Annotated in this window: 57 protein-coding genes (2 of these 57 cut by a window edge); 30 read left to right on the forward strand and 27 right to left on the reverse strand. The window is 71.0% G+C overall.

Annotated elements, in window-relative coordinates; genetic code table 11:
• Positions 1-216, reverse strand: partial view of a methionine synthase gene (gene metH / locus CRM89_RS09095; protein WP_098083741.1) — the start only. It extends 3,381 nt beyond the left edge of the window; 216 of the gene's 3,597 nt are visible here — the first part of the coding sequence; it begins with the start codon at positions 214-216; the stop codon falls past the left edge of the window.
• 131 nt (positions 217-347) lie between these two features.
• Between metH and CRM89_RS09100 the strand changes: the two genes are divergently transcribed.
• Positions 348-1,232 carry a PAC2 family protein gene (locus CRM89_RS09100; protein WP_011209726.1) on the forward strand — a complete coding sequence of 295 codons (885 nt, stop codon included), beginning with the start codon at positions 348-350 and terminating at the stop codon, positions 1,230-1,232.
• A 254-nt stretch (positions 1,233-1,486) separates the two neighbouring features.
• Here CRM89_RS09100 and CRM89_RS09105 read toward each other — a convergent pair whose 3' ends face one another.
• Positions 1,487-1,855 (reverse strand): hypothetical protein, encoded by a 369-nt coding sequence (locus CRM89_RS09105; protein WP_228788391.1) that lies wholly within the window; start codon positions 1,853-1,855, stop codon positions 1,487-1,489.
• Between the two features lie 326 nt (positions 1,856-2,181).
• Between CRM89_RS09105 and CRM89_RS09110 the strand changes: the two genes are divergently transcribed.
• The 5 genes from CRM89_RS09110 (at position 2,182) to CRM89_RS09130 (ending at position 11,873) form a co-directional block, all read left to right on the forward strand.
• The gene (locus CRM89_RS09110) at positions 2,182-3,324 is read left to right on the forward strand and encodes a hypothetical protein (protein ID WP_060590666.1); all 1,143 of its coding nucleotides are present in this window, start codon (positions 2,182-2,184) and stop codon (positions 3,322-3,324) included.
• A 187-nt stretch (positions 3,325-3,511) separates the two neighbouring features.
• A complete protein-coding gene (locus tag CRM89_RS09115) occupies positions 3,512-4,984 on the forward strand; it encodes a TIGR02677 family protein (protein ID WP_098086936.1) in 1,473 nt (490 codons plus the stop codon).
• A complete protein-coding gene (locus CRM89_RS09120) occupies positions 4,984-6,333 on the forward strand; it encodes a TIGR02678 family protein (protein ID WP_041561078.1) in 1,350 nt (449 codons plus the stop codon). The genes CRM89_RS09115 and CRM89_RS09120 overlap by 1 nt, the downstream gene beginning before the upstream one ends.
• A gap of 1 nt (position 6,334) precedes the next feature.
• Complete coding sequence (locus tag CRM89_RS09125; protein WP_098083742.1) at positions 6,335-10,543, forward strand: TIGR02680 family protein; 4,209 nt, start codon at positions 6,335-6,337, stop codon at positions 10,541-10,543.
• A 28-nt stretch (positions 10,544-10,571) separates the two neighbouring features.
• Positions 10,572-11,873 carry an MFS transporter gene (locus CRM89_RS09130; RefSeq protein ID WP_098083743.1) on the forward strand — a complete coding sequence of 434 codons (1,302 nt, stop codon included), beginning with the start codon at positions 10,572-10,574 and terminating at the stop codon, positions 11,871-11,873.
• Here the strand turns inward: CRM89_RS09130 and CRM89_RS09135 are convergent.
• A complete protein-coding gene (locus CRM89_RS09135; RefSeq protein ID WP_041561080.1) occupies positions 11,870-12,388 on the reverse strand; it encodes a M15 family metallopeptidase in 519 nt (172 codons plus the stop codon). The two genes, CRM89_RS09130 and CRM89_RS09135, sit on opposite strands and share 4 nt — an antisense overlap.
• A gap of 619 nt (positions 12,389-13,007) precedes the next feature.
• Here CRM89_RS09135 and CRM89_RS09140 point away from each other — a divergent pair.
• The gene (locus CRM89_RS09140; protein ID WP_041560193.1) at positions 13,008-13,682 is read left to right on the forward strand and encodes a nucleoside/nucleotide kinase family protein; all 675 of its coding nucleotides are present in this window, start codon (positions 13,008-13,010) and stop codon (positions 13,680-13,682) included.
• Here the strand turns inward: CRM89_RS09140 and CRM89_RS09145 are convergent.
• Positions 13,663-14,547: a PfkB family carbohydrate kinase gene (locus CRM89_RS09145; protein WP_060590661.1), complete on the reverse strand. Its 885-nt coding sequence runs from the start codon at positions 14,545-14,547 to the stop codon at positions 13,663-13,665. The two genes, CRM89_RS09140 and CRM89_RS09145, sit on opposite strands and share 20 nt — an antisense overlap.
• Before the next feature lie 16 nt (positions 14,548-14,563).
• Entirely contained in the window at positions 14,564-15,535 is a 972-nt protein-coding gene (locus CRM89_RS09150; RefSeq protein WP_041560194.1) for a hypothetical protein, read from the reverse strand.
• Positions 15,536-15,883: 348 nt separating this feature from the next.
• Here CRM89_RS09150 and CRM89_RS09155 point away from each other — a divergent pair, with 348 nt between their 5' ends.
• Entirely contained in the window at positions 15,884-16,222 is a 339-nt protein-coding gene (locus tag CRM89_RS09155) for a DNA-directed RNA polymerase subunit beta (protein ID WP_228792009.1), read from the forward strand.
• Entirely contained in the window at positions 16,215-16,490 is a 276-nt protein-coding gene (locus CRM89_RS09160) for a hypothetical protein (protein ID WP_127516106.1), read from the forward strand. The genes CRM89_RS09155 and CRM89_RS09160 overlap by 8 nt, the downstream gene beginning before the upstream one ends.
• Before the next feature lie 433 nt (positions 16,491-16,923).
• On the opposite strand, the gene CRM89_RS09165 is transcribed toward CRM89_RS09160, so the two are convergent.
• Positions 16,924-18,600: a fumarate hydratase gene (locus CRM89_RS09165; protein ID WP_011209738.1), complete on the reverse strand. Its 1,677-nt coding sequence runs from the start codon at positions 18,598-18,600 to the stop codon at positions 16,924-16,926.
• A gap of 249 nt (positions 18,601-18,849) precedes the next feature.
• Here CRM89_RS09165 and CRM89_RS09170 point away from each other — a divergent pair, with 249 nt between their 5' ends.
• Entirely contained in the window at positions 18,850-19,320 is a 471-nt protein-coding gene (locus tag CRM89_RS09170; RefSeq protein WP_011209739.1) for a MarR family winged helix-turn-helix transcriptional regulator, read from the forward strand.
• Between the two features lie 24 nt (positions 19,321-19,344).
• Here CRM89_RS09170 and mftD read toward each other — a convergent pair whose 3' ends face one another.
• The gene (gene mftD, locus CRM89_RS09175; protein WP_011209740.1) at positions 19,345-20,547 is read right to left on the reverse strand and encodes a pre-mycofactocin synthase MftD; all 1,203 of its coding nucleotides are present in this window, start codon (positions 20,545-20,547) and stop codon (positions 19,345-19,347) included.
• Positions 20,544-21,245: a mycofactocin biosynthesis peptidyl-dipeptidase MftE gene (gene mftE / locus CRM89_RS09180; protein ID WP_098083745.1), complete on the reverse strand. Its 702-nt coding sequence runs from the start codon at positions 21,243-21,245 to the stop codon at positions 20,544-20,546. Before mftE ends, mftD begins: the two co-directional genes overlap by 4 nt.
• A gap of 64 nt (positions 21,246-21,309) precedes the next feature.
• On the opposite strand from mftE, the gene mftR reads away from it, so the two are divergent.
• The 6 genes from mftR to CRM89_RS09210 all read left to right on the forward strand — a co-directional run bounded on the left by mftR (position 21,310) and on the right by CRM89_RS09210 (position 26,622).
• Positions 21,310-21,900, forward strand: coding sequence for a mycofactocin system transcriptional regulator (gene mftR, locus CRM89_RS09185; RefSeq protein WP_098083746.1), 591 nt, complete (start codon positions 21,310-21,312; stop codon positions 21,898-21,900).
• 124 nt (positions 21,901-22,024) lie between these two features.
• A complete protein-coding gene (locus tag CRM89_RS09190; protein ID WP_041560197.1) occupies positions 22,025-22,930 on the forward strand; it encodes an STAS domain-containing protein in 906 nt (301 codons plus the stop codon).
• 10 nt (positions 22,931-22,940) lie between these two features.
• Positions 22,941-23,330 (forward strand): STAS domain-containing protein, encoded by a 390-nt coding sequence (locus tag CRM89_RS09195; RefSeq protein ID WP_011209744.1) that lies wholly within the window; start codon positions 22,941-22,943, stop codon positions 23,328-23,330.
• A complete protein-coding gene (locus CRM89_RS09200) occupies positions 23,308-23,733 on the forward strand; it encodes an ATP-binding protein (RefSeq protein ID WP_041560198.1) in 426 nt (141 codons plus the stop codon). Before CRM89_RS09195 ends, CRM89_RS09200 begins: the two co-directional genes overlap by 23 nt.
• Positions 23,726-24,364, forward strand: coding sequence for a SpoIIE family protein phosphatase (locus CRM89_RS09205; RefSeq protein ID WP_011209746.1), 639 nt, complete (start codon positions 23,726-23,728; stop codon positions 24,362-24,364). The genes CRM89_RS09200 and CRM89_RS09205 overlap by 8 nt, the downstream gene beginning before the upstream one ends.
• Positions 24,361-26,622, forward strand: a complete 2,262-nt coding sequence (locus CRM89_RS09210; protein ID WP_011209747.1) for a SpoIIE family protein phosphatase — start codon at positions 24,361-24,363, stop codon at positions 26,620-26,622. The genes CRM89_RS09205 and CRM89_RS09210 overlap by 4 nt, the downstream gene beginning before the upstream one ends.
• A 6-nt stretch (positions 26,623-26,628) precedes the next feature.
• Here CRM89_RS09210 and CRM89_RS09215 read toward each other — a convergent pair whose 3' ends face one another.
• Positions 26,629-27,861, reverse strand: a complete 1,233-nt coding sequence (locus CRM89_RS09215; RefSeq protein ID WP_228800417.1) for a CdaR family transcriptional regulator — start codon at positions 27,859-27,861, stop codon at positions 26,629-26,631.
• A 177-nt stretch (positions 27,862-28,038) separates the two neighbouring features.
• Here CRM89_RS09215 and CRM89_RS09220 point away from each other — a divergent pair, with 177 nt between their 5' ends.
• The 3 genes from CRM89_RS09220 (at position 28,039) to CRM89_RS09230 (ending at position 32,829) form a co-directional block, all read left to right on the forward strand.
• Positions 28,039-29,496: a class I adenylate-forming enzyme family protein gene (locus tag CRM89_RS09220; protein WP_098083748.1), complete on the forward strand. Its 1,458-nt coding sequence runs from the start codon at positions 28,039-28,041 to the stop codon at positions 29,494-29,496.
• An 80-nt stretch (positions 29,497-29,576) separates the two neighbouring features.
• Complete coding sequence (locus tag CRM89_RS09225; RefSeq protein WP_098083749.1) at positions 29,577-31,391, forward strand: DUF3556 domain-containing protein; 1,815 nt, start codon at positions 29,577-29,579, stop codon at positions 31,389-31,391.
• A 25-nt stretch (positions 31,392-31,416) separates the two neighbouring features.
• Positions 31,417-32,829, forward strand: coding sequence for an NAD(P)/FAD-dependent oxidoreductase (locus CRM89_RS09230; RefSeq protein WP_098083750.1), 1,413 nt, complete (start codon positions 31,417-31,419; stop codon positions 32,827-32,829).
• Positions 32,830-32,946: 117 nt separating this feature from the next.
• Here the strand turns inward: CRM89_RS09230 and CRM89_RS09235 are convergent, their stop codons facing one another.
• The 6 genes from CRM89_RS09235 to CRM89_RS09260 form a co-directional block, all read right to left on the reverse strand.
• Positions 32,947-33,780: an alpha/beta hydrolase gene (locus CRM89_RS09235; RefSeq protein WP_228821710.1), complete on the reverse strand. Its 834-nt coding sequence runs from the start codon at positions 33,778-33,780 to the stop codon at positions 32,947-32,949.
• 23 nt (positions 33,781-33,803) lie between these two features.
• Positions 33,804-34,580, reverse strand: coding sequence for an alpha/beta fold hydrolase (locus CRM89_RS09240; protein ID WP_098083752.1), 777 nt, complete (start codon positions 34,578-34,580; stop codon positions 33,804-33,806).
• Between the two features lie 109 nt (positions 34,581-34,689).
• Positions 34,690-35,706: a GlxA family transcriptional regulator gene (locus CRM89_RS09245; protein WP_098083753.1), complete on the reverse strand. Its 1,017-nt coding sequence runs from the start codon at positions 35,704-35,706 to the stop codon at positions 34,690-34,692.
• A complete protein-coding gene (locus CRM89_RS09250; protein ID WP_098083754.1) occupies positions 35,703-36,668 on the reverse strand; it encodes a helix-turn-helix domain-containing protein in 966 nt (321 codons plus the stop codon). Before CRM89_RS09250 ends, CRM89_RS09245 begins: the two co-directional genes overlap by 4 nt.
• 461 nt (positions 36,669-37,129) lie before the next feature.
• Positions 37,130-37,642: a peptide-methionine (S)-S-oxide reductase MsrA gene (msrA, locus tag CRM89_RS09255; RefSeq protein WP_060590639.1), complete on the reverse strand. Its 513-nt coding sequence runs from the start codon at positions 37,640-37,642 to the stop codon at positions 37,130-37,132.
• Positions 37,643-37,708: 66 nt separating this feature from the next.
• Entirely contained in the window at positions 37,709-38,659 is a 951-nt protein-coding gene (locus CRM89_RS09260; protein ID WP_086843463.1) for a YafY family protein, read from the reverse strand.
• Positions 38,660-38,761: 102 nt separating this feature from the next.
• Between CRM89_RS09260 and CRM89_RS09265 the strand changes: the two genes are divergently transcribed.
• The gene (locus CRM89_RS09265; protein WP_011209758.1) at positions 38,762-39,301 is read left to right on the forward strand and encodes a DinB family protein; all 540 of its coding nucleotides are present in this window, start codon (positions 38,762-38,764) and stop codon (positions 39,299-39,301) included.
• Positions 39,302-39,327: 26 nt separating this feature from the next.
• Positions 39,328-39,531, forward strand: a complete 204-nt coding sequence (locus tag CRM89_RS09270) for a hypothetical protein (RefSeq protein WP_011209759.1) — start codon at positions 39,328-39,330, stop codon at positions 39,529-39,531.
• A 3-nt stretch (positions 39,532-39,534) separates the two neighbouring features.
• Here CRM89_RS09270 and CRM89_RS09275 read toward each other — a convergent pair whose 3' ends face one another.
• A complete protein-coding gene (locus CRM89_RS09275) occupies positions 39,535-40,563 on the reverse strand; it encodes a DUF3089 domain-containing protein (protein ID WP_098083755.1) in 1,029 nt (342 codons plus the stop codon).
• Between the two features lie 106 nt (positions 40,564-40,669).
• Positions 40,670-41,263, reverse strand: coding sequence for a TetR/AcrR family transcriptional regulator (locus CRM89_RS09280; RefSeq protein ID WP_098083756.1), 594 nt, complete (start codon positions 41,261-41,263; stop codon positions 40,670-40,672).
• Positions 41,264-41,404: 141 nt separating this feature from the next.
• Here CRM89_RS09280 and CRM89_RS09285 point away from each other — a divergent pair, with 141 nt between their 5' ends.
• Positions 41,405-42,424, forward strand: coding sequence for a crotonase/enoyl-CoA hydratase family protein (locus CRM89_RS09285; RefSeq protein ID WP_098083757.1), 1,020 nt, complete (start codon positions 41,405-41,407; stop codon positions 42,422-42,424).
• Between the two features lie 16 nt (positions 42,425-42,440).
• On the opposite strand, the gene CRM89_RS09290 is transcribed toward CRM89_RS09285, so the two are convergent.
• The 4 genes from CRM89_RS09290 to CRM89_RS09305 form a co-directional block, all read right to left on the reverse strand.
• A complete protein-coding gene (locus CRM89_RS09290) occupies positions 42,441-42,884 on the reverse strand; it encodes an iron chaperone (RefSeq protein WP_086843573.1) in 444 nt (147 codons plus the stop codon).
• A gap of 84 nt (positions 42,885-42,968) precedes the next feature.
• Positions 42,969-43,658: a CoA pyrophosphatase gene (locus CRM89_RS09295; RefSeq protein ID WP_098083758.1), complete on the reverse strand. Its 690-nt coding sequence runs from the start codon at positions 43,656-43,658 to the stop codon at positions 42,969-42,971.
• A 92-nt stretch (positions 43,659-43,750) separates the two neighbouring features.
• Positions 43,751-44,272, reverse strand: a complete 522-nt coding sequence (locus CRM89_RS09300) for a DUF1990 family protein (protein ID WP_011209771.1) — start codon at positions 44,270-44,272, stop codon at positions 43,751-43,753.
• A gap of 70 nt (positions 44,273-44,342) precedes the next feature.
• A complete protein-coding gene (locus tag CRM89_RS09305) occupies positions 44,343-44,945 on the reverse strand; it encodes a TetR/AcrR family transcriptional regulator (protein WP_098083759.1) in 603 nt (200 codons plus the stop codon).
• Between the two features lie 71 nt (positions 44,946-45,016).
• Here CRM89_RS09305 and CRM89_RS09310 point away from each other — a divergent pair, with 71 nt between their 5' ends.
• Together CRM89_RS09310 and CRM89_RS09315 are read left to right on the forward strand one after the other, a co-directional pair.
• Complete coding sequence (locus CRM89_RS09310; RefSeq protein WP_011209773.1) at positions 45,017-45,634, forward strand: hypothetical protein; 618 nt, start codon at positions 45,017-45,019, stop codon at positions 45,632-45,634.
• A 60-nt stretch (positions 45,635-45,694) separates the two neighbouring features.
• Positions 45,695-46,750, forward strand: coding sequence for an alpha/beta hydrolase family protein (locus tag CRM89_RS09315; protein ID WP_228787048.1), 1,056 nt, complete (start codon positions 45,695-45,697; stop codon positions 46,748-46,750).
• Between the two features lie 3 nt (positions 46,751-46,753).
• Here CRM89_RS09315 and CRM89_RS09320 read toward each other — a convergent pair whose 3' ends face one another.
• Complete coding sequence (locus CRM89_RS09320) at positions 46,754-47,431, reverse strand: IclR family transcriptional regulator (protein ID WP_011209775.1); 678 nt, start codon at positions 47,429-47,431, stop codon at positions 46,754-46,756.
• Positions 47,432-47,605: 174 nt separating this feature from the next.
• On the opposite strand from CRM89_RS09320, the gene CRM89_RS09325 reads away from it, so the two are divergent.
• The 6 genes from CRM89_RS09325 (at position 47,606) to CRM89_RS09350 (ending at position 52,939) form a co-directional block, all read left to right on the forward strand.
• Positions 47,606-48,826 carry a styrene monooxygenase/indole monooxygenase family protein gene (locus tag CRM89_RS09325; protein ID WP_098083760.1) on the forward strand — a complete coding sequence of 407 codons (1,221 nt, stop codon included), beginning with the start codon at positions 47,606-47,608 and terminating at the stop codon, positions 48,824-48,826.
• A gap of 17 nt (positions 48,827-48,843) precedes the next feature.
• Entirely contained in the window at positions 48,844-49,827 is a 984-nt protein-coding gene (locus CRM89_RS09330; RefSeq protein ID WP_011209777.1) for a helix-turn-helix domain-containing protein, read from the forward strand.
• 140 nt (positions 49,828-49,967) lie between these two features.
• On the forward strand, positions 49,968-51,209 hold the full coding sequence (gene styA / locus CRM89_RS09335) for a styrene monooxygenase subunit StyA (RefSeq protein ID WP_060590620.1): 1,242 nt from the start codon (positions 49,968-49,970) through the stop codon (positions 51,207-51,209).
• A gap of 16 nt (positions 51,210-51,225) precedes the next feature.
• Positions 51,226-51,537 carry an EthD family reductase gene (locus CRM89_RS09340; RefSeq protein ID WP_011209779.1) on the forward strand — a complete coding sequence of 104 codons (312 nt, stop codon included), beginning with the start codon at positions 51,226-51,228 and terminating at the stop codon, positions 51,535-51,537.
• A gap of 11 nt (positions 51,538-51,548) precedes the next feature.
• A complete protein-coding gene (locus CRM89_RS09345) occupies positions 51,549-52,070 on the forward strand; it encodes a flavin reductase family protein (RefSeq protein ID WP_011209780.1) in 522 nt (173 codons plus the stop codon).
• Positions 52,071-52,144: 74 nt separating this feature from the next.
• Entirely contained in the window at positions 52,145-52,939 is a 795-nt protein-coding gene (locus tag CRM89_RS09350) for an SDR family oxidoreductase (RefSeq protein ID WP_098083761.1), read from the forward strand.
• On the opposite strand, the gene CRM89_RS09355 is transcribed toward CRM89_RS09350, so the two are convergent.
• The 5 genes from CRM89_RS09355 to CRM89_RS09375 all read right to left on the reverse strand — a co-directional run.
• Positions 52,940-53,923, reverse strand: a complete 984-nt coding sequence (locus CRM89_RS09355; RefSeq protein ID WP_098083762.1) for a glycine betaine ABC transporter substrate-binding protein — start codon at positions 53,921-53,923, stop codon at positions 52,940-52,942.
• Positions 53,920-54,657: an ABC transporter permease gene (locus tag CRM89_RS09360; RefSeq protein WP_011209783.1), complete on the reverse strand. Its 738-nt coding sequence runs from the start codon at positions 54,655-54,657 to the stop codon at positions 53,920-53,922. Before CRM89_RS09360 ends, CRM89_RS09355 begins: the two co-directional genes overlap by 4 nt.
• Positions 54,654-55,931, reverse strand: coding sequence for an ABC transporter ATP-binding protein (locus CRM89_RS09365; RefSeq protein ID WP_098083763.1), 1,278 nt, complete (start codon positions 55,929-55,931; stop codon positions 54,654-54,656). The genes CRM89_RS09360 and CRM89_RS09365 overlap by 4 nt, the downstream gene beginning before the upstream one ends.
• Positions 55,928-56,584, reverse strand: a complete 657-nt coding sequence (locus tag CRM89_RS09370; RefSeq protein ID WP_228787050.1) for an ABC transporter permease — start codon at positions 56,582-56,584, stop codon at positions 55,928-55,930. The genes CRM89_RS09365 and CRM89_RS09370 overlap by 4 nt, the downstream gene beginning before the upstream one ends.
• Before the next feature lie 179 nt (positions 56,585-56,763).
• Positions 56,764-56,948, reverse strand: the 3' portion of a protein-coding gene (locus CRM89_RS09375; protein ID WP_098083764.1) for a TauD/TfdA family dioxygenase. 742 nt of this gene lie beyond the right edge of the window; the window shows 185 of its 927 coding nt (coding positions 743-927); the start codon falls outside the window, past its right edge; its stop codon occupies positions 56,764-56,766.

A 56,948-nucleotide genomic window follows, 5' to 3' on the forward strand; every position in this document is an offset into this window, starting at 1 on the left:
GGCGCCCGCTTCGAAGTAGGCGCGGTGGATGGCGCGCAGCACGTCGGGGCGGGTCTCGTTGAGGATCTCGTTGCAGCCCTCCAGCCCGCGGAAATCGTCCAGGGTGAGATCGACGGCCTGCAGCATCGTGCCCATCGCACCGTCGCCGATGACGACACGCCGACGCAGCGTGTCGAGAAGGGTGGTATCGAACCCGGCGGATTTGGACACAGACATGGCTACCAGCGTAGTGGCCGCCTCCGACAACCCGGCAGCTGCGTCCACCGGCGGTCGGCACCGGCACGCCACCTGCACCGCGGCGCGAAATCAATACCACAACCACACCCCGCACGCCGTAGGCTGACCGAGTGAACCCCAGTGAGACCTCCGATTCGGAATTGCCGACGTTGCGCGATCCCGTGCTGATCGCCGCCTTCGAGGGCTGGAACGACGCCGGCGACGCGGCCAGCGGCGCGGTGGAGCATCTGGAACTGATCTGGGACGCCGAGCCGCTGGCCGAACTGGACTCCGAGGACTACTACGACTACCAGGTGAACCGGCCCACCGTCCGCCAGGTCGACGGCGTCACCCGGGAGATCCAGTGGCCCTCGACGATGCTGTCGGTCTGCTCGCCGCCGGGCACCGACCGCGACGTGGTGCTGCTGCGCGGTATCGAACCCAACATGCGCTGGCGCAGCTTCTGCGCCGACCTGCTGGAGTTCGTCGAGCAGCTCGGCGTGCAGACGGTCGTGATCCTCGGCGCGCTGCTGGCCGACACCCCGCACACCCGCCCGGTCCCGGTCACCGGCTCGGCCTACAGCAAGGAGGCCGCCGAGCGCTTCAACCTGGAGCAGACCCGCTACGAAGGCCCGACCGGCATCACCGGCGTGCTGCAGGACCAGTGCGTGAAGGCCGGGGTGCCCGCGGTGTCGTTCTGGGCGGCGGTACCGCACTACGTCTCGCAGCCGCCGAACCCGAAGGCGACCATCGCGCTGCTGCACCGGGTCGAGGACGTGCTCGACATCGAGGTGCCGCTGGGCGAGCTGCCCAAGCAGGCCGAGGACTGGGAGTCCGCGGTGAGCGAGATGACCGAGGGTGACGAGGAGATCACCGAGTACGTGCGCTCGCTCGAGGAGCGTGGCGACGCCGCGGTCGACATGAAGGAGGCCATCGCCAAGATCGACGGCGACGCGATCGCGGCCGAGTTCGAGAAGTACCTGCGCAGGCGCGGCCCGGGCAGTTTCGGGCTCTAGCGCCGCGCGCGGTTCACCCGGAGTTCGCGGGCGGGTGCCCGCGGGTGCCGAATGTGGTTGCCCGCGGAGGGATCCCGCCCTCCGACACGCCGTTCGGCGGGGCGCACCGCGCCCGACACACCGGGCGGCGGACGAGCCGGACCGCGCGTGTTGCTGAAAGTTGGCCGTGACACCGGACTTCGGCGGGTGGCCGGGTCGCAGCGCCGGACGCGGCGGCGGCGCGGGGTGCCGCTGCCCAGTACCGGATGGTCGGTTCAATCACCGGGATGCGGCACATCGCGGGTGCCCGCATCCCCGGAAACGGCAGCGGCCCGCGGTGTGTCCTCGATGGTCCACACCCGGGCCGCTGCGTCCTGCGCCAGTTTCGCGAGCAATATCTCACGGGGGATGGTCTGTCCCGCAAGGTGATCCAGTGACGGTACGACGACGTGATGGGCGTCGGCCCGCCTGAGCTCCTGGGTCAGCTCGGCGAAGGCCGTGCCGTCGCCCCCGGTGGATTCGTGGAACGTGGCCGCGAAACAGAAGCCTTCCTCGCGCGCCAGCGTGGTCATCTTCGCCTCGAGTTCCGCGCTGTGACCGTCGGCGAGATCGTCACGCAAGTATCCATAGATCAACGCTTCCACCCGAACCTCCAATGGATTGGGTCGCTGTTGCCATGTGTGGATATCCCCGTGCGGGGTACCGCGATCGGTGCGAGGTTGCGGCGTTGCAGATGTCCTTGCATCTGTACGACCGGCAACCTGTCCGCTCCTCTTTCAGAATGTCTGACGCCAAACTGCGAATGCAGGTGTCAACCCGGGGACAACCGCGTGCCCTATTCGGTGCACCAGAGGTTAACTGGTGCGATACTACAGACGTGACCGCTGGTGACGAACGACCCGTGTGGGCTGTCCGGATGCGCTCTGAACGTGACGCGAGGGGGTGGTCACAGGCAGACGCGGTACGCGCGATGCGCGCGAAGACGTCGCACAACCTACCGACCGACTCCACGCTCCTACGCAATTGGCGCCGTTGGGAATCGGGCGAATCGCGCCCCGACGACTTCTACGCGCCGATCATCGCCGCCACCTTCGACACGGTGACCGCAGCGTTCTTCCCCAAGGCCAGACCCAACCGCGACGACGAACTGCTCTCGGCCACCGGCATGGACACCCTCGAATTCATCGGCAGGCTGCGGATGTCGGACGTCTCGGCCGCCACGCTGGACGCGATCCGGATCACCGCCGAGCGCCTGTGCTGTGAATACTCCTACGCCGACCCGCACGAGCTGCACGCCGAGGGCACCGCGTGGCTGCGCCGGATCACCTCGCTGCTCGACGGCAGGCTCACCCTCGCCCAGCACCGCGAAATCCTGGTCCTGGCAGGCTGGGTCGCGCTGCTGGTCGGCTGCGTGGACTACGACCTGGGCCGGCGCACCTCCGCGGAGGCCACCCGGCGGGCGGCCTGGTCGCTGGGCAGGGAGTCCGACAATCCCGAGATCAGCGGCTGGGCAGCGGAAATGGCCGCGTGGTTCGCGCTGACGCAGGGTAACTATCGGGGTGCTGTGGAGGCCGTCGACGCCGTCCTCGAGGACACTCGACATATCGGCGTCGGGGTGCAGCTCGCCGCGCAACGAGCCAAGGCATGGGCCCGGCTCGGCAACCCGGCCGAGGTGGAGAAGTCGCTCGGCATCGGGCGAGCGATCTTGGACAGCCTCGACCATCCGGCCAACCTGGACAACCACTTCGTCGTCGATCCGCAGAAGTTCGACTTCTACGCGATGGACTGCTGCCGGGTGGCCGGCCAGGACCGGATGGCCGAAGCCTATGCGCGCGAGGTGATCCGACACTCCACCCGGGCCGACGGCTCGATCTTCAACCCGATGCGGGTGTCGGAGGCACACCTGACACTGGCCGTGGTGGCGGTGCGCGACCGGGATCTGGAACGCTCGATCGACGAGGGCATGCGCGCCTTCGCGTGCAAGCGCCGTTCGCTGCCGTCGCTGATGCTCATCGCCGGCGAGGCGGCCCGGGAGATGACCCAGCACTATCCCGGCGATCCGCGCACGCAGTCCTACCTCGAGCAGCTGCGGGCGATCTCCGTCGAGAACTGACCACCTCCGCCGCGGCCAGGGACACCGGTCGTGTCCCCGGCCGCTACCGGGTGAGCGAACCGGCACGAACCGGACGCGGCCACGCCGAATGCGTGCCGTAGGCGCGGGCGGCGACCGGCCCGCTACTACCCTGTTGCCGGTGACCGACTCCGAGGACGGGCCGCGCGGCGACGAGCTGGACGAGCGGCTGCGGCTGTTCGCCTTCGCCACGGCGGAGAAGCGCGCGGACTACCTGCGCGTGTTACGGGCCTTCGACAGCGCGCGGGCGGCCTACGTGGTGCTGCTGCATGCCGACGACGTGGCGGAGTGGATCCGGCGGGCGGGCGGCGCCGAGTTGCCCGCCGCCGAGATCGGGCCGCTGCTGGACCAGCTGCACCGGTGGGGTGTGCTGGAGCGCAGCTACGACGGCACCCGCGCGGCGACGCTGGCCGAGTACCGCAACCGGCACTACGTCTACCAGTTCACCCAGCCCGGCTTCCAGGCGTTCCGCGCGGTGGCCGGGGTGCTGGACGCGCGCGGCGAGGAAGCGTCGCTGTCCCGGCTGGTGTTGCCGGAGCTGCTCGCCGACCTGGGCGCGCTGGCCGAGGCGAACCGCCGCGGCGACGCCGAACTCGTCTACCGGACGCTGCGCCGGCTGGACGCCGCGCTCACCGACATGGCGAGCCGGGCCGCGCACTTCTATCTCTCGCTGGGCGACCTGGTGCGCACCACCGAGGTCACCCCGGAGGCGTTCCTGGCGCACAAGGACACGCTGCTGGCGCACATGCGCGAGTTCAGCATGGATCTGGCGCGGTTCGCGCCGCGGCTGGCGGCGGCCATCGCGGAGATCGAACAGACCGGCGTCGCGGCGATACTCGAGCGGGCGGCGCGGTGCGACGAACGGGTGCTGCTGAGCCCGGCCGACCGGGAAGCCGATTGGCGGGCGCGCTGGCAGGGCTTGCGCGGCTGGTTCGTCGCCGGTGAGAGCGGCGCGACCGAGGCCGATCGGCTGCGCGAAGCCACCATGAGCGCGATCGCCGCGGTGCTGGCGCTGCTGCGCCGGGTCACCGAGACCCGCCGCGGTGGGGTCAGCCGGGAGTCGGCGCTGCGGCATCTGGCCGCGTGGTTCACCGCGGCGCCGAGCACCGAGAGCGCGCACGCGCTCTTCGACGCGGTGTTCGGGCTCGGGCGGCCGCGGCATCTGGCGATGGAACATCCCGATGCCGACGTCGTGCCCGCGAGCCGATCCTGGTGGGACGCACCACCGTTGGAGATCTCCCGCACCCTGGCCGAGACGGGACGGCCACCCTCGGCGGCGGCGCCGGGCCGCATCCAGCGCAACGACGCGAGTATGCGGCGCCTGCGGGAATCGCAGCTGGCCGCGCAGCGCTCCCGGGCGGAGGCGGCGCGGTCGCTGGCCGCCGCGGACGTCTACGAGCGGGTGCTCGACGACCGCGAAACCGACATGCTGCTGCGCCTGCTGGACGCGGCGTCGACGGCGTGGGTGCCGGTGAGCGGACGGGTCGCGGGCACCTCGGGCAGCGACAACGGCGTCACCCTCACGGTGTCCGAGCATCCGGGCCCGACGGTGGTGCGCACCGCGCGCGGGTTGCTGCATCTGAACAACCGCAAGCTGGAGGTGCGCGTTCGCGGACCGCGCACGTCGGGAGGTGCGGCGTGATCCACGCGCACCGCATCGGTTCGCTGGAGCTGGACAACTATCAGCGCGCCGCCCGGGTGATCCTGGCCAATCACGTGGTCACCCGCAGCTACCCCGACCGGGTGGCGTTGTCGCTGATCCGCCGCTGGGCCACGGAGCTGCGCGAGGATCTGGCCGAGTTGTTCGGCTACCGGCTCGAGGTCACCGAGACGACCGCGCGCCTGTTCCCGGTGCTGGACGAACTCGACCCGGGCCGTCCCGCGCGCACCGTCACCGAGCGGGTCTTCGACCGCCGCCGCTACGCCTATCTCGCCTTGGCGTTGGCGGCGCTGGGTCGCGCGGGCGACCAGATCACGCTGTCGGAGCTGGCCGAGCAGGTCAGCGCCTATGCCGCCGAGATCGACGGGCTCGAGCTCGCTCCCGACCGCGCGGCCGACCGGGACGCCTTCGTCGACGCCGTGGGCTGGCTGGCCACGCGCGGCGCGCTGACCCTCGCCGACGGCGACGCGGGCGGCTGGGCGGCCGACCCGGAGGCGGGCGAGGCCCTCTACGACATCGACCGTCCGGTCGTCTTCGCCCTGTTCCGGCCGCCGCGGGCGCTGCAGCATCTGCACAGCGTCACGGGCCTGTTCGGCGAGGAGCCGACGACCGAGGCGGGCACGCCCGCCGCGCTCGCCCGGGCCGTGCGGCGGGCGGTGGTGGAACGTCCGGTGGTCTACGCCGCCGACCTCGGTCCCGACCAGCGGGCGGTGCTGGCCCAGGAACGGGTGATCGCCGAGGTGGAGGCGTTCACCGGCCTGCGGGCCGAGCGGCGCGCCGAGGGCGTGGCGTTGATCGACACCTCCGGGCGGCTGTCGGATGTGCGGTTCCCCGGCACCGGCACCGTGGCCCAGGTGGCGCTGCTGCTGATCGCCGAGATCGCCGACCTGGTCCTCGACATCGACAATCCGCTGCCCCAGCGCGCGCCGGGCCCGGACGCGGGCGCCGAGCTGGTCGCGGCGCTGGACGCGGCGATCCCGGCCTCGACGCTGTTCGCCCCGATGGTCGAGGACGGCGACGAGCCCGCGGCGGAACCCGAGGCGGGGCCCGAGCCGGTGCGGTATCCGTTCGTCGCCGCCGACCGGGTGCGCGAGACCGTCGGCATGCTGGCCGACCGCTACGGCGCCACCTTCGCCGCGCACTGGCTCGCCGACGTGCCCGCGCTCACCGCCGAAGTGGTCGAGCTGCTGCGCCGGTTGCGGCTGGTGCGTCCGGTCGCCGACGGGGTGCTGGTGCTGCCCGCGCTGGCCCGGTACCGGGGTGCGGTCGTCACCGTGCGTACGCGGCGCACCGAGGAATTGTTCGTCGGCACCGGGAGGGAAGGGATCTGACATGTCGGTCATCCACGGCGGAGTGCGTTTCATCCCGACCAGGGCCGGGATCATCAATCTGTGGGACTACCGCGATCAGGAGTTCTGCTTCGCCGACGGCAGGCTGGTGCTGCGCGGGCCCAACGGGTCGGGCAAGACGAAGGCTCTCGAGGTGCTGTTCCCGTTCGTGCTCGACGGCCGGATCGAGCCGCGCCGGCTGAACCCGTTCGCGGGTGAGGAACGCACGATGAAGTCGAATCTGCTGTATCGCAAGCAGGATTCGGCGTATTCGTATGTGTGGATGGAGTTCGCGCGCGGGCGGTGGGCCGATCCCGAGGTCGTCACGGTCGGCATCGGCATGCGCGCCACCCGCTCCTCGGACAAGGTGACGCGCTGGTATTTCGTGGCCGACGGCCGGGTGGGGGTGGACTTCTCGCTCATCGGACCCGACGACCGCCCGCTGACCCGCAAACAACTCGCCGAACAGATCGGCAGCGACGCGATCGTGGACCGGCCGATGGAGTATCGGGCGGCGATCGATGCGCGCATGTTCGGCCTCGGCGCGCAGCGCTACGACCAGCTCATCAATCTGATTCTCACGCTGCGCCGTCCGCAGCTGGCCAAGAATCTCGATCCGCGCGGGCTCTCGCAGGCCCTCACCGACGGCCTGCGCCCGCTCGACGATCAGCTGATCCTGGACGCGGCCCGCTCCTTCAGCGACATGGAGGAGGTCGGGCGCACCCTCGAAGGGCTCGTGCACGCCGACACCGCCACCCGCGCTTTCGTCGACGTGTATCGCAAATACCTTGCGGTCCAGGCGAAAACAGAGGTCGACCAGGTTCGTGCCCGGCTCGACGCGGTCACGCACGCGAGCACGGCGCTGTTCGCCGCGAGTGCGCTGCGGCAGCGGCGCGAGGCCGAGCGCGCCGCCGCGCAGGACCGCGCCGACGACGCCGACCGCGCCTACGAGCAAGCCCTCACCGATCGCGAAACGCTGCAACGGTCGAGCGCCTACGAGGGCAAACAGCAACTCGACGACCTCGCCGACGCGGTGCGCAGGCTGGAGAGTTCGGCGGCCGTGCACCGTGCGAAGGCGGTGGAGGCCCAGCAGACGGTGGCGCAGCGCGCGCAGGAGCTCGACCGGGTGCGCGCGGACGTGCGGGAGGCCGCCGCGGCGCTCAGCCGCGGGGAGGACGAATTGCGCAGCGACGCCGAGGCCGCGGGGATCGCCTGGACGACGCCGTCCCGCGACGACGCGCTCACCACCGCCGTGCTGGCCAGGGCCGAGGAGCGCGACGCCGACGTGCGCGCGGTCCGCGCGGTGCTCGCGCGGGTGGAGGCGGCGCAGGCCGAGCGGACCCGGGCCGAGCGGCTGGCCGAGCGCGCCGGCGCCGACCGGGAGCGGGCGGCGGCCGATGTCGCGCACGCCGAGGCCGCCGTGGAGCTGGCTCGCGGCCGCGCGGCAGCGGCGCTGCGCGAATGGTGGGACGCACACGGCGAGACCTACGGCGCCCTCGGCGCCGAACTGTTCGAGGCCGTCGACGCCGCGCTGGGCCAGGCCGGTTCCGACGAGGCCGCCACGCCCGCCGAGGTGGTGGCCGAGCGCACCGAACCATTACTGGAGGAGTTGCGGGAGGCCCGGCTGGCCGCCCGCACCCGCGCGGCCGCCGCGACGGCCCGGATCGCCGACCTCGAGGCCGAACGCGACGCCATCGCCGCCCAGCGCGACGACGCTCCGCCCGCCCGGCACACCCGCACCGACGCACCGGACGACGGGCGGGGCGCACCCCTGTGGCGGCTGGTCCGGTTCGCCGACGACGTGCCGGCCGAGACCGCCGCCGGGATCGAGGCCGCCCTGGACGCCACCGGCCTGCTCGACGCCCGGGTCGGCCCGGGCGAGCCGCCCGCCGGTTATCGTTCCGATCAGTTCCTGATCCCGCTGCCCCCGGATCGGCGCCCCACCGGCCGCACGCTCGCCGATGTGCTGGTGGTCGAGGACGATTCGCTCGAACTGGCCGTTCCGGGCACGGTCGTCGCCGACATCCTGGCCTCCATCGCGGTGCGCGACGCCGCCGGTTCCGACGAGGTCCCGGCGCATCCCGCGCTCGACGTCACCGGCGGCTACCGGCACGGCGTGCAGGTCGGCAGGCACCACAAACCGCACGCCGAGTACATCGGCGCCACCGCCCGCGCCCGCCGCCGCGAGGAGCGCCTGGCCGAACTCGACGCCGCGCTGGCTGCCGCCACCGAGGACCGCGAATCCGCCGAGGCGGCCGCGAAACAGGCCGATGCCACCCTGGCGGCGCTGACCACGGCGGCCAAGGCACTGCCCCGCGCCACCGCCGTCACCGGCGCGCTGCGCGCCGTCGCCGAGGCGGCGGGTGTGGTCCGCTCCCGCACCGAGGCCGCCGCCCAGGCCGAACGCGAACTCGATCAGGCGGTCACCGAGGTCACCGCGCTGGAGAAGAAGCTGCGTGCCGCGGCCGCCGAGCACCGCACGCCCCGCACCGCCGCCGATCTCGACGCCCTGGCCGCCGCCGTCCGCCATTTCGAGAGCACCGGCACCGCCCTGGCGCGGCTGCGCGCCGATCACGAACGCGCGCTCGAACGCGAACGCGAGGGCGCCGACCGCCTCGACGAGGCCCGCGGCCTAGCCGAGGCCTTCGCCGAGGAAGCCGAAGCCGCGCGCGCCGGTTACGACGAGCAGCAGCGCAAACTGGCGACGTTGCGCGAGGCGCTGGGCGCGGGCGCCGCCGAGATCGATGCCGAACTCGCGCGGGCCCGCGACCGCATCGACGCCTGCCGCGCCGAGCAGAAGGCCGCCCGCAAGGCCGCCAACGCGGCCATCGAGGCGGTCGGTGACGCCGAGGCCGCCTACCGCACCGCGCACGAGGCGCTCGGCACCGCCCTCACCGAGGTGCTGGCGCAGGTCCGCGCGCTCGCCCCCTACGCGCAACCGGATCTGCTGGCACTGCTCGGCGTCTCCCCCGAGCTGCGCTGGCCCAGCAGCGACGCCGCATGGTCGACACCGGATCAGCTGCTCTACCGCATCGCGCAATCGGATCCCGAGACCGAGCCGCGGGTCCTGCCCGACGAGGTGGCCGCACTGTTCGAGGCACTGTCGACGGCCACCGCGTCGGTGCGGGCCGGGGAGGCCGCGCGCAAATCCACCCGCAGCGCCGTCACCGCCGCGCTGCAGGAGTTCGACGCCGCGCTGGCCGCCTCGGGCCGCGACTACCGGTTGCGCTGGGACGCCGCCGACGGGCTCACCGTCGTGCAGGTGCAGGACGAGCACGGACTGTGCCCGCTGGCCGATTTCGCCACCCGCGTCGCGTCCGCCCGCCGCGATCAGGAGCTGCTGCTCACCGACGCCGAACGCCGCATCCTCGAAGACGCCCTGCTCACCGGCCTGGCCCAGCAGATCCACGAACGCACCGGCGACGCGCGCGAACTCATCGCCAAGATGGGCGCGGAGATGAAACAGCGGCGGATGTCCTCGGGCAACACCATCGGCGTGCACTGGGTGCTGGCCGACGACCTCTCCGACAGCGCGCGGGCGATGTGCAAGCTGCTCGACCGCGACGCCGCCGCGCTGAGCCCGGAGGATCTCGCCGCCATCCGCGCGCATTTCGCCGCCGAGATCCGCGCCGCCCGTGCCGCGCATCCCGAACGGTCCTACCCGGAGATCCTGGCCGCCACCCTCGACTACCGCCGGTGGCGGGTGTTCTCGTTCACCCTGGTCGGTGCCGACGGCAGCGAGGACAAGCTCACCGTCGCCCGGCACAGCGCGCTGTCCGGCGGTGAGCAATCCGTGTCACTGCACCTGCCGCTGTTCGCCGCCGCCCACGTCATGCTCGACTCCGCCGACCCGCAGGCCCCGCGGCTGCTGGCGCTGGACGAGGCGTTCGCCGGCGTCGACGACAACGGGCGCAGCGAATTGCTCGGCCTGAGTGTGCAATTCGACCTCGACCTGTTCATGACCGGCTACGACCTGTGGATCACCTACCCGCACGTGCCCGGCTGCGCCCACTATGACCTGGCTCACTCCGCGGCCGAGCACACCGTCAGCGCCACTCTGCTGGTGTGGGACAGTGGCGATCTGCTCGCCGAGCACAGCGGATCGGATCTCACCGCCGCGCTCGGCTCCCCCAACCGCCGTCGGGTGCCGGTCGGCATCGAAGGCGGCCTGACCCTCGACGACATGCCGGGCGCCCCGGCGCCCCTGGCCTGACCGACCGAGCTCGACCGAACGGACCGCAGTGACCATCGCTCCACCTCGCCCCGCCGCCGTGCACCGCAAGGTCGCGGCGGCGACCCTCGTCGGCACCACCCTCGAGTGGTACGACTTCATGCTCTACGGCACCGCCGCCGCGCTGATCTTCCGCGGCCAGTTCTTCCCCGAGCTGAGCCCCGCCGCGGGCACCCTCGCCTCGTTCAGCACCTTCGCTGTCGGCTTCGGCGCCCGGCCGCTCGGCGGCCTGGTGTTCGGGCACTTCGGTGACCGGCTCGGCCGGCGCAACACCCTGGTCGTGTCGCTGCTGCTGATGGGCATCGGGTCCACGCTGATCGGTGCGCTGCCCAACTACGACAGCATCGGCTTCTGGGCGCCGGTGCTGCTGGTGGTGCTGCGGCTGGTGCAGGGCATCGGGCTCGGCGGCGAAGGTGCGGGCGCGACGGTGCTGGCCGTCGAGCACGCCCCACGCGGACGACTCAACCGCTACGCCAGCTTCCCGCAGATGGGCACGCCGGCCGGGCTGATCCTGGCCAACGCGGTGTTCCTCGGTACCAGCGCGCTCCTGCCCGAGGACGCCTTCACCTCGTGGGGCTGGCGGATCCCGTTCCTGCTCAGCATGCTGCTCGTCGCGGTCGGGCTGGCGGTGCGGTTGGCGATCACCGAATCCGACGCCTACACCGACTTGGTGCACCGCGGCGAGATCTCGGCCTTCCCGCTGCGCGACGCGCTGCGCGTGGGTCCGGCCCGGCTGCTGCTCATCCTCGGCGCGGCCACCGCCACCGGCGCGGTGGTCTACCTGTTCATGGCGTTCAGCCTCACCTACGGCACGGCCCAGCTCGGCTTCGACCGCGACTTCCTGCTCGCCGGGGTGATCGCCGGATCGGTGCTGTGGTGCGCCACCATGCCGGTGTGGGGTGCGCTCGGTGACCGGTACGGCACCCATCGCGTCTTCCTGACCGGTACCGCGGTGCTCCTGGTCTGGAGCGCCCTCTACTTCCCGATCCTGAACACCGGTTCCCGGGCGGCCGCGCTGCTCGCCCTGCTGGGCATGGGCTTGGTGCTGCCGGTGAGCCACAGCGTCGGCGGCATCATCATCGCCGCCCTGTTCCCGCCGGCCGTCCGCTACTCCGGCACATCGCTGATCGTGCAGTTCTCGGTGATGCTCGGCGGCGGTTTCGCCCCCCTCATCGCCACCGCCCTGTGGTCGGCGGGATCGAGCTCCCTGCCGGTGACCGTCTACGCGATCGCGATCTGCGCGATGAGCCTGATCTGCACCTACGTGCTGTACTGGCGGCTACCGCGCCCGGCCGACCGCCTGAGCGGCTAGCGTTCGCTCGCGTCCGGGCGCAGGGGCGGGCAGCTGCCGCCGGGGATCGTCGCCAGCTCGAAATGCCACCATTCGTTGGCGTAGGTGCGACACAGTCCCCAGCGGTTGCCGTTGCGCTCGAGCCACTGCGCGCCCGCCTGCGGGCCCACGTCGACGGCCTGGCCGGAGACGTGCGTGGATTCCTCGGGCGGCAGCACCCACCGGCGGGCCTCCTCCGGGCTGCCGTAGGTGGCCAGCCCGTCCTCCCACAGCGCCTGCTGTTCGGCGGGCGTGCGGTAGCCGGAGGTGATCGACAGCGGCACCCCCTCGGCGTGGGCGGCCTGCTCCGCGAGGGTGTAGGCCACCGCCAGGGCGGGGTCGAGCCCGTCGGTGCCCGCCGCCGAGCCGAGCGCCTCCCGCTGCTCCCCCGGCGCCGCGGTCGCGGTGGCCGTGGCCAGCACGCCGGTGAGGACGACGGGACCGGCCAGCACGGCCGCGAGGGTTCGCCTGGTGATCACCTGGGGTCTCCGGGACATGGCGATCATGGTAGCCGGGGCGGAGCGGGTCGCTCGGCAGCCGGGCCGGTCGATCATCCGGGTCGGGCGGCGCGCCGGGGGCGGGCAGTGAACAGTCAGAGACAATCCACATATCCACAGGTCGCGGTGGATAACTCCGCCACTCGCGCGACACTCCGACAGTGACACGCCGACCGAATTGGCGTGTCGGACAGTTCCACTCGTCCGTGTCGCGACACACACCGTTCACCCCACCGCAATCTCGTTATATTTTCCTGTGCCACAACGCTTTTCAACAACCGTAAGGCACCCTATCGCGCCCACTAGGAGATCCCCCGGTAATCCACAGCTTTGAGAATTTCCACTGGAAAACCCCTTGTCCACATAGTTATCCAGTGTTGTGGATCACAACAGCATCGATTCGGCTACCAACCCTCGAGCCGCACACATCGACGTGACCAGCGAGGCCCGCGACACAGTGAGAGACCATCACGGCCGGCCGCTGCCCTCGAGACGCTGCACGGCTCGCGTGGTATCCCGCCGGTTAGCGCTTCGAGGCTTTCGGTCCGGCACGAACCGTACTTCCCCGCGCTGGTAACGTGAGTGCACGGATTCGATTCTGGGGCAAAGGACTTCCGTGATGCGAGCTGGTGCCGAGGTCTCCGTCGCCGAACTCGCGGCGGAGGTCGCCGCGCGCATCCCCGATGGGCGCCGCTATCTGTTGGGGATCACGGGTCCCCCGGCAGCCGGGAAGTCGACCCTGTCGGTGATCTTGGCCGCCGCCGTGAGTACCGAGCAGGCCATCCCGGCCGAGATCGCGCCGATGGACGGATTTCACAAGTCGTCCGCCGTACTCGACGCCGTCGGGGCGAGGCACCGCAAGGGTGAACCCGACACGTTCGACGTGGCCGGGTTCGTCGAACGGCTGCAGCTGTTACGCGCGACACCGCTCGGCCGCCGCGTGGCCTGGCCGATCTACGATAGACAACTGCACGATCCGGTGCCCGATGCCATCGTCTTCGTCGAGCAGCGTCTCGCCGTCGTGGAGGGCAACTACCTTCTCCTCGAGCAGCCCGGATGGTCGCTGGCCCGAGGAGAGTTGGACGAGGTGTGGTACCTCGATGCCGACGAGTCGGTCGTCCTCGAGCGGCTGACCGAGCGTCACCTGCGCGGCGGCAAAGCGCCCGACCAGGCACGGGCGAAGATCACCGACAGCGATCTGCCCAACGCCAGGACGATTGCGCGCACGCGGGATCGAGCGGACGTCGTTCTCCAGGAGATCGACGGTCGCTACCTCATCCATTCAGCTCGCTGAGTTCGCGCGCCCAGTTCCTGGTACCGAACGTCCGGCAGGACAGGGTCGACACCGCGGCCGCGCGGGTCAGCGCAGCCACGAAGTCACCCGTTCGGCGGAAATACGCGCAGAACGCGCCGTGCAGGATGTCGCCGGCTCCGAGCGTGTCGGCGTCTCCGCCCACCGGCGTGACCTGCACGGAGCCTCGCCGACCGCCTGCGGTGTACACGATCGCCTTCGGTCCGCGGGTGAGCGCGGCACATGTCGGCCCGCGGGCCCGAAGGTAATCCACCAGGGCCGTGGCATCGCCCTCGAACCCAGGCGGACGAAAGGCTTCGGAACAGATGGCCACGTCCACCAGAGGCAGCAGGTCCTCGTGAATCGGCTTCCAGCGACCCCCGTCGAGAACGACGGGCACACCCAACTCTTTGGCGCGCCGGGCCATTCCGATGGCCAGCTCGGGATGGTGGCCATCGACGAGCACGATCGAAGCCCGATCGACATGCTCGACGAGCTCGGTGGTGAACGGCGCGCGGGTCCGGGCCGCGTCGAGACCGACGATGGTGCGCGATTGTCCTTCGAGAGCGACCACGATGGAGGAGACGGGCGGTTGCTCGGCGCGCTCCGGCGTCACGTCGACCACGGTGACCCGGTGGGCGGCCAGGTCGTGACGAGCGACCTCGGTGAGCGGGTGGCGACCGAGGGCAGTGACCAACACCGTCGGCTCACCCGAGACGACCGCGCAGGCGACGGCCGCGTTGGCCGCGGGTCCCCCTGCCCCGAGAAATTGTTCCCGCGCCTGTGTTTTGGTGTCCTCCTCAGGATAGCGATCGACGGCATAGGCGATGTCGACAGTGGACAGGCCCACGAACAAGGCTGCGGTCACCCGGCGCTCCTTCTGGTCAGCGGGTCAGCAAGTGCTCGAGCGTGGCGGTCTGATCCGAGAACGTCCGCACCCCGATCACCGCGACGAACTCTCGGTCGGTGGCTCGTTCCTGCAAAGTTTGCCAATGCTTGGCCAGATACCAGCTCGCACCCGTCGTGCCACGGGCGCCAAGTCCAGCGCAGAAGAACCAGTACCTACCCGGATGGAGGTCCGGCGCAGGACGCACCCTGGCGATGATCCCGATGTTCCGATGGTCGTCGGACGAGTAGTGGTTGCCGTCTACGAGCTCGAGATGTTCGAGATACGCGCCGGCGGCCGGTGGGGAGTCACAGATGGCGAACAAGGGTTCGTCGCTGCTTTCGAGATACAGGTGGGTGCAATCGTTGGAGCTGAGACCGAAGCTGATGTAGGGCCGGTCGCATGCCACGACCACCTCGCGGTCGCTGTGGATCGACACGGAGATCCCGTCGTGTTGCTGAATCATCGACATCACATACAGCATGCCGCGCACATCGTTCTCCGCCATCGCTGTCGGGACATCTATGCGATGTGCGGTGCTGAACACGCTCGCGTGCTTGCTGAAAATGTGCTGGCGAGGAATTCCTGCCCTGCCGAGCACATCCACCGATCGCGTCGACAATTCGAAGGTGGGCACCACCAAGGTCACGCCGCGGGCGGCCATCTCGGCACCCAGAAACTCCTCGGGCCCAGCCTGGGCCCCGGCACCCGGCTTCGGCTCGGGGCTCAGGGCGTCGGCGGCAGAGAACAGTGCCGGGATCGACCAGCCGGGAAACATCAGGGCGAGTACTCGGCGGTGATGGTTCTGCGGGAGGCCCTTCACCTCGCCCGCCAACCAGTTGTAGAACTGCGCCCGCGACGGCGGCTCACCCCACCCGGCCGGCCCGAGCTCGGCCGCGTGCCTACGGTAGGCATCGCAGAAGTCTTTGTGGCTGGCCAGATGCCGCTCATCCAGCAGCATCTTCAGCACAGTTCCCACCCCGTCCCCTTCCCAACCGTTGATCCGGCGGGCCCGATCCTAATGCCGGCCTTCTGCGCGTGGACGGGATCGGACTGGACCGGACGAGATCGGACCGACATGGCGACGAGAGTGGACGCGTTGGCCAGGAACACTTTTCCTGTGGCAAATCCGCCCCACAAGTTCGGCGGTTGACCCTGCATCTCGTCCGCCGCCCATGGCCACGGAGGAACCGTGCTCACCCCAGTGTCCGATACCCCGATCAGCCGGTGCCAGTTCTACCGACGCGTATGCGCACTACCGGCGACTGTTCGTCCCGACACCGAGCGGATCGTGTTTCGCGCCGGTCCGGTCGGTGCGGTGACCATGCCCGCCGCGCTCGGCGGACAGGTGCGCTTGCATCTGCGACACCGCACACTCGGCGGCGGTCCGGTCATCTCGCATCCTCGATCCAAGCGCTGGACGTTCCTCGTCCAGCCCGATCTTCCCGACGATGTTCCGTTGTTCTGTGAGCTCTTCCGCCTCAATGTCCTGGTCGCCGCTGCGGGTGCGGAGGTCGCGCTGCCCTCACCCACGGTGAGAAGTGCTGGCTTCCGGCTGTGGGTGGACGAACCGACTCACCCGTTCCGCCCCTCGGGGCTCGCCGTCGTCGCCGCTGTCCGCGCGTGTGTCGATCCCGGATCGGTGCGAAGTGGCTGAGCCGAGCGTCGAGCACTCGACATGGTCGGGCGCGTCCGGTGCACGGTGGTCGGTCAGCAAGGGCACTGTCCGGGTGCGCGCCCTGGTCGATGAGCACGGCCGCGTCACCGCTCTGCCCGACCTACCGCTGGGCGAGTGCTTCGATCTCATGGACCGTGCCCTGTGGGAGCGCGTACGACTCGACTACGAATGCGAACGCGATACGAACCTGGCCGACGCCATACACCGCACCCGGCAGCGACTGCGGGCGGTCCGGAAGCAGCGTTGATCCGCTCACCACCGCGGTTCGCGACCGGAGATCGAAGCACTCCCCCGTCGAGCCCGACAGCCGGGGTGAGCGGTCCCGGCCGTCGGGCTCGGCGATGAGCGCGGGGCGTTGGTCGGGGACGAAACACATCCCCGGGTGGGCTCTCCCCGCGTGTGCAGGGAGCGAACAGCCCGACGCCACGCCGCTCGGGTGTTCCAGCCGTCGACCCCGTCCGGCTCGAACGGTTCGGCCGCGCGGCCGAACTGGTTCCCTTCGATCGGAACGGCGGGGGTTCGAGATCTTCCCGTGACGTTCCGCCCTCCAGGGTGCACCGCCGAACCCCGTTGCCGCTGCGGCGAATCGGCGGACATCCACCTGTCCGCACGACGCCCGGTGTGTCGCAACCGGTTCGGTGTCCGCGCGGATCGACACCCGCCGTCGACCGGGACTTCCCCTAGACCCGTTCCTTGGACCGGGTGCGCACGCGCAGCGCGATCGGCTTCTGGGTCTCGGCGAAGAAATCGTTGCCCTTGTCGTCGACGACGATGAAGGCCGGGAAGTCCTCGACCTCGATCTTCCAGACCGCCTCCATGCCGAGTTCGGGGTATTCGAGCACCTCGACGTTCTTGATGCAGTCCAGCGCCAGCCGCGCGGCCGGGCCGCCGATCGAGCCGAGGTAGAAACCACCGTGCTCCTTGCACGCCTTGGTGACCTGCGCCGAGCGGTTGCCCTTGGCGAGCATGACGTAGGAGCCGCCCGCCGCCTGGAACTGGTCGACGTAGGAGTCCATGCGTCCGGCGGTGGTGGGGCCGAACGAGCCGGAGGCGTAGCCCTCGGGCGTCTTGGCCGGGCCCGCGTAGTAGACGGCCATGTCGCGCATGTACTGCGGCATCGGCTCGCCGGCGTCGAGGCGTTCCTTGATCTTGGCGTGCGCGATGTCGCGGGCCACCACCAGCGGGCCGGTGAGCGAGAGGCGGGTCTTCACCGGGTATTTCGACAGTTCGGCGCGGATCTCCGACATCGGCCGGTTCAGGTCGATCTTCACCACGTCGCCGCCGAGGATCTCGTCGGTCTGCTCGGGCAGGTACTGGGCGGGCTCGCGCTCGAGCTGCTCGAGGAACACGCCCTCGGGGGTGATCTTGGCCAGCGCCTGGCGGTCGGCCGAGCAGGACACCGCGATGGCGACCGGGCAGCTGGCGCCGTGCCGGGGCAGGCGCACCACGCGCACGTCGTGGCAGAAGTACTTGCCGCCGAACTGCGCGCCGATGCCGAAGGACTGGGTCAGCTTGAAGACCTCCTCCTCCAGCGCCAGGTCGCGGAAGGCGTGCGCGGTCATCGAGCCCTCGGTGGGCAGATTGTCCAGGTAGTGCGCGGAGGCGTATTTGGCGGTCTTGAGCGCGAATTCGGCGCTGGTGCCGCCGATCACGACGGCCAGGTGGTAGGGCGGGCAGGCCGCGGTGCCCAGCGAGCGGATCTTCTCGTCCAGGAACTCCAGCATCCGCTCGGGGTTCAGGATGGCCTTGGTCTCCTGGTACAGGAACGACTTGTTGGCCGAGCCGCCGCCCTTGGCCATGAACAGGAACTTGTAGGACGGGTGCGCGGGATCGCCCTGGGTGGAGTACAACTCGACCTGCGCGGGCAGGTTGGTGCCGGTGTTCTTCTCCTCCCACATGGTCAACGGGGCCAGCTGGGAGTAGCGCAGGTTCAGCTTGGTGTAGGCGTCGAAGACGCCGCGGCTGATCCACTCGGCGTCGTCGACCCCGGTGAGCACGCCCTCGGACTTCTTGCCCATCACGATCGCGGTGCCGGTGTCCTGGCACATCGGCAGGATGCCGCCCGCGGAGATGTTGACGTTCTTGAGCAGGTCCAGCGCGACGAAGCGGTCGTTGCCGGAGGACTCCGGGTCGTCGATGATCTTGCGCAGCTGCGCCAGGTGCGCGGGGCGCAGGTAGTGGCTGATGTCGTGCATCGCCTCGGCGGTGAGCATCCGCAGCACCTCGGGGTCGACCTGCAGGAAGGTGCGACCGTTGTGCTCGAAGGTGCTGACGCCCTCGGTGGTCAGCAGCCGGTACGGCGTGTCGTCGGCGCCGATCGGCAGCAGATCTGAATAGCGGAACTCCGGGGCGGTCACGGATCGCACTCCTTCGGGTGGGACGTCGGCTCGCGCGGACCCGTCCGGCGCGGGTCGAGGCGGCCCTTGACCCGAGCCCGGCTGGTCACAAGCAGAGCGAAGCCTAACCAGGACGGTTGACCGCCTTCGGAGTTAGGCAACCCTTTGTGATCGACGGTTGCGGTGGCCACCGTCGGGTGCTACCTGTCGACTGACGCGAGCCGCCCGCAGGGCAGTCCTGACGACGCGTCGGAGTGTGGAGGCTGTGCCGTGAGCGAACCCCGGTGGCTCGACGAGGTCGAGATGCGCGCCTGGCTGGGCTTCGTGCGCACCCGCGACACCATCGCGGCCGCGGTCGGGCGCGATTCCTTCCGCGAGTCGAACCTCACCTACGTCGAGTACTCGGTACTGGCGTATCTGGCCGAGCCCGAGGACAACCGGCTGACCTTCGCGGAGCTGGCCGCGAAGCTGGAGTGGTCGCAGAGCAGGCTCTCCCACCAGATCACCCGGATGAACAAGCGCGGGCTGGTCGAGCGCGAGCCGATCCCCGACGATGCCCGGCGCACCGCGGCCCGGCTCACCCCGCTGGGCGAACAGGTGCTGGCCGCCGCGGCGCCCGCGCACGTGCGCAGCGTGCGGCGGCACATGATCGACGTCCTCGACCGCGATCAGCTCACCGCGCTGGCCGACATCTACGACACGCTGCTCGCCCACCACCGGAAGCTGCCGCCGCGGAACTGACGGCAGGCGCCGGTCGGCAGGGGATCAGGCGGTGGCCGCCGTGGCGACGGTCGAGGCGGGCACGCCCAGCGCCCGCTCGAAGCCCTCGGGCACGACGATGTCGCCGCGGTCGAGGTCGGTGACCTTGGTCTTGCGCAGGCCCAGCAGCGCCGAATCGATGCCGCCGCGCAGGATGTCGAGCACGTTCTCCACGCCGGCCTGTCCGTTGGCGGCCAGGCCCCACAGGTAGGCGCGGCCGATCATCACCGCGCGCGCACCCAACGCGACCGCCTTGACCACGTCGCTGCCGCGGCGGATGCCGCCGTCGAGCAGCACCTCGATCTCGTGCCCGACGGTGTCGGCGATGACGGGCAGCGCCCGCACCGCGGCCGGGGTGCCGTCGAGGTTGTTGCCGCCGTGGTTGGACACCGAGATCGCGGCGACGCCCGCGTCCACCGCGCGGCGCGCGTCGTCCACCCGGATCACGCCCTTGAGCATCACCGGGCCGTTCCACTGCTCGCAGATCCAGGCCACGTCGTCCCAATCGGGGGCGGGCGTACCCATCCACTGGCCGTAGGCGCCGAAGAAGCCCGGCGCGGGCCCGCCGCCGACGGACATGTTCGGGGCGGTGAGGTCGGGGATGCGCCCCGACTTGGCGTAGGTGGCCAGCCAGCGCGGCCGCACCAGGGTCTGCGGCGCGAACTTCAGCATGGTCTTGAGGTCGAGCTTCTCGGGGATCTCCGGGCTGCCCCAGTCGCGGCCGTGCGAGAACGACCAGTCCAGGGTGAGGATCAGCCCGACCGCGCCCGCGGCGGCCGCGCGCGCCATCCGCTCGCTGATCTCGTCCTTGCTGCCGCACCAGTAGAGCTGGAAGAAGGTGGCCGGATTGGCCGCCACCACCTCCTCGATCGGCTTGCTGGCGAACGAGCTCAGCCCCATCGCGATCCCGCGCGCCGCGGCAGCGCGGGCGACTGCCACCTCACCGTCGGGGTGCACGGCCTGCACCCCGGTCGGTGAGATCAGCACCGGCATCGAGATCTGCTGCCCCAGTACGGTGGTCGACTGGTCACGCTCCCCGATCGGACCGGCGACGTGCGGGGCGAAGCCGAGTTCGGTGAAGGCGCGCTCGTTGTCGGCGATGGTCTGACCGCGCTCGGAACCGGCGATCAGCGCGCCGTACACCGACTTCGGCAGCCGCTTCTTCGCACGCCGTTGCGCCTCGGCGACGGTCTCGAACCACGCGTTCATGGGGAAGTCCTCTCCTGGGTCGTCTCCGGCCACCAGTGCCGGGTCTTGTCGAACAAGTCGTCGCCGAGCGCGGCCAGCAATGCGCGGCCGTGCTCGGCGTCGGCGCCGGTGGGGTCGCCGAGCACGCCGTTGCCGCTCACCGCGCGCACTCCGCCCGCGCGCAGCAGGGGCAGGATCTCCGGCAGCGGGCGGGTGTCGCCCGGTTCGGCGCGGTCCATCCGCACCCGGTGCGGGGTCAGCGCCAATTGCAGGGCGGTCTCGGCGCGTCCGGCGTGCGCGTCGCCCCGCCACCGCGGCAGATACACCCGCACGTCACGTGACTCCGAGCGCAGCAGGGCCTGGGCCCGGTGCAGCGGCTCGAGGTTGCCGCCGTGCCCGCTCACCAGCAGTATCCGGGCGAAGGTGTCGGTCGCCGAGCGGCACAGCTCCACCACCAGCAGTTCGAGCGCGCGCTGCCCGATCGAGAGGGTGCCGGGAAAACCGGCGTGCTCGCCGCTCGAGCCGTACGGGACCGGCGGTGCGACCAGCACGTCGCCGCGACGGGCGGCCAGTTCCGCGCACAGCGCCACGGCGATGTCGGTGTCGGTGGACAGCGGCAGGTGCGGGCCGTGTTGCTCGGTGGCGCCGAAGGGGATGGCCAGGATCACTCCGGCGGCCGCGCATACGCCCGCCTCCGGAGATGTGATGTCCGCCATCATGGCGCCGACAGTAACGTCAGTCAGTGACAAAATCAATAGCGACGGTGGCTGCCATAATCGGTGGGTGACGACCACCCGGGCGGGCCGCCCACGCGGCACCACCAAGCGCGACCTCGAGCTCATCGCCATGCGCTTGTTCACCGAACAGGGCTTCGACAACACGACGGTCGAAGACATCGCCGCCGCCGCGGGCATCAGCGGCCGCACCTTCTTCCGCTACTTCCCCAGCAAGGCCGAGGTGCTCTGGCACCAGTTCGACGCCGAGGTCGACGCGCTGCGCACGGCCTTCGCCACGGTGCCCGACGAGCTGCCGATGATGACGGCGGTGCGCCGAGTCGTGGTGAACGCCAACACCTATCGCGCCGAGGACGTCGCCGAACTGCGCACCCGGATGCACCTGGTCGCCACCGTGCCCGCGCTCGCGGCCACCGCGGGCCCGCACTACGACGCCTGGGAGCGCGCGGTGAGCGCGTTCGCCGCGCGACGGCTCGGCGAGCCGGAGGACGCCCTGGTGCCGCTGGCGGTGGGCCGCACCACCCTCGCCGCGGCCCGCGCCGCCTTCGACGCCTGGCTGCGCAACGCCGATGCGGACCTCACCGTCTACCTGGATCAGGCCCTGTCGGCGCTCGAGCGCGGCTTCGCGACGGACAGGTGAACTCCGGGCGAGCAAACCCCAGGTTTGGGCCGCGAGCACCATGGGGTATGACTAGGCTCGGGCTCGGCCACGTCCGAGTGCACCAGTGTGACCGTCTCACCCGTCGAAAGGGGCTGGAATTTCCATGTCCGAGGTGTCCATGAGCCTTTCGGCGGAGTCTCTTCCCGCGGGCCCGGTCGACAACCTGCTGCCCCAGCTCGTGGAGCACCTGCGGCAGAACCGCACCGCACTGCGCGAGGAGTGGGCGCGGCGCATCACCGACGCCCAGCTGCTCACCGCCATGACCCCGGAAGAGATCTTCTCCGAGGCCACCTCCATCTACGACAACTACGTCGAGGTGCTCGAGACCGGCAGCGTCGAGGCACTCCAGGCCTACGCCCGCGACCTGTCCGAACGCATCATCCCCCGGGGCGTGGAGACCGACGAGGTCATCGGCATCGTGCTGCTGCTGCGCGACGTGCTCGCGCGCTCGCTGTTCGAGAAGTACCAGTCCAACTTCGAACTGCTCAACCACGTCCTCGACGCCTACGAACCCGCCGCCAACCGCATCGCGAGCACCGTGGCGATCTCCTTCGTGCAGGAGCGCGAGCGCGTCATCCGCCAGCAGCAGGAGGCCATCCGCGAGCTGTCCACGCCGGTGCTGCAGGTGCGCGAGCAGCTGCTGATCCTGCCGATCATCGGCGTGCTCGACAGCCAGCGCGCCCGCCAGCTCACCGAGCAACTGTTGCGCGCCATCCGAGCGAACCGTGCCAAGGTCGTCGTCATCGACATCACCGGCGTGCCGACGATCGACTCGACGGTCGCCAACCACCTGGTCCAGACCGTCGACGCGTCGGGCCTGATGGGCGCGAGCGTGATCATCACCGGCTTGTCCTCGGAGATCGCGCTGACGCTGGTGACGATCGGGCTGGACCTGTCGAAGATGAACGCCGTCGGCGACCTGCAGGGCGGCATCGAGGAGGCCGAGCGGCTGCTCGGCTACGAAGTCACCCGGGTGACCGACCGGTCCATCGAACGCGACGGGCGCTGAGCGGTCACCGATGCCCGTACCCATCCTCAAGCAAGGCACCTATTTGATCGCGTCGGTCCAATCCGCATTGACCGACGCGGACACCGAGCGCCTACAGGACGACCTGATGAAACAGGTCAGCAAATACCGGGCGCACGGCATCATCGTCGACGTCACCGCGATCGATGTGATGGACTCCTTCGCCGCGCGGTCGCTGCGCACCATCGCGCACATGACGCAGTTGCGCGGCGCGGAGACCGTCATCGTCGGGCTGCAACCCGAAGTCGCCTTCGCCATGGTGCAACTCGGACTCACCTTCGAGGACATGCACACCGCCCTCGACCTCGAGGAGGGGCTGGCGTGGCTGGAGCGCAAGTCCGCCAGACGTCGCCAGCGAGATGGTCGTGACAGTGGCCGCTGAGAACGTCGTGATCGTGGTCAAGATGTCGGAGGACATCGTGACCGCTCGGCAGGCCGGACGGGAGCTGGCGGCCGAACTCGGCTTCTCCCTCACCGACCGCACCATGATCTCGACGGCCATCTCCGAAATCGCCCGCAACATCACCAGTTACGCAGGAACCGGCGAGATCCGCCTGCTCGTGGACGACCGCGAGGGCAGGCGGGCGCTGATCGTGCAGGCCGAGGACCAGGGCCCGGGCATCCGCGACATCGCCCGCGCGCTCGAGGACGGTTACTCCACCGGACGCGGTCTCGGCCTGGGCCTACCCGGCGCACGCCGCCTGATGGACCGGCTCACCATCGATTCCGCGCCCGGTCGCGGCACGTTGGTGGAGATGTGGAAGTGGGTACCCAACGGTGCATGAGGACGGGCTCATCGGCCGGGTCGAATGGGCGGTGGCCGGTCGGGCACTGCCGGGACAGCAACTCTCCGGCGACCGCGGTGTGGTGCTCGACGCGGGCGGCGGCACCGCGTTGATGGCGGTCATCGACGGACTCGGGCACGGCGCCGCGGCGGCCGACGCCACCGACCGCGCGGTGCGGGTGCTCACCGAGAACCGCGGCGAGCCACTGGATGTGCTCATGGTGCTGTGCCATCGGGCGATGTCGGACACCCGGGGCGCGGCGGTGTCGCTGGCGCTCTTCGACGAGGACGCGATCCACTGGCTCGGCGTCGGCAACGTCGAATCCCGGGTGCTCACCGCGGGTCCGGCCGGGCTGGCGGTCCGCGCGACCGCGCTGCTGACCGGCGGCATCGTCGGCTATCGACTGCCGCCCACGCTGCAACCGCAGACCGTGCGGGTGCGGGCGGGTGATCTGTTATTGATGGCCACCGACGGCATCGTGGCCGAGGCGGCCGAGGGCATCGACCTGGCCAAGTCCACCGCCGACATCACCGGCGACCTGCTGGCCCGCTACGCCAAAGACACCGACGACGCGCTCGTGCTGGCCGCGCGCAGTCGCGGCAGCAGCAACGGCGGCGGTGGCTTCCGATGAGCGAGGCGCTGCCCGGCTTTCTCGACGACTACACCGAAGCGCTTCGGCGGCACCTGGATTCGCCCACCCACGACACCCTCACCGAGGGCTACGACCTGGGCAGGCGGGCGCTGGTGGAGGGCATCAGCCTGCTCGACCTCACCGAACACCACTTCCGGCTGGCCGCCGAGGCCGAACGCGCCGCCGCCGATCCGCGCGTCGCCGAGACCGCACTGGAGTTCCTGCTGCAGACGCTGGCCGCGCTCGACATCGCCACCCGCGGCTACCTCGACGGCACCCGCCGCTACGAACAGCAGCGCTCCCGCGCCGACGACCTGGCAGGCCGCGACGCCTTCCGCACCGCCCTGGTCGAGTCGTTGCAGGACGGCTTCTTCGTCGCCGACGCCACCGGCGCCATCATCGAAGTGAACTCGGCCTTCGGCGCGCTCACCGGCTACGGGGCCGCCGGGCTGCCCTATCCACTGCCGCACCCGTGGTCGCTGCCGGACGGGCCACGCTACCCCGACCTGGGCACCGAGGCCTCCCGGTTCGTGCTGCCGATCCGGCACCGCGACGGACGCAGGCTGTGGCTGGCGGTGAGCACCAGCGCGCTGGTCAAGCCGGAGAACAACGAGCTGGTCTACGTCGGCACCATCCGCGACGTCACCGCCGAACACGACGCGCAGGCCCGCGACCAGGCCGCCTCCCGGCTGGCGACCGCGGTCGGCGCGGCGACCACGGTGGTGGAGGTGCTCTCGGTCGGGCTGGACGAACTGCGCGGCACCGTCGGCGCGGAAGCCGCCGTCGTGATGGTCTGGCCCACCCGCAACGGGGCGCCCGAGGTGTACGTCTCCGGGGAGGCGGGTGCCGACGCCGCCGACGACACCACCCGTCGGTTGCTCGACCGTGCCCGCCGCCGACCACCGCGCAGCCTGTCGGCCATCCCCGAACAGGCCGACAGCTCCGAGGGCATCGTGGCACCGCTGGGCGAAACCGGCGATGCCGCACTGTGGTTGCGCTTCGCCGCCCCGCGCGCGATCAGCAGCGCGGACTGGACGTTGTTCTCCCTGCTGATCGGTCATCTCAGCGTCGCGGTGCAGCGGGCACGCAACTTCGATCAGGCCCGCGCCACCTCGCTGACACTCCAGCGGGCGATGCTCGGCCCGATCGAGCTGCCGCCCCGGTTCTCGGTGCACTACGAGCCCGCGCTGCCGCCGCTCGAGATCGGCGGCGACTGGTACGACGTGGTGCCGCTGCGCGACGGCACCATCGGCGTGGTCGTCGGCGACTGTGTCGGGCGCGGGCTGTCGGCGGCGGTGGTGATGGGCCAGCTGCGCACCGCGGGCCGTGCCCTGCTGCTGCGCGGCGCCGGGCCCGCCCAGTTGCTGGCCGAACTCGACACCGTGGCCGCGCGCATTCCGGGGGCCATGTGCACGACCGCCTGTGTGGCCGTGCTGGATCCGGTGCGCGGCATCGTCCGCTACAGCAGCGCCGGGCACATGCCGCCGATCCTGGCCGAGGTGGGCAAGCCCGGCAGGTTGCTCGAAGGCGGCCGTTCGGTGCCGCTGGCGACCTTCGAGATGCCGCGCCGCCCCGAGGCCACCACCGCCCTGGCGCCCGGCTCGACGCTGGTGTTGTTCACCGACGGCCTGGTCGAACAGCGCGGCGTCGACATCGACGAGGGCTTCGCCAAGATCTGCGCGGTGCTGGCCGACACCGGCGGCAGGCTGCCGCGCGAGGTCGCCGACGCGGTGCTGCGGGAACTCAGCCCGGCCGCCGGATACGACGACGACGTCGCCATGGTGGTCTACCGGCAGCCGCCCGCGCCACTGCACCTGCGGGTGCCCGCCGAGGCCACCCGGCTCTCGGCGCTGCGCCGCACCCTCCAGGCGTGGTTCTCCGCCGCCGCCGTCCCGCACGACCTGGCCGCCGACCTGGTGGCCGCGGCGAACGAGGCGTGCAGCAACAGCATCGAACACGCCTACCGCGCCGCCGCCGACAGCGGCGAGGTGGTCGATCTGGCGGCCCGGATCGAACTCGACCCCGACGGTGACACCGAACGTCTCGTCATCGAGGTCGTCGACACCGGCACCTGGCAGCCCCGCTCCCCCGACCCCGGCTACCGCGGCCGCGGTCTGGACATGATGCGCGCGCTCACCGAGGAACTCGACATCGACCATTCCGGCCCGGGCACCCGCGTCCGCATGTCGGTGACGCTGCCCGCGATCAAATCACCGGTGGCGAACCCGCTGCGCGGCACCCAGCGCCGCTCCGGCTGACCGCGCTCAGGGCCGCGCGGCCTCCGCGAGCCCGAACTGCGCGCACACCAACAGCGCGAGTTCGAGTTCGAGCCGATTGACCGTGAGCGAATGTCCCAGCAGCTCTTCGGCTTTGCGGACCCGGTAGTGCACGGTGTTCTTGTGCACGTGCATGCGGGCGGCGGCGTCGGTGAGCGAACCGCGCGCGTCCAGGTAGACCTGCGCGGTGTCGCGCAGCCGCGCGGTGGATTCGTCGTCGCGCATGAGATCGCCGAGCACGCGCTGCGCCCACGCCTTCACCTCCGGCAGCCGGTCGAGCAGCAGCGAGGCCACCGAGACCCGCGAGTACAACGTCAGTTCTCGCACGCGCGGCGCCGCCACCGCGACCGCCCGGGCGGCGCTCGCGTCGAGGAAGGTGCGCCGGAAGCCCGCCAGCCCCGAATCGCGCTCCCCCACCGCCATGCGCAGTCCGGGATGTCTGCGCAGGCTCGCTTCCAGTGCGTCGACGTCGAGCACCGGTTTGCCCGCCGAGGAGATCCAGGCCCAGCAGTTGTGCTCGTCGACCAGGATCGTCAGCGGGCGTTTGCCGGTCGCGGCGGACAGCAGTTCCACCCCGGCGCGCAGCAGGGTTTCGGAGGCCGCGGTGCCCGGCGGGGTCCAGATGATGGCGGCCAGATGCCAACCGCGCAGCGAGGTTCCGAGCATCTGCTCGGCCGAGGCCAGGTCCAGGCCCTCGCCGTCGAGGACGGCCCGGACCTGCGCGGCGCGGGTGGCGTCGGAGCGGGCGTCCCAGCGCTGCCGTTCGTTCTCGTAGATATCGATGACGCCCTCGAGCACCCGGTCGATGTAGCGGTTGACCATCTCGGCGATGTGGCTCGTGGTCGCCAGGGCCAGTTCGGCGGTGGGCCCCAGCTCGCCGAGCGCGGTGATCGCCCGTTGCAGGAACATGTGCTCGCCCAGGCGATACGCCCGCACCAGCGCCTCCAAGGACATGCCGTGCTGGGCGAAGCGGCGCGCGTATTCGGCGGCCGCCGGCGGCACGGACACCTCGTCGAAGGAGATGCTCAGCGCCAGCAGATCCATGATGGCCGAGAGGTTTCCGCCGGTGCTGGCCACCATCAGCCTGCGCACCTCGTCGTCGTGGCGGAATTCCGGGATCATCTCGACGAACATGCCGGTCATCTCGTCGAGCAGCCGGGGGTAATCGGCGTGCACGCGCTCGGCGACCGCGCGCACGAGCGGTTCGACCTCGACTGTCATGCCGGGGACCATACCCCGGCCGCGGGCCGCTGCCCGCCGGTCCGGCGGGCTTTTGTGCCGGTGGCACAGCGGCGGCCCGATTTTCTGGGGCGGCGGCCCGTAGCCGCCACTGCTCCCATTCCCTACCTTTGCACTGTAATCCACATCACAACGCCTTTCCCGAATGGTGAGGAACCAGTGCGAAACGTCATCGACATTCCCGCCGAGCGCGCGCGGACCAATCCCTACGGACCGTGTGTGAGCGACGAACGCGAAGAACTCGACAACGCGGAATTCGCGCGTCGCGTCGACACCGCCGCCGCCGTGCTGCATTCGCGGGGAATCCGGAAAGGCGACGTGGTCGCCGTCGTGCTGCCCAATCGCGTCGAATTGGTCGTGCTGTTGTTCGCGGCGTGGCGGCTCGGCGCCGCGGTGACCCCGGTGCGGCCCGACGCGACCGAGGACGAACTGCGCTACCAGATCCTCGATGCCGGCGCCCGCGTGGTCGTCGCCGAGGACGGGCGCGACCCCGGCTTCCTCGACGTGGCGCGGGTGGCCGGACCGGACGCCGACGCCGACGTCCCGGCGCCCTCGGCGGCCGCCGACCCGCACGCCACCGCCCTGATCATCTACACCAGTGGCACGACCGGCGGGCCCAAGGGCGTCGTGCTCGACCACGCCAACATCGCGGCCATGTGCGCGATGATCGTGGACGCGCTCGGCCTGGACGAGACCGACCACAGCCTGCTGGTGCTGCCGCTGTTCCACGTCAACGGCATCGTGGTGAGCATCCTGTCGCCGCTGCTCACCGGCGGGCGCGCGACCATAGCGGGCCGCTTCTCCGCCTCGGCGTTCTTCCCGCTGGTCGAACGGGTGCGGCCGACCTATTTCTCGGCGGTACCCGCCATCTACGCCATGCTGGTCGCCCAGCCGGCCGAGGTGCGGCCCGACACCTCCTCGCTGCGGCGCGCGATCTGCGGCGCCGCGCCCATGCCCGCCGAACTCATCGCCCGGTTCGAGACCCGCTTCGGCGTGCCGATCGTCGAGGGATACGGGCTGTCCGAGGGCACCTGCGCCTCGACCATCAACCCGCCCGCCGGTCCGCGCAAGCCCGGCACCGTCGGCGTGCCGCTGCCGGGGCAGACGGTGGCGATCATGGGTGCCGACGGCGCGCTGCTCGCGCCCGGCGCACGCGGCGAGGTGGTGATCCGCGGCGCCAACGTGATGCGCGGCTACCTCGGCAAACCGGAAGCCACCGCCGCGACGGTGGTCGACGGCTGGCTGCACACCGGCGACGTCGGCTACTTCGACCCCGACGGCTACCTCGTGCTGGTGGACCGGATCAAGGACATGATCATCCGCGGCGGGGAGAACATCTACCCCAAGGAGATCGAGAACGTCCTGCACAGCCATTCGGCGGTGCTGGAGTCGGCGGTCGTCGGCGCACCGGACCCGGTGCTGGGCGAGGTACCCGTCGCCCACGTGGTGACCATGCCCGGGACCGCGGTGAGCGAGGCCGAGCTGGTCGCGCACTGCCGCCGCAGCCTGGCCCGCGACAAGGTCCCGGTCGCGGTACGCATCACCGACGCGCTGCCGCGCAACGCGGTCGGAAAAATCGACAAGAAGGCGCTGCGCGCGATTTCCGCGTCCGTCTGACCAACAATTCCTTTCCATTTCCTCCGCTTACGGGTGCGGCTCCCGCGCGCCCGAATTCACCTCAGAAAGGGGTGCGTCCCGTGGGATTCAAAACAGGCGATTTCCCGCCCGTCGACGTGGACACATTTCTCGACCGGCCGCTCGCGGAGCGCATGAAAACGCTCGCGCTGCACTGGGCGGAATACGGGTTCGGCAGTCCGCGCATGATCCACACCGTCTACATCGTCAAACTGCTGGTGCTCTACGCGCTCGGCGGTGTGGTGGTCGCGACGGTCACCTCCGGCGTGGGCCCGTTCTGGGCGGTGGGCGACTGGTGGAACGAGCCGATCGTCTACCAGAAACTCGTGCTGTGGACGGTGCTGCTCGAGGCCGTCGGGGTCGCCGGGTCCTGGGGTCCGCTGGCCGGCAAGTTCAAGCCGATGACCGGCGGCATCCTGTTCTGGGCCCGGCCGGGCACCATCCGGCTGCGGCCGTGGCGGTGGCTGCCCGGCACCGCCGGAGACACCAGGACGATCGGCGACGTGGTGCTGTATGTGGCGTTCCTGGCCGGCCTGCTGGTCGCGATCCTCGCACCCGGCGCGCCGAGTGCGTCGCTGAGCGCCGCCCTGCCCGACAACACCTCCGGGCTGATCGACCCGCGGCTGCTGATCGCCCCGATCGTGCTGTACGTGCTGTGCGGCCTGCGGGACAAGACGATCTTCCTGGCCGCGCGCGGCGAACAGTACCTGCCCGCGCTGCTGTTCTTCGCGACCCTGCCCTTCGTGGACATGATCATCGCCGCCAAGCTGCTCATCTGCGCGGTGTGGATCGGCGCGGGGGTCTCCAAGTTCGGCAGGCATTTCGCCAACGTGGTACCGCCGATGGTGTCCAACAGCCCGAGCATCCCCTCCAAGTGGGCCAAGCGCCTGAACTACCGCGATTTCCCGCGCGACCTGCGCCCCTCGCGGGTGGCCGCGTTCCTGGCGCACGTGGGCGGCACGACGGTGGAGATCATCACGCCGCTGGTGCTGCTGTTCTCGACGAACCACGCCCTCACCCTCGCCGGGGTGGTGCTGATGGTGGTGTTCCACTTCTTCATCACCTCCACCTTCCCGCTGGCCGTGCCGCTGGAGTGGAACATCCTGTTCGCCTACCTCACGGTGTTCCTGTTCCTGGGTTTCCCCGTCACCGCGGGCTACGGGGTGGGCGACATGTCCTCGCCGTGGTTGACGCTCGGAATCGTCGCGGCGCTGGCGTTCTTCCCGGTGCTGGGCAACCTGCGCCCGGACCTGGTGTCGTTCCTGCCCTCGATGCGGCAGTACGCGGGCAACTGGGCCTCGGCGCTGTGGGCCTTCGCCCCGGGCGCGGAGGCGAAGCTGAACACGCTCCCGCACCGGCCGACCGTCAACCAGCTCGAGCAGTTGCAGGCGATGGGCTACGACCCCGCCGTCGCCGAGATCACCCTCCAGCAGACCATCGCCTGGCGCTCCATGCACAGCCAGGGCCGCGGCCTGTTCTCGGTGCTCTACCGGCACATCCCGGATCTGGACCGCTGGACGGTGCGCGAGGCCGAGTTCGGCTGCAACTCGATCATCGGGTTCAACTTCGGTGACGGCCACCTGCACGACCACACCTTCGTCCAGGCCGTGCAGTCGCGGGTGGGATTCGAGCCGGGCGAGTGGATCATCGTCTGGGTGGAGTCGCAGCCGATCCACCGCGGCGTCCAGCGCTACCAGGTGATCGATGCGGCGCTGGGCGTCATCGAGCGGGGCAGCTGGCGGGTGGCCGACGCGGTCGACGCCCAGCCGTGGCTGCCGGACGGGCCCATCCCGACCGAGGTGAGCTGGCGCAGGGACGACGCCGAACGCGCTGTCCCCCAGCCGGACCGCACGCCCGCCCCGCAGCCCGCGCGCTGACCTGAACACGGAACGGAGAGTCGAGATGAGCACAGCGGTCGTGGTCGGCAGCGGCCCGAACGGCTTGGCGGGAGCGATCGTCCTGGCCCGCGCCGGACTGTCGGTGACCGTGCTGGAGGCGGCGCCGCGCCTCGGCGGCGGCGCCCGCTCCCGGGAGGCTATCGTGCCCGGTCTGCTGCACGACGAGTGCTCGGCCATCCACCCGATGGCCGTCGGCTCTCCGTTCCTGCGCGACCTCGAGCTGGACCGGTACGGGCTGCGCTGGGCCTGGCCCGAGCTCGATTGCGTGCACCCGCTCGACGACGGCAGCGCGGGCGTGCTGCACCGCGACGTCGCCGCCACCGCCGCCGGACTCGGCCCCGACGGCCGCACCTGGCGCGCGCTGTTCGGCGCGACCGCGGCGGGCTTCGAACACACCGTCACCGATGTCATGGGACCGCTGCTGCGCCTCCCCGACCACCCGATCCGTTTGGCGCGCTTCGGAATTCCCGCGCTCGCCCCCGCCGACCTGCTCGCGAAGGTCTTCCGCACCCCGCAGGCACGGGCCCTGTTCGGCGGGGTGGCCGCGCACGCCTTCCACCCGCTGCACCGCCCCCTGAGCGCCAGCATCGGACTCGGCATCCTCACCGCGGGCCACGCCTACGGCTGGGCGGTCGCCGAAGGCGGCTCGCAATCCATCGTCGAGGCGATGGCGAGCCTGCTCGACAAGCTCGGCGGCACCGTCGAGACCGGCACACCGGTGCGCAGCGCCGCCGACCTGCCGCCCGCCGACATCGTGCTCTGGGACCTCGCCCCCACCGCCGTCGCCGACATCATGGGCGAGCGCCTCCCCCACCGGATCGCCACGGCCTACCGGCGCTTCCGCTACGGACCCGGCGCCTTCAAGGTCGACTTCGCGGTGGCCGAGGGCATCCCGTGGACCGCCCCCGCCGCCCGCCGCGCCGGAACCGTGCACCTCGGCGGCGACTACGCCGAGATCGCCGCCGGCGAGCGCGCCGTGCACGCCGGACGCATGCCCGACCGCCCGTTCGTGCTCGTCGGGCAGCAGTACCTCGCCGACCCGCACCGCTCGGTCGGTGACATCCACCCGATCTGGGCCTACGCCCACGTCCCGCACGGCTACACCGGCGACGCCACCGCCGCCGTCATCGCCCAGATCGAACGCTTCGCCCCCGGCTTCCGCGAGCGCATCCTCGGCAGCGAGACCCGCACCACCACCGGCTTCGCCGACTACAACCCCAACTACGTCGGCGGCAACATCATGACCGGCGCCAAGGACATCCGCCAGCTCGTCTTCGGCCCCCGCCCCACCCTGCACCCCTACGACCTCGGCATCCCCGGCCACTACCTGTGCTCGGCCGCCACCCCACCCGGCCCAGGAGCACACGGCATGTGCGGAGCCAACGCCGCCGAACGAGCCCTGCGACGCCTGCGGTGAGGGCACTCGCCTGCCGATTTCCGCTCGGCCTGCGCAGATCAGCTCGCCAGGTCGAGAAGCTCGAGCAGATCGCGCGCGGGTGTCTCCTCGGCGGCAACGACCTCCGCGCATATCCGGTCAGGCGAAGCGGCGAATGAACGCCAACGCCGTCTCGGCCACCGTCGGCCACCCGCTGTCGATGGTGAGCGAATGTCCGCGCCCGGGGATCTCGACGAACTCGGTGATCCCCGGGTTGGCACGCTGTTTGTCGTAGGCGGCTTTCGAGATGGCGTGCGGCACGGTGGTGTCGCGGTCACCGGAGACGATCAACAGCGGGCCGCGGTCGGGATTGTGGGTGTCGACCTTGGTCTCCGACCACGGATTCAGGTTCGCGGCCGCGGCCTGGAACAGCGGGGCGCCGGGCGCGGGCACCGCGAAATTCTCGAACAGTTCCTTCGCTTCGGCCTCGTCGACGGCGTTGGCGAAGGCGAAACGGAACTGCTCATAGGTCAGCGGGACCGCGCGGCGCCGGTTGGCGGGGTTGCCCAGCACCGGCGCGGCGGCGCGCAAGGAACTGATCGGCAGCGGCAGCACCCCGCGGAACGGGGCGGCGTCGATGGCGACGGTGGCCGCCGACAGTCCGCGGCCGGCGACGATCTGGGCGAGCAGGCCGCCGAAGGAGTGGCCGACCACGGCGGGTGTGCGGTCGAGGCGTTCGATCACCGCGGCGAAGTGGTCGGCGACCTGCCCGACCGTCTTGCCGGCGAACACCTCCGGGTGCGCTCGGGCGGCCTCGACGGTGTCGGGGTCGTCCGGCCATCCGGCGGTCACCGGCGCGTACCCGGCCGCGGCGAACAACTCGGCCCAGCGATCCCAGCTGCGGGCCAGCAGCCACAACCCGTGGATGAACACCACCGGGGTGTTGCCGCTGTCGTTCGCGCGCGCGATCTGGTCGAGGGTGTGCTGACTCATGCTGTGCCCCAGGCCGTTCCGGTTCATCGTCGCGCCGCCTCCGCGATCACGTCGGCGACCGCGCCGGGGGCCGAGACCAGGCAGGCGTGCGAGGCCGCGACCTCGCTTATCTCGGCACCCATGCGCGCGGCCATCGCCCGCTGGGACGCGGGCGGGATGACGCGATCCTCGGCGGCCACCACGTACCAGGTGGGCGTGGTCGTCCAGGACGCCGGGCCGGACGGTTCGAGGTTGGCGGTGAGCGCCAGGGTGCGCTGGTGGGTGATCATGTCGGCCACCGTCGCCTCGTCGACGTCCTGCGCGAACACCTCGTGGAAACGGGCGGGGTCGACGTAGGCTTCGAGTCCGCCGTCGCGGGCGGTGACCGCCAGAGCCGGCGGCAGCAGGCGGCTGCCGGGATAGCGGATCGGGTCGAGGGCCAGCTGGGTGGGCTCACCCTGCTGCGGCGCGAACGCCGCGACGTACACGAGCGCGGTCACGTCGGGGTCGGCGACATTGGTCACCACGGCGCCGACGTAGGAGTGGCCCACCAGCACGATCGGCCCGTCGATGCCGTCGAGCACCCGCTCGATCGCGGCGGCGTCGGACGCCGGGCCGCGCAGCGGATTGTCCGGGACGACCACGCGGTACCCGTCGGCGCGCAGGTCGGCGGCCACGCCGTCCCAGCTCGTGGGGTCGGCGAAGGCGCCGTGCACGAGGACCACCGTCGGTGGTTCGGCCGCGGCGGTGGCGGGCAGCAGTGCGGGCGCGGCGAGCACCGCGCACAGGGCGAGGGAGCGGAACAGTGCTGTCTGGGGCATGATCTCGGCCGATCGATCGTGCGGCGCCGGGCCGCGGGGGCGTTCGATATCAGTGTTCGCGACCCCGGCACCGGGGCGCCCCGCCCGTGCGGCCACAAACCCCTACATTTCAGACGCGCGTGGTGTCCCGGTCCGGCGCGGTCGTGCGGGAGCGCTGTTGGTAGTTCTTCGGCGACACACCGAGGCGGGCGACGAACGCGCGCCGCATCGCCTCGCTGCTGCCGTATCCGGCCAGCAGCGCGGCCTCGGTCACGGAGTGCCCGGCGTCGAGTTTGTCCCGCGCGAAGGCGAACCGGACGTGCGCGACGTATTCGGCCGGTGAGCTGTCCAGCTCCTCCCGGAACAGCCGGGTCAGGTGCCGGGTGCTCACCCGCGCGTGCGCGGCCAGCATCTGCACCGGGTACGGGCGGGCGGGGTCGGCGTAGATGAGATCGGTCAGCTCGCGCACCAGCGCACTGCGCGGCACGGGACCGGTCAACGCCGCCGAGAACTGCGATTGGCCCCCGGCACGCTGCATGAACACCAGCAGCGACTGCGCGACCCGCCGGGCCACCGCGGCGCCGTGGTCCTCCTCGACGAGGGCGAGCGCGAGATCGATACCGGCCGCCACGCCCGCCGAGGAATACACCCGCCCGTCGCGTACGAAGATCGCGTCCGGTTCGACGCGGACGCGCGGGTACCGGGCGGCAAGATCGCGGGTGAACTTCCAGTGCGTGGTCGCGCGCCTGCCGTCCAGCACACCGAGTTCGGCCAGCACGAACGCGCCACTGCAGATGGAAGCGAGCCGGCGGGTGCGGGCGGCCAGGTGCGCGGTCGCGGCCAGCACCTCGGGGGTGACGAACCGGGCGGGCGGTTGCTCGCTGCCGGGGATCACCACCGTGTCCAGATCGTGCGCGGCCAGCGCCGAACCGGTCACACCCACCTGGGTTCCGATCGAGGTGTGCACGGGCGCGCCGTCCGGCGACAGCATCACCACGTCGTAGCCCGGCACCGACTGGTTGGCCTCCACGAAAACCTCGGCGGGACCGGCGAAATCGAGCATCTTCACCCCGTCGAACACCAGCACCCCGATCCGGCGGCGCCGGGTGAGTTCGGGTCCGGGCCGCAACACCTGCACCGGGATCATCGCGGCGCCTCCCCGCGGTGGGCCTCCCGCCAGGCGCCCGGCGACATGCCGTACTCCTGGCGGAATCGCCGGTTGAAATGGCTGATGTTGGTGAAGCCGACCCGGTGGGCCAGCTCGCCGATCACCGGGTCGGCGACCGCCCCGGCCAGCACGGCGGCCGCCCGGCGCAGACGGCGGCGGATGATCCACTCCGCCACGCCCACGGCACGGCCCGCCGCCGCCCAGTGCGTGTAGAGCTGGCGCAACGACACCTCGTGCGCGGCCGCGATCCGGCGCGGGGTCAACGCGGGATCATGCAGGTGCGCGTCGATGTAGAGGCTCACGCGCACGACCAGACTCTCGGCCAGCGCGTCCCGGCCGCGACGATCACCCGTGGCGGTGGCGACCAGCGCCCGCACCAACTGGACGGTGGCCTGACCGACGGCGGCCGCGGCGGTCGCGGGCAGATCGGTCGGGGTGTTGCCGAGTTCGGCGAAATGGGCGCGCACCAGCGGGTAGACCGGGCTGGCAGGCAAGCCGGGCGCGGCCGCGCGGAGCACGTCGATCGGCAGGTCGAGCAGAACGGGGTCGAAGATCACGACCTTGTTGTCCGACAGCCGCGACTGCCGGTAGCTGTACGGCCGGGAGGTGTCGAGCAGGGTGATGCGGCCCGGCTCCATCACCCCGCCACCGTCCTCGGCGGTGCTCAGCGCGCCCGACCCGCGCACCGGCATGAAGATCGCGAACTGGTCGGGTGCGCCGCGCGCGACATGGCGGGCGTTGCGCACGATGTGCAAACCGGTGCCGACATTGCGCAACACGTGGATGCCCGGGCCGAGGTCGAGCAGATACATCCGGTGCCGCACGTCCTCGGCGTCGGCGGCATAGCTCACCGCCTGCGGGTTCTCGTTGTCCTCGAACACCGCGTTGAGCGCCGCGACCCGGTCGGCGGGCGCGATGAGATCGCTGTCGTGTACCAACACCGCCGGGCCTCCTCGTCACTCCGTCCTGCCGAAACAGTAGAGCCGGACGCCCCGGGTCCGCGCGTCCACCGCACGGAGAGCACAGCGACGCGACCCGCGCACCGGGTCCCCGGCGCGCGGGTCACCAACACTCACCGCACGGACAGCACAGCGCTCGGGCGGTGCCTGTTCGCCCGACCGGGGCGGCCTCCGTGGTCACACTGCGCTACCACCTCCGGCCGCTGACCCGCTCAGACGGTGCTCAATTCGCCTGAGCGGGGCGGCCTCCATGGTCACACTGCGCTACCACCTCCGGCCGCTGACCCGCTCAGACGGTGCTCAATTCGCCTGAGCGGGGCGGCCTCCATGGTCACGCTGCGCTACCGCCTCCGGCCGCTGACCCGCTCAGGCGGTGCTCAATTCGCCTGAGCGGGGCGGCCTCCATGGTCACGCTGCGCTACCACCTCCGGCCGCTGACCCGCTCAGGCGGTGGCCTGCCGCTTGGGCAGCTTCCAGTCCGGGCGCGGGTAGTGGCAGGTGTAGCCGTTGGGGTAGCGCAGCAGGTAGTCCTGGTGCTCGGGCTCGGCCTCCCAGAACTCGCTCGCCGGGGTCACCTCGGTGACGACCTTGCCCGGCCACAGGCCCGAGGCGTCGACGTCGGCGATGGTGTCCTCGGCGACGCGGCGCTGCTCGTCGTCGAGGTAGAAGATCGCCGAGCGGTAGCTCGTGCCGATGTCGTTACCCTGCCGGTCCTTGGTGGTGGGGTCGTGGATCTGGAAGAAGAACTCCAGCAACGCGCGGTAGTCGGTGCGCTCGGGGTCGTAGACGATCTCGACCGCCTCCGCGTGCCCGGGATGGTTGCGGTAGGTGGGATGGTCGTTGCTGCCGCCGGTGTAGCCGACGCGCGTGGACACCACGCCCGGCTGCCTGCGGATCAGGTCCTGCATACCCCAGAAACACCCACCGGCCAGGATCGCCCTTCGCGTGTCGGTCACATCTCCTCCTCGGGAAACCGTTACTCCAAGCTCCCAGTACAACCCGCCCGGCGGCGAGAAAGTTCCTCACGCCCGGCTGAATCGCGCACCCCAGGCCCGGAGCTGTTCGCGCATGATCTCCGGCTCGACGACGGTGAAATCGGCCTCGAGCGTGCCGAGCCCCATGATCGGCCAGTCCAGCGAATCCGAGGTCATGCGCACCCGGCAGCGTCCCGGCTCGATCTCCTCGACCGTGCTCCACCGCCCGATCCGCTCGCGCACCGCCGCGGCGGGCGCCTCGACCACCGCTTCGATCCGATACGAGCGCGGCGCCTGATCCAGGCCCGCCCGGACGAAGGCGGCGGCATCCTCGGCGGGCAGCTCGCGCGGGCGGAAACGGGCGCCGTCGCCGGCGGGCGCGGTCAGGCGGTCCAGGCGGAAGCTGCGCCAGTCGTGGCGGGTCAGGTCGTAGGCCACCAGATACCAGCGCCGACCCAGGGACACCAGACGGTGTGGTTCGACGTGCCGCTCGGAGCGGCGACCGTCGGCGGCGGTATAGGTGAACCGCAGGCGCTCGGTGTCACGGCAGGCCAGCGCGACGGCGGTGAGCACACCGGGATCGGGACCGCCGCCCGCGGTGCCCCAGGAGGCGGGCACCGTCATCGCCCGCAGCGCGTCCACCCGTTTGCGCAATCGCGGCGGCAGCACCTGCACCACCTTGGCCAGCACCCGCACCGAGGATTCGGCGATGCCGTCGACACTGCCGTGCACGGCCGCCTGCATGCCGACCACCAGCGCGACCGCTTCGTCGTCGTCGATCATCAGCGGTGGCAGGGCCGCGCCCGGGGCGAGCTGGTACCCGCCGTCGACCCCGCGCTGCGCCTGCACGGGATAGCCGAGCTCGCGCAGCCGCTCCACGTCGCGGCGCAACGTGCGCGCCGAAACACCCAGCCGCTCGGCGAGTTCCCCGCCCGGCCAGTACTTGTGCGTCTGGAGCAACGACAGCAGCCGCAGGGTCCGAGTACTCGTGTTCGCCATGTTTTTCATTCTGCGCGACATTGCGGACGAAAAGTGACCGCAAAGGGTCCTAACGTGGTTTGTGCATCGAAGAACAGACACCGACATCCGAAGGGACCCACCATGAACGCCACCACCTCCGCCGCCGCCGACCGCGCGCTCTCCGGCGAGCGCGCCGACCTGCTGGACATGCTGACCAAGCACCGTTTCTTCCTGCGCCACACGCTGCGCGGCCTCACCGACGAGCAGGCCGGGATGCGCAGCACGGTGAGCGAACTGTGCCTGGGCGGCCTGATCAAGCACGTCGCCTCGGTCGAGCGCGGCTGGGTCGATTTCATCCTCGAGGGCGCCTCGGCGATGAAGAACTTCGAGGACATGACCGAGGCGGATTACGCCGCCCGCGCCGACGAGTTCCGGATGCTGCCGGGCGAGACCGTCGCCGGTGTGCTGGCCGACTACGAAGCGGTGGCCGCCCGCACCGACGAGATCGTCGCGACCGTCGACCTCGACAAGGCCTGGCCGCTGCCCAAGGCGCCGTGGTTCGAGGAGAGCAGCTGGTCGACGCGGCGGGTGCTGATGCACATCATCGCCGAGACCGCGCAGCACGCCGGGCACGCCGACATCCTGCGCGAGGCGATCGACGGCCAGAAGTCCATGGGCTGAGCACCCATCCGGCCTACCCTGGTGGCATGGCCGGTAAGGATGTCGACCGCGTCAGGGCCCGCTCGGCCCTGGCCACGGTCAAGGAAAGTCCCGTCATCACCGCGATCGCGCTCGCACCGGTGGTCGTCGTGCTCGGCGTCGTCTGGTGGCTGACCAACGGCTTCGTGGCGTTGCTGCTGTTGGTCCTGCTCGGTGTCGGCGTCGTGGTGGGTGGGAAACTGCTGCGCTGAGGCTCAGTGCCCGGCGAGGTAGCTCTGCACCTGGCGGGCGGTGAGGTCGATCAGGTCGCGCTGGGCGACGTTGACGTCCAGCAGGTGCAGGCCCCAGGAGCGGTCGGGCACGGCCGGGAGCGCGTTCGCGGGCGGCACCGCCGCGCCGGGGTCGGCCTCGAGCAACAGCACGTGCGGTCCGTCGCCGTCCAGGCAGCGGCCGCGATAGCCCTGCACCTCACGTCCGGCGAGGATGCCGCGCAGCGGCTGCCCGGCCCGGCCCACCAACGCCGCCGGGTCGGTGCACAGCACCTCGTAGTCGGGACCGTAGGGGAAGGCACCGCGGGTGCCGGAGGTGTTGGGCACCGTCGGGGCGAACCCATAGCGGATGTCCGGCGGCAGCTCGCCGTAGGCGGAAAACGCCACCACACAACCGATCTGGTCGGCGCGCTCGCAGGCGGGCACGGTCGCGAAATCGCCCCCGGCCGTCTCCCCCTTGCGCACCAGCACATTCCCGCCCAACAGCAACGCCGAGACGAGCTGCCGCTGCACCGGCCTGTCCTCGATCTCCTGCCGGATCAGCGTGCGCAGCATGGCCGTTCCCTGCGAGTGCCCGATCAGCACCACGCCGCGTCCGTTGTTGTGGTCGGCCAGATAGTCGACCCACGCCGCGCGCAGGTCCTCGTAGGCCAGATCCAGCGCGGCCGACCGCTCCGGGCCGGGTGCGTTGCGCAAGCTCAGCAGCGTGCTCTGCCGGTAGACCGGCGCCCACACCGTGCAGGTTTCGGCGAACGGCGCGGCCTGCAGCGCGGCGACGGCCCGCTGCTCGGGTCCGATGCTGCGGTCGGCGTTGGTCGTCTGCTGCAACGACACCGTCGGATAGACGTAGAAGCAGTCGACCGGCGCGTCCTGCCGGTCACCGCACGGCCCCGCCTGCCCCGGACGGCACAACCACGTCGTCGGCTCGGGTTCGGCCCCCGCGGGTGCGGCGGGCGCCAGGATCGCCGCGATCAGCAGCGCGACGGGAAACAGGGTCCGGATCAGCGCGGGCACACGCGGATCGTATCGACCGTCGCAGGCTCCGGGGAAGGTTCGGCCGATCACCGTATTCCATCTCGGACACGGGCAGGTCGCGCCGACGCTGCGGTGGGTCAGCCGTCTACTCGACCGTCCCGAGCAGGAGGCGGATGGTGTCGGCCCAGTGGGCCAGGGTCGCCGTTTCGGCGCGGGAGCTCTCGCGGAGCGGCCGGGCGGCCGACACGCCGCGCAGGATCGTGATGGTGAGGTCGCGGATCGCCGGGTAGCGGGGGTGGGCGGTGATGTCGGGGCCGAACAGGTCGTCGACCACGCGGACGAGGTCACGGCCGGCGGCGCGCTCGGCGGCGCGGAGGACGGCGGCAAGGGCGGGGTCGGTGCGCGCGGCGGACCACAGTTCCTGTTCGGCGCGCGCGGGTGCGCGGGCGAAGGTGCGCGAGAGGGCCGTGAGGGTGCGCTCGATCGGGTCGGCGGGGCCGAGTGCCGCGACTTCCGCGCGGGTGGCCGCCTCGTTCAGGGTCACCAGGTGGGCGACGAGCGCGGCGGTGAGGTCGTGGCTCGTCGGGAAGTGGTGCAGCAGCGCGCCACGGCTGACGCCCGCGGCCTGCTGGACGGCCAGCGTCGACAGGGCCGCGTAGCCGCGGTCGGCGAGCAGGGTCGCGGCCGCGTCCAGGATCCGCTGCCGGGTGGCCCGTTTCTGCTCGGCACGGGTGGTCATGGGCGGCTCTCTCGGGTGTCGGAACGCCGATCACGATTTCACAGTCACCATTGACTGTCAATCGGTGCTCGAGCCACACTCCCCCACGAGGCCCGCACCGTGCGCAACCGGGCGGGCACACTCCCCGTGAGAGGAAACCCCGTGTCCGACAACCCCACCCACGACGGGCAGCGCGCCGCCGCCTGGTACGAGAACTGGACCGAAGTCCCGGACTCCCCGTGGACGCAGCGCCCGGACCCCGCCGACGCCCACGAGTACCGCACGCTCACCTACGAACGCGACGGGCGCGTCGCCCGGATCACCTTCAACCGCCCCGAGCACGGCAACGCGATCACCCCCGACACCCCGCTGGACCTCGCGCACGCCGTCGAGCGGGCCGATCTGGACCCGCGGGTGCACGTCATCCTGCTCGCCGGCCGCGGCAAGGGCTTCTGCGGCGGCTACGACCTCGGCTTGTTCGCCGAACAGGGCGGCGCGCGCGACGACCACACCCACGACACCGCCGGCACCGTCACCGACCCGATGGTGCACGCCGCCAACCACAACCCGTGGGGCACCTGGGATCCGATGCTCGACTACGCCATGATGAGCCGCTTCAACCGCGGCTTCGCCAGCCTGCTGCACGCGAACAAGCCGACGGTGGCCAAACTGCACGGCTTCGCCGTCGCGGGCGGTACCGACATCGCGTTGTACTGCGACCAGATCATCTGCGCCGACGACACCAAGATCGGCTATCCGCCCGCCCGGGTGTGGGGCATCCCGGCGGGCGGCATGTGGGCGCACCGCCTCGGCGATCAGCGCGCCAAGCGCCTGTTGTTCACCGGCGATTGCCTCAGCGGCGCGCAGGCCGCCGAATGGGGGCTCGCGGTGGAGTCCTGCCCGGCGGACGAGCTCGACGAACGCACCGAGGCGCTGGTGCAGCGCATCGCCCGGATGCCGGTGAACCAGCTGATGATGGCCAAACTCGCCCTGAACTCCGCGCTGCTGGCCCAGGGCGTGGCCACCTCGGGCATGATCCGCACGGTCTTCGACGGCATCGCCCGCCACACCCGTGAGGGCTACGCCTTCCAGATGCGTTCGGCCACCGTCGGTTTCCGCGAGGCCGTGCGGGAACGCGACGAGCCCTTCGGTGACCACAAGCGCGCCGGCGTCGACCGCTGACCGAGCCCACCGGGTACTACGCCACAGCCTTACGGAGCAACGCCGCCAGGCGTTCCTCGTCGGCGGCGCTCAGCGCGGTGACCGCGAAGCTGGTCGGCCACAGGGTGCCCTCGTCGAGGGTGGCGATGTCGTTGAAGCCGAAGGTGGCGTAGCGGGCGCCGAACTTGGCGGCGGGCTGGAAGAAGCACAGCACCTTGCCGTCCTTGGCGTAGGCGGGCATGCCGTACCAGAGCTTGGCGGTGAGTTCCGGCGCGTTCTGCTTGACCAGTGCGTGGATGCGCTCGGCCAGGACGCGATCGGCCTCGGACATCTCGGCGATCTTGGCGAGCACCTCGGGCTCGGTGTCCTTCTTGGCGCCCTTGCCGCGGCGGGTGGCCTTCAGCTCCCGGGCGCGGTCCTTCATCGCCTCGCGCTCGGCCTCGGTGAAACCCTCGTAGCTGGTGGTCTTCGCGGCGGTCATGTCGTCGTCCTTCCCGGTCGGTTCGTTCGGTGACTTCACGGTAGGACGCGCACCCGACGGCGGGCTTCTCGAAAACTGATCAGTTCAGCGGTGGGTCCAATCGGGCTGGAGGAAGTCGGCGACCCTGGCGTCGGTGGCGGTGCGTCCGAGCAGGACGACTTCGCGGAACTGCCACAGCAGCGCGCCCGTGGGTGCGTGGATGGTCATGCGCGGACCGAGCCGCATCTGCAGCAGGCCCGGGCGGCCGATGGGCACGTCCGGTGCGCCGGGGACGGTGTGCGGGGCCGCATCCTCGGGGTGCACCCAGTGCGGGACGTCGTCGGCGGCGAGCCGGTCCAGGTCGACGTGATGCACCGAGTGCACCTCGTCGGGGCTGGGGCGCAGGTCGGCCGGGCCGGACAGGGTGGCGACGACCGGGGTGATCGCGAAACCCGACGCGGCGGGGAAATCGTCGAGCAGTCCGAGCACATCCGCCGGGTGGACGCGCACGCCCAGTTCCTCGTGCAGTTCGCGCAGCGCGGCCTGCTGGGCGGTCTCCCCCGGCTCGAGCCTGCCGCCCGGAATCGCCCACTGTCCGGCGTTGCGGCCGCGGTAGGCGCGCTTGATGACGAGCACCGACAGCGACCCGCCCGGCTCGGCCACCACGCACAGCGCGACCGCCGCCCGGCGCATGCCCGGGGCGTCGGGCACCGCGATGCGGGGGAACTCGGCCAGCCGGGCCCGCGCGAGCGCGCGGAACGCGGCCATGTCGTGGGGAACCACCTCTGTACCCATCGTTCGATCTTGCCCCACCCGTCGAGCGGCCCGGCACCGCCGTGTCCCGGCCGGCGGGACGCGCTGTTCCGCAGGACGCGGATTCGTGGTGGTCAGCGGGGTGTGCGGCGCAGGGTGGCCAGGTAGGCGCGGGCGGCCAGGCGCTGCGCCAGCCGGGTGAGCGGGCCGCCCAGGCGGGTGTACCAGGTGGCGGGGCGGGAGAAGGCGACGGTTTCGCCGTACACGGTCCCGGTCGCGGGATCGTAGTCGACGGCGAAGAGCTCCTCGCCCCGCGCCGGATGCCCGGCCAGGGTGCCGTAGGCGAAGCCGCGCCGGTTCTCCTCGTCGAGCACATATACCACGCGGCACGGGGCCCGCAGCCCGAGCGGGCCGAGGCCCAGCCGCACGGTCACCGCCGCACCCGGTTCGGCGACCGGAGTCTCGGCGTGGTCGAGGATGCGCAGGCCGCGTTGGATCCGGAAGGCCAGCACCGCGTCGCCGAGGCGTTCGAAATCGGCGCGGCCGCGGCCGATCTCGCGGCGCAGCCGCAGGTGGTCGTAGCCCGCGGGCAGTGCGCCGCGCGTCGCGCCGACCTCCGGATAGGTGAAGTCTCGATCCGCTGGTGTGTCCGCCACCCCTCCATCCTGCCCGTCGCCACCGTCGCGGTGCCCGGATCTCGCCGCGATCGGATACCCGCTGCCGAGGTCAGCGGCGGCGCGGCGGGGGCGCGCCGAGGTCGGCCAGGTAGTCCGCGATCAGTGTTTCGGCCGTGGCGGCCTCCTCGGGAGCCACGAGCAGGTGCAGCGCGGTGCCGTCGACGAGGGCGTGCAGCCGCCGCGCCTCGACGGCAACCGCGCGAGCGGTGTGCAGCAGGCCGTGCGCGGCGAGGTCCGCGCACAGATCGTGGCAGAGCGCGGCGACGGCGGTGTGGGCGCGCCCGGCCAGCTCGGCGAGGCGGGGATGTGCCGGGGCCTCGGCGACCAAGGCGAGGTCGACGCGCATTTCGATGCGCCGCTGCTCATCCAGCGGCAGCAGTTCCAGCAGCATCGCCAGGGCGCGCCGGCGGGGATCACCGATCGCGGCGTGCGCGGACACCCGCTGCTCGGCGCGGACGAACACCAGTTCCATCGCGTAGGCGAGCAGGTCGGCCTTGGTCGGGAAGGTGTGCCGCAGCGAGCCGAGCACCAGCCCCGCTTCGGCGGCGACCGTGCGCAGCGACACCGCGCTCACACCGGACTGGTCGATCAACCGCCACACCGCCGCCGCGATCTCGGCCCTGCGCTGTTCCTGGTCGATCGTCTTCGGCATGCGCCGATATTAGCGCAACTGTGCTAGATTGAGGTCCCGTTGTAGCACGACTGAGCTAACAAGGTGGTCCGATGAGCGAATTCCTGGGCGAACACCCGATCGCCGCCGTCATCCTCGGCTGCGAGATCGGGCTGTGGGTGCTGCTCGGCCTCGGCCTGGCCCTGCGCTATCCGGCGCGCCTGCGCACCGCGAGCACCGTTGTGCTGCTGATGATTCCGTTGCTGGACGTGGTCCTGGTGGTGGCCACGGCCATCGACCTGCATCGCGGCGCGCCCGCCGACGACACCCACGGACTGGCCGGGCTCTACCTCGGCTTCTCCGTGGCGTTCGGGCCGACGGTGATCCGCTGGGCGGATGCCCGCTTCGCACACCGGTTCGCCGGTGGCCCGCCGCCGCAGCGGATGCCGCGCTCGGGCCCGGAACGCCGGCGCCGCCTGTGGCAGGAGTGGCTGCGCGTGGTCGCCGCCGCGGCCGTCAGTTCCGTTGTGCTGCTGGGCCTGGTGGTGCTGATCGCCTCGCCCGACCAGGACCCGGTCCTGCTGGCGTGGATCGCGCGGGTCTGGGTGATCGTCGGCTTCTGGCTCCTGTTCGGGCCCGTGTGGGAACTGGGCCGCAACGGCACACCGCCCGCCCGCGCGGAACGCCGGGACGAAGTCGACGTAACGACGCCGCCGTCGGCGAGGATGTAGCGGTTCGGTAGACCACAGCTGACGCCCCACGGCGCAGCGACATCAGGCAGGCGGTAGGAAATGCGTTCTGGGACGCGGAGATCGACGAGTGCGGCACCAACCGGAACGCGCAGACATGCTCGGCGAGCGCGCCGCGCCGGGGCCGCCGTGCTCGCCGCGGCCCTGTCGGTGACCGCGTTCGCCGGGGCGGGCACGGCCGAGCCGGCGAAGGCGTCCTCGGTCACCTCGGTGGTGAAGGAGGGCCGCACCTGGCATCTGACGGTGTACTCGGCGGCGATGGACACCGAGATCGCCGTCGATGTACAGCGCCCCGCCGACGACTCCGTCCCCGCGCCCAATCTCTACATGCTCAACGGTCTCGACGGCGGCGAGGGCACGGCCAGCTGGGCCGCGGCCACCCACGCCCTGGACTGGCTGGCCGACAAGCCGGTCAACGTGATCCAGCCGATCGGCGGCCGCGGCAGCTATTACACCGACTGGCTGCGGCGCGACCCCGAGCTCGGAATGAACAAGTGGCGGACCTTCTTCACCGAGGAACTGCCGCCCCTGCTGGACGCGACCCTGCGATCCACCGGCCGCAATGCCCTGACCGGCCTGTCCACCTCCGGCACCTCGGTGCTGCAACTGGCCGAGGCCAAGCCCGGCCTGTGGCGGTCGGTGGCCGCCTACAGCGGCTGCGCCCAGATCGCCGACCCCACCGGCCGGCAGTTCGTGAAGCTGGCGGTGGAGACCTGGGCGGGCGGCGACACCGAGAACATGTACGGCCCGGACGACAGCCCGCTGTGGCGGGAGAACGATCCGGTCGTCAACGCGGAGAAACTGCGCGGCACCCAGCTCTACATCTCCACCGGCAGCGGCATCCCGGTCCTCGAGGACGTGCAGTACTACCTGAACGCCGCCCCCGGCCCGATGGGCGCGGTGAACCTGGGCCTGGGCGTGATCATCGAAGCCGCCGTCAACCAGTGCACGGCCAACCTGAAGAACCGCCTCGATTCGCTCGGCATCCCCGCCACCTACGAGTTCACCCCGGTCGGCACGCATTACTGGCCGTATTGGGAACAGGCCCTGCACGATTCGTGGCCGATGCTGGCCGAGGGCATGGGCCTGGCCGGCTGAGCCTCACACGGCGCGCAACACCTCGGCGGCGGTGGTGAGCGCGGCGACGGCCGCGCGTTCGTCCACCGCGCCGGGGGCGAACATCGTGCACACCGCCGCCACCCGTCCGGAGGCCGACCGCACCGGCACGGCCACCGCGCTCAGGCCCGGCACCACCTCGCCGGTGGTGCGGACGTAGCCGAGGTCACGCGCCAGCGTGACCTCCGGGCGCTCGTCGGGGCGCGGCGGCAACGCGGCGAGAATCGCCAGGCCGGGGGCGCCGCGGGTCAGCGCGTGGCGCAGGCCCGGCCGGTAGGTGATGTGCACCGGGGTGTCGACCGGCTCGACCGAGAGCAGCGTCAACGCCTCCTCGTGCTGAGGCACGACGAGAAACGCCGTGGTGCCGAGGCTTTCGGCGACACGGCGCAGCTCCGGCTCGGCGACCGCGCGCAGATCCCGGCGGACCGCGGCCGCCACCATCGCCGGGGCGGGACCGACCCGGTAGCGGCCCGCCTCGTCCCGCTCCACGTAGCCGCGCAGCTCGAGCGTGGTCAACAACCGGTAGGTGATCGACCGGTGCAGCGACAGCTCCCGCGCGACGTCGGCCGCGCTGCACGGCCCCCGGTGCGCGATCACCTCGAGCGCCGCGAGACCGCGTTCCAGGGTCTGCGAGGTCACCCCCGTCTTGTCCGTCTCGGACATCCTCACTCCTGTGCCGGGCGACCCCGGCCTTGTGCCCGGGGTCACAGCGGGCGTACCGTGTGCTCTGTATCAGAGAAGCTGTCTCGATAGTAGAGCAACGTCCAGGGCACGGGCCGTGCGACACACGACGACAGCGACACACAACGACAGCGACACACGACGACGTGGAGTGGGATGAGCATCGGGATCGTGGGCGGCGGGATCGCCGCCGTGCACTTGGGCCTGGCCCTGCGCGCCGCCGACGTCGACGCGACGATCTACGTCGACCGCGACTACGCCGAGATGGCCGCGGGCCCGCTGCTCAACACGGTGGTGCACCACAGCCCGACCGTCGCCCGTGAGCGGCAGCTCGGGGTCGCGCACTGGGACGCCGCCGAGTACGGCTACGCCCGCCATCACCACAGCGTCGGCGGCCCGGACCCGCTGCGCTTCACCGGCGATTTCACCCACCCGTCCTGCGCGGTCGACCATCGCCTCTACCTGCCCGCGCTGGCCGAGGACTTCCAGACGCGGGGCGGCACGATCCACGTGCGCGCGATCGGCCCGCGCGACCTGTCCGCGCTGGCCGCCCTGCACGATCTCGTCGTCATCGCCTCCGGGCGCGGCTCGATGAGCGGGCTGTTCGAGCGCCGGGCCCGGCTGTCGCCCTTCGACCGGCCGCAGCGCCGCATCTGCGCGGGCCTCTACACCGGTATCACCCGGCCCGACGTGGAGGGCGTCGGGGTCAGCATCGTGCCCGGCGTCGGCGAACTACTGGAGATCCCGCTGCTCAGCAGACACGGCCGCGTCACCGCCCTGCTGTTCGAGAACATTCCCGGCACCCCGCCCGCCGCACTGCTGGACCGCCCCGGCGGCACCGCCGAGTTCACCCGGGCGGTCCTGGACACGCTGCGCACCCACCATCCGGCGACCTTCGAGCGCGTGGACACCTCCGCGTTCACCCTCACCGATCCGCGCGATCTGCTCCAGGGCGGGGTGATCCCCGCGGTGCGCCGCGACTGGTTCGAGATCGAGGACGGCGTCTACGCGCTGGCCCTGGGCGACGCGCACGTGGTCGTCGACCCGGTCAACGGCCAGGGCGCCAACATCGCCGCCTACAGTGCCGCCGTCGTCGCCCACTACTGCGGGCCCGACGTCGTCTACGACGAACTGTTCTGCCGCGAGGTCGCCCGCGCCCGCGAGGCGGTACTGGTCGGCGCCTCGGAATGGACCAATCTCACCCTCGCCCAGCATCCCCGGATCGAGCGCGTGCTGCGCGCGGCGGCCCGCGACCCGCAGCTGGCCGACCGCTTCACCGACAACTTCGACCACCCCGACCGGCAATGGGAGGTGCTGGCGACCGACCGGCGGGCCGAGCGCTTCCTGCGCGACGACCTGCGTGCCCTGAACACCTGATCACCACGGAGACGATCATGATCACCTCCACGACCCAGGCCCCGGTTCCCCGCCTGCAAGGAACCGATTCCGTCGCCCCGGCCGAGCGGCTCGAGCACTGGCGCGACATCGTCTCGCGCGCGTTCGTGCCGCTGGCCGCCTCCGCCACCCAGGCCGCGGAGTTCTCCGGGCGGCTGCGGATCACCCCGCTCGGCTCGACCATCGTCTCCCGGGTGGACGCGGGGGCACACACCGTGCGGCGCAGCAGATCGCTGATCGCGCACAGCGAGCGCGGCTACTACAAGCTGGGCCTGCAACTGCGCGGTGAGGGACTGCTCATCCAGGACGGTCGCGAGGTGGTGCTCGGGCCGGGCGATCTGGCCCTCTACGACACCGACCTGCCCTACACCCTGGATTTCGGCACACCCACCGACACCGCGGTGTTCATGTTCCCCCGCGAGCGCCTGCACCTACCCGCCCAGATCCGCCGGGAGGTGCTCGCCCGCCGCATCCGCGCGCACGACGAGATCGGCACCCTCCTCACCCCGCTGCTGCTGCGCCTGGTCGACCAGTGCCGCGGCGAGCGGCCGCACGCGGCGCTCACCATCGCCGACGCGGTGGTCGACCTGCTGGCCGCCCTGCTCACCGACGACTTCGGCACCCCCCAACCGCCGTCGCAGCAGACGTTGCTGGTCCAGGCGAAGGCGTTCATCGACGACAACCTCGCCGACCCCGACCTCAACCCGGATCTGGTCGCCGCCGCCGTGCACGTCTCCACCCGATATCTGCAGAAACTGTTCTCCGCCGACGGACAACCGGTCGCCGGCTGGATTCGGCGCCGCCGCCTCGAACAGTGCCGGCGCGAGCTGGCCGCACCCGCCCCGATCGCCTCCGTCGCCGCGGTCGGCCGCAAGTACGGATTCCACGATGCCGCACACTTCTCCCGGATCTTCAAAGCCCGATTCGGGATGAGCCCGGGCGAATTCCGGCGCTCGGCCACCGGCGTCGAGAACACCGGATAGCCGCAGCCGCACGGCGAGTGCAGAAATCGTCAACCACAGTTCCCTCCAGGACATGACCGCCACCACGGGGACGTGGAATCGTCGACATCGTCACGACGAATTCAATTGTTGGACAACAATTGACCTGGAAAGGGCATCACATGCCGAACATCGGGATCATCGGCGCCGGCATCGGCGGTCTCCAACTCGGTCTGCAACTGCGACAGCACGACATTCCGGTCACCATCTACACCGACAAGACCGCCAAGCAGATCGCGGGCGGGCGCCTGCTCAACAGCGTCGCCCACCACGCCCCCACCCTCGAGCGCGAACGCGCACTGGGCGTGCACTTCTGGCCGGTGGAGCAGTACGGCTACGCGAGCCACCACCACTACATCGGCGGTGAGCATCCGCTGTCGTTCCGCGGCGACTTCACCCACTGGTCCAGCGCCGTCGACTACCGCCTGTACCTGCCGAAGCTGACCGAGGCGTTCGAGGAACGCGGCGGTGACCTACAGATCCGGATGCTCACCGCCGAGGACATCGAACCGCTGGCCGCCCGCCACGACCTGATCGTCGTCGCCGCCGGCCGGGGCGCGTTCGCCTCGCTGTTCCCGCGCCGCCCGGAGCTGAGCCCCTACGACACCCCGCAGCGCAAGCTGTGTGTCGGCCTCTATCGCGGCATCACCGAGTCCACGCCCAAGGGCGTCACCATCAGCACCTCCCCCGGGCACGGCGACCTGCTCGAGATCCCGATGTACGCCGAGGACGGATTCCTCACCGCGCTGCTGTTCGAGAACATCCCCGGCGGCGATCTGGAAATCCTGTCCACGATGAAGTACGACGACGATCCGGCCGCGTTCGAGAAGACCGTGCTCGACAAACTGGCCAAGCATCACCCGCAGACTTTCGAGCGTGTGAACCACGCCGAATTCGGCCTGAACCGGCCGATCGACATCCTGCAGGGCGCGCTCGTGCCGACCGTGCGCGAGGATTACGCGAAACTGCCCGGCGGAAAGTTCGCGCTCGCGATCGGCGATGTGCACACCGTGGTCGATCCGCTGCTCGGCCAGGGCGCCAATTCCGCCTCGCATTCGGCCTGGGTCACCGGAGAAGCCATTCTGGAGGATCTCGGATTCGACGAGATGTTCTGCCAGCGGGTCGCCGCCCGGCGCGCCGACGTCGTCTTCGGCGCCGCACAGTGGACCAACCTCATGCTCGCCCCGCCCGCCCCGCACCTGCTGCGACTGTTCGGCGCGATGAACGAGAACAAGGCCCTCGCCGACGAATTCACCGACAACTTCGACTACCCGGACCGGCAGTGGCGGATCGTGGCCACCCCCGAGCGGACCGAGGCCTTCCTCGCCCGCCACGGCGTGCAGCCCGCCCCGGTCGCGGTCTGAGCGGAGGAGACCCATCGTGTACCGACTGTCCGTGCTGTACCCGCCGCCCGCCGACCCGGACCACTTCCGGACCTACTACGTCGAGAACCATCTGCCGCTGGCCGCGAAGCTGCCCGGTCTGCGCACCATGCGCTACGCCTTCGACGTGGCCGCCGTCGACGGAACGAGCCCGTACTTCGCCATCTGGGAAGGCGAATTCGATTCCGCCGCGGCGATGGCCGAGGCGATGAGCTCGCCGCAGGGCCGCGCCGTCGCCGACGACGTGCCCAACTACGCGACCGGCGGCGCGCACGTCGTGCACTACGCGCCGGTCGAGCCCGCGCACTGAAAGGACCGCCCGTGAATGCCACGCTCACCGATGTCCGGCCCGTCGGCCCCGACCCGCGCGCCTTCCGCGACGCGCTCGGCCGCTTCGCCACCGGCGTCACCGTCGTGACCACCGAAACCGAAACCGGGGTGCACGGCATGACCGCCAACGGGTTCATGTCGGTGTCTCTCGACCCCGCGCTGGTGCTGATCTCGCTGGGCCGCTGCACCATGGCCGAGCACCTGAGCACCGGCGAACGCTACGGGGTGACCCTGCTCTCGGAGGACCAGGAGACACTGTCACGGCACTTCGGCGGGCGGGCCCAGCCCGGGCTGTCGGTCGAGTTCCTCCGGCGCGGACCGTACGCGTTCGTGCCGGGCGGACTCGCCGAAATCGGCTGCCGCATCGTCGACCGGCACCCGGCAGGCGACCACGTGCTGTTCATCGGCGAGGTCGAACACCTCGACCACCGCGACGGCGCCCCGCTGCTGTTCTACACCGGCAGCTACCGCGCCCTGCACGTCGGCCTCACCGACGACGTCTTCTTCTGCTGAGCGGGCACCCGGTGACGACCGGTGAAACCGCGACCGGCGGGCATGGGCGGCGCCGGGGTGGGTAGGCGAGCGGCATGACTACGACACATCCCCTCGCCCTCGTCACCGGCGCCTCCCGTGGTATCGGCTACGAGTTGGCGCGCGAATTCGCCGACCGCGGCTACGACGTGGTCATGGCCGCCGAGGACACCGCCGTCGAAGCGGCGGCCGACCGCATCCGCCGGCCGGGCCACGAGGTGCGCGCGGTCCAGGTGGACCTGCGCAGCTCCGAGGGCGTCGAGCGGCTGTATTCGGCGGCCACCGAGGACGAGCGCCCGCTCGACGCGGTCGCGCTCAACGCGGGCGTCGGTCGCGGCGGCGCCTTCACCGAGACCGACCTGGCCGACGAACTGTCCATCGTGGACCTCAACGTGCGCTCGACCGTGCACCTGGCCAAACTGGTGCTCGGCGACATGGTGCGCCGCGATGCCGGCGGCCTGCTGTTCACCTCCTCGGTGGCCTCGATGATGCCCGGCGCCCGGCAGGCGGTCTACAACGCCTCGAAGTCGTTCGTGCAGTCCTTCGCCGAGGCGCTGCGCGAGGAGGTCCGCGACACCGGCGTGACGGTCACCGCGCTGATGCCCGGCCCCACCGACACCGACTTCTTCCGCCGCGCCGGGCTACTCGACACGCCCGTGGGCCGCGGACCCAAGGAAGATCCGGCCAAGGTGGCCCGGCAGGGCATCGAGGCGCTGCTGGCCGACAAACAGAAGGTGATCGGCGGCTCGCTGCCCACCCGTGCGATCGCCACCGTCACCCAGGTGCTGCCCGACTCGGTGAAGGCGACCGCGAACCGGCTGATGTCGGCCGCGCTGCCGCACCGCTCCTGACTACTCGATGAGCTTCTCCTGGCGCAGCCAGTCGTAGGCGACATCGGCGGGGTCCTCGCCGTCGATGTCGACGCGGCCGTTGAGTTCCTGCATCAGGTCGTCGGTGAGGCGTTCGGAGATGGTGCCGAGCAGGGTGCGCAGTTCCGGGTGCCGCTCGAGCACCGCGGCGCGCACCACGGCGGTGCCGCTGTAGGGCAGGAAGAACTTCTTGTCGTCGTCGAGCACGACCAGGTCGAGGTTCTTCACGCGCCCGTCGGTGGTGTAGATCATGCCGAAATGGCAGGGGGCGCCCTTGGCGGTCGCGGTGTAGACGACACCGGCGTCCATCCGGGTGACGTTGGCGACCGGCACCCCGGCCGGGTCGTTGTAGGGGATGCCGTAGGTCTGCAACATCGGCAGGAAACCGTCGGAGCGGCTGAAGAATTCGTCGTCCACGCAGAAGGTGCGGTCGGCGACCGGCAGCGCCGCGACATCCGACAGCGACCGCACGCCGAGCCGCTCGGCCGTCGCGCGGGAGGCGCCGAAGGCGTAGGTGTCGTTGAAATTGGCCGGTGGCAGCCACTCGAGGTCGTATTCGCTCTTCTCGATGTCGTGCACCTGCCGCCACAGCTCCTGCGGATCGGAGATGGTCTCGGTGCGGTTGTGGTAGTTCACCCAGCCGGTGCCGGTGTACTCCCACAGCACGTCGGCGTCGCCGTTGAGCTGGGCCTGCCGCGACGAGGCCGAGCCGGGCGCGCCGGTCATGTCGACGACGTCCGCGCCCGCGGCCGCCAGATAGGTGGCGGTGATCTTGCCGAGCAGCACGCCCTCGGTGAAGCTCTTGGACGTCACCACGAGTTCGGCCCCCGCCAGCGGCCGGGCGCCGTCGGGCAGCCGCGCGTCGTGGAAGGTGCCCGAGGAACTGACCAGGCCGCAGCCGGCCAGCAGCGCGACCACGGCGGCGAGCAGCGCGAGCCGGGAGCCTGTGGTGCCACACCTGGTCATGCCACACCTCGCGGGGTCGCGGCCAGCTCCACGAGGCGGCCGAGCCAGTCGATGATCAGTGCCAGCAACCCCACCAGGATCGCGCCGGAGACCAGCAGTTTGGGCAGGAACAGCGTGACGCCGGTGGTGATCAGGGTGCCCAGGCTGGTCGCGCCGATGAAGGTGCTCAGGGTGGCGGTGCCGACCAGGATCACCAGCGCGGTGCGCACGCCGTTGAGGATCACCGGCACCGCCAGCGGCAGTTCCACCTGCACGAGCGTGCGCGCGGCGGAGAAGCCGATGCCGCGCGAGGCCTCGATGGTGCGCTGATCCACCTGCCGCAGCCCCACGATGGTGTTCTGCAGGATCGGCAGCACCGCGTAGACGACCAGGCCGACCACCGCGGTGCGGAATCCGGTGCCGAGCCAGAACGTGAACAGCACCAGCAGGCCCACCGCCGGGGCGGCCTGGCCGATGTTGGCGATGTTGACCGCGAGCGGTTCGAGACGTTTCAGCGCGGGCCGGGTGAGCGCGATGCCGAGCGGGATCGCCACCGCCACCACGATCGCGGTGGCCACCACGGTCAGCTTGATGTGGGACAGGATCGTGGTCTGCAGGTTGTCCCAGCCCAGCGCGGCCTGCTCGGTGGCGCTGAACGTCGCCGACCGGTACCACAGCAGGTAGCCGACGCCGATGACGAGGATGACGACCGGTTCGAACCAGACGTCGAGCGGAACGCGACGTACCCGGCTCACGACGGCGCGTCCGTTCCGGGCTCGTCGTCGGCGGCCACCACCGGCGTCGGCGCCGGATCGCTGCCGTCGACGTAGGTGGCGTAGGAGGGCTCTTCGGCGACGGCGCGGCTCTCGGCGAGCTTGTCGCGGATCACCTCGGTGACCGCGTCGATGCTCAGCGATCCCACCACCGCACCGCGCCCGTCGGTGACCAGGGTGGCGCCCTGGCTGGTGGCCAGCATGGCGTCGAGCGCGTCGTTCAGCGTCGAGGACCGGGCCACCACCGGCAGCCGCCGGTCCAGATAGTCCGACACCTCCGGTTTGCTGGCCAGCTCGCTCAGCGAGGGCCACGACCGGGGCCTGCCCGCGGAATCGACCACCACCACCCAGGTCTGGCCCGCGGCCCTGGCGCGCCGGATCACCTCCTGGGCGGGCTCACCGATCCGGGCGGTGACGACCTCGTCGTAGGGGACGTCGCGCACCCGGGACACCGTGAGGTAGGCCAGTTTCGCGCCGGACCCGACGAACTCCTCCACGAACGGTGTCGCCGGGTTGGTCAGGATCTCCTCGGGCGCCGCGTACTGCTCGATGTGGCCGCCCTGGGACAGGATGAGCACCTTGTCGCCGAGCTTGGTGGCCTCTTCGAAATCGTGGGTGACCACGACGATGGTCTTGCCGAGTTCGTGCTGGATGGCGATCAGGCTGTCCTGCAGCCGCGCCCGGGTGATCGGGTCGACCGCGCCGAACGGTTCGTCCATGAGCAGCACCGGCGGGTCGGCGGCCAGCGCGCGGGCCACGCCGACGCGCTGCTGCTGGCCGCCGGACATGTCCTTGGGCAGCCGGTCGGCGAACTCGGCGGGGTCGAGGCCGACCAGGTCCAGCAGGTATTCGGTGCGCTCGGCGATGCGCTTGCGGTCCCAGCCGAGCACGCGCGGGATCGCGCCGATGTTCTTGGCGACCGACCAGTGCGGGAACAGCCCGCCGGACTGGATGACGTAGCCGATGGACTGGCGCAGCTTGTCCGGGTCCTCGCGGGTCACGTCGCGGTCGCCGATGAAGATCCGGCCCTCGGTCGGTTCGATCAGCCGGTTGATCATCTTGAGTGTGGTCGTCTTGCCACAGCCGGACGGGCCCACGAAGGCGACCATCTGGCCCGCCTCGATCTCCAGATCCAGCCGCCGCACCGCGGGCGTGTCCTGGCCCTTGTAGCGCTTGACCACCCCGTCGAGCCGGATGGCGGCGCCGGTGACGTTGCGGGTGGGCGGGGCGGTCGCGGTGGTCGCCTCGTCGGTCATGACAGTCCCTTTGCGATCGTGAGCCGTCCGAGCAGGACGAGCAGCGCGTCGAACACCAACGCGATGACAACGATGAGGATGGTGCCGGTGAGTGCCATTTCCAGCGCGTTGGCGCCGCCGAGCCGGGACAGGCCGTTGAAGATCAGCGAGCCGAGCCCCGGCCCGAGCACATAGGCGACGATGGCGGCCACGCCGACGATCATCTGGGTGGACACCCGGATTCCGGTGAGGATCACCGGCCAGGCGATCGGCAATTCGACGGTCAGCAGAATGCGCCAGCGTGAAAAGCCGATTCCGCGCGCGGATTCCACCACCGAGGCGGGCACCGAACGCAATCCGACGATCGCGTTGCCGATCACCGGCAGCGCCGCGAAAAACGTCAGCATGAGAAACGAGGGCACCACGCCGAGTCCGAACGGCACCAGCAGCAACGCCAGCAATGCCAGCGAAGGGATGGTGAGCGCGACTCGGCTCGAGGTCAGCGTCAGCGCCGAGGCCAGCGGCAACCGGTAGACCGCCACCGCGATGAGCACCGCGATCACGGTGCCGACCAGCACCGTCTGAAAGGCCAGGGACGCATGCTGATAGGTGAGGAACGCCAGCACCTCGCCCCGTCCCCGGATATAGCTCCACAACTGCACGGCGATTCCCATCGTCAGCCGAACACCGGTGTCGGTACCGGTTCCGCGAGCGGTCGAATACTAAACGACATCCCGGTGATCGGCGCGGAACAACGCCGAATCACCGGGCGCACGCGTCGTTTCGACCGGCACATCGCCGGCGGGATTTCCCCGGAACGGGCCGACTATTCCTCGGAGTGCTCGATCGGTGGTCAGGCGGCCCGGTTCCCGGTCTCGGCGGCGGTGTAGTGATCGGCGTTCCCGGCGATCACGGTGCTGGGCCGCCCGTCCACGCCCACCGGCACCGATCCGGCCAGCGTGATGCGGGTGAGCCTGCGATGCTCGCTGCCGTCGTAGTCGTCGATCGCGTAGTGCTGGGTGGCGCGGTTGTCCCAGA

Source organism: Nocardia sp. FDAARGOS_372 (assembly GCF_002554515.1).
GTDB classification, from domain to species: Bacteria; Actinomycetota; Actinomycetes; order Mycobacteriales; family Mycobacteriaceae; genus Nocardia; species Nocardia farcinica.

Excerpts from the sequence above, each read along its gene's own strand:
- CRM89_RS09320 (WP_011209775.1), bottom strand. The coding sequence starts at position 47,431 with ATGTCCGAGACGGACAAGACGGGGGTGACCTCGCAGACCCTGGAACGC.
- CRM89_RS09330 (WP_011209777.1), top strand. The coding sequence starts at position 48,844 with ATGATCACCTCCACGACCCAGGCCCCGGTTCCCCGCCTGCAAGGAACC.
- CRM89_RS09140 (WP_041560193.1), top strand. The coding sequence starts at position 13,008 with ATGCGAGCTGGTGCCGAGGTCTCCGTCGCCGAACTCGCGGCGGAGGTC.
- CRM89_RS09240 (WP_098083752.1), bottom strand. The coding sequence starts at position 34,580 with ATGCCCCAGACAGCACTGTTCCGCTCCCTCGCCCTGTGCGCGGTGCTC.
- CRM89_RS09265 (WP_011209758.1), top strand. The coding sequence starts at position 38,762 with ATGAACGCCACCACCTCCGCCGCCGCCGACCGCGCGCTCTCCGGCGAG.
- CRM89_RS09245 (WP_098083753.1), bottom strand. The coding sequence starts at position 35,706 with ATGATCCCGGTGCAGGTGTTGCGGCCCGGACCCGAACTCACCCGGCGC.
- CRM89_RS09135 (WP_041561080.1), bottom strand. The coding sequence starts at position 12,388 with ATGTCCCGGAGACCCCAGGTGATCACCAGGCGAACCCTCGCGGCCGTG.
- CRM89_RS09315 (WP_228787048.1), top strand. The coding sequence starts at position 45,695 with ATGCGTTCTGGGACGCGGAGATCGACGAGTGCGGCACCAACCGGAACG.
- CRM89_RS09190 (WP_041560197.1), top strand. The coding sequence starts at position 22,025 with ATGTCCGAGGTGTCCATGAGCCTTTCGGCGGAGTCTCTTCCCGCGGGC.
- CRM89_RS09290 (WP_086843573.1), bottom strand. The coding sequence starts at position 42,884 with ATGACCGCCGCGAAGACCACCAGCTACGAGGGTTTCACCGAGGCCGAG.
- CRM89_RS09370 (WP_228787050.1), bottom strand. The coding sequence starts at position 56,584 with ATGGGAATCGCCGTGCAGTTGTGGAGCTATATCCGGGGACGGGGCGAG.
- CRM89_RS09230 (WP_098083750.1), top strand. The coding sequence starts at position 31,417 with ATGAGCACAGCGGTCGTGGTCGGCAGCGGCCCGAACGGCTTGGCGGGA.
- CRM89_RS09350 (WP_098083761.1), top strand. The coding sequence starts at position 52,145 with ATGACTACGACACATCCCCTCGCCCTCGTCACCGGCGCCTCCCGTGGT.
- CRM89_RS09365 (WP_098083763.1), bottom strand. The coding sequence starts at position 55,931 with ATGACCGACGAGGCGACCACCGCGACCGCCCCGCCCACCCGCAACGTC.
- styA (WP_060590620.1), top strand. The coding sequence starts at position 49,968 with ATGCCGAACATCGGGATCATCGGCGCCGGCATCGGCGGTCTCCAACTC.
- CRM89_RS09310 (WP_011209773.1), top strand. The coding sequence starts at position 45,017 with ATGAGCGAATTCCTGGGCGAACACCCGATCGCCGCCGTCATCCTCGGC.
- CRM89_RS09125 (WP_098083742.1), top strand. The coding sequence starts at position 6,335 with ATGTCGGTCATCCACGGCGGAGTGCGTTTCATCCCGACCAGGGCCGGG.
- CRM89_RS09200 (WP_041560198.1), top strand. The coding sequence starts at position 23,308 with ATGGTCGTGACAGTGGCCGCTGAGAACGTCGTGATCGTGGTCAAGATG.
- CRM89_RS09325 (WP_098083760.1), top strand. The coding sequence starts at position 47,606 with ATGAGCATCGGGATCGTGGGCGGCGGGATCGCCGCCGTGCACTTGGGC.
- CRM89_RS09235 (WP_228821710.1), bottom strand. The coding sequence starts at position 33,780 with ATGAGTCAGCACACCCTCGACCAGATCGCGCGCGCGAACGACAGCGGC.
- CRM89_RS09305 (WP_098083759.1), bottom strand. The coding sequence starts at position 44,945 with ATGCCGAAGACGATCGACCAGGAACAGCGCAGGGCCGAGATCGCGGCG.
- CRM89_RS09260 (WP_086843463.1), bottom strand. The coding sequence starts at position 38,659 with ATGGCGAACACGAGTACTCGGACCCTGCGGCTGCTGTCGTTGCTCCAG.
- CRM89_RS09110 (WP_060590666.1), top strand. The coding sequence starts at position 2,182 with ATGCGCGCGAAGACGTCGCACAACCTACCGACCGACTCCACGCTCCTA.
- CRM89_RS09355 (WP_098083762.1), bottom strand. The coding sequence starts at position 53,923 with ATGACCAGGTGTGGCACCACAGGCTCCCGGCTCGCGCTGCTCGCCGCC.
- mftE (WP_098083745.1), bottom strand. The coding sequence starts at position 21,245 with ATGATGGCGGACATCACATCTCCGGAGGCGGGCGTATGCGCGGCCGCC.
- CRM89_RS09295 (WP_098083758.1), bottom strand. The coding sequence starts at position 43,658 with ATGGGTACAGAGGTGGTTCCCCACGACATGGCCGCGTTCCGCGCGCTC.
- CRM89_RS09210 (WP_011209747.1), top strand. The coding sequence starts at position 24,361 with ATGAGCGAGGCGCTGCCCGGCTTTCTCGACGACTACACCGAAGCGCTT.
- mftD (WP_011209740.1), bottom strand. The coding sequence starts at position 20,547 with ATGAACGCGTGGTTCGAGACCGTCGCCGAGGCGCAACGGCGTGCGAAG.
- CRM89_RS09280 (WP_098083756.1), bottom strand. The coding sequence starts at position 41,263 with ATGACCACCCGTGCCGAGCAGAAACGGGCCACCCGGCAGCGGATCCTG.
- CRM89_RS09215 (WP_228800417.1), bottom strand. The coding sequence starts at position 27,861 with ATGACAGTCGAGGTCGAACCGCTCGTGCGCGCGGTCGCCGAGCGCGTG.
- CRM89_RS09270 (WP_011209759.1), top strand. The coding sequence starts at position 39,328 with ATGGCCGGTAAGGATGTCGACCGCGTCAGGGCCCGCTCGGCCCTGGCC.
- CRM89_RS09195 (WP_011209744.1), top strand. The coding sequence starts at position 22,941 with ATGCCCGTACCCATCCTCAAGCAAGGCACCTATTTGATCGCGTCGGTC.